The 56,005-nt window shown below is 33.7% G+C and carries 69 protein-coding genes and 3 pseudogenes (2 of these 72 only partly in view); 10 read left to right on the top strand and 62 right to left on the bottom strand.

The features are described from left to right. The 10 genes from JJJ02_RS10025 to JJJ02_RS09980 form a co-directional block, all read right to left on the bottom strand. Nucleotides 1-553, bottom strand: partial view of a prephenate dehydrogenase gene (locus tag JJJ02_RS10025; protein WP_240838806.1) — the 5' portion only. It extends 308 nt beyond the left edge of the window; 553 of the gene's 861 nt are visible here — the first part of the coding sequence; it begins with the start codon at nucleotides 551-553; its stop codon lies beyond the left edge, outside the window. A gap of 105 nt (nucleotides 554-658) precedes the next feature. After that, the gene (locus tag JJJ02_RS10020; RefSeq protein ID WP_240838804.1) at nucleotides 659-1,261 is read right to left on the bottom strand and encodes a class I SAM-dependent methyltransferase; all 603 of its coding nucleotides are present in this window, start codon (nucleotides 1,259-1,261) and stop codon (nucleotides 659-661) included. 10 nt (nucleotides 1,262-1,271) lie between these two features. Continuing rightward, a complete protein-coding gene (locus tag JJJ02_RS10015; protein ID WP_240838802.1) occupies nucleotides 1,272-2,303 on the bottom strand; it encodes a threonine aldolase family protein in 1,032 nt (343 codons plus the stop codon). A gap of 168 nt (nucleotides 2,304-2,471) precedes the next feature. Then, entirely contained in the window at nucleotides 2,472-2,960 is a 489-nt protein-coding gene (locus tag JJJ02_RS10010; RefSeq protein ID WP_240838800.1) for a kinase, read from the bottom strand. 11 nt (nucleotides 2,961-2,971) lie between these two features. Further along, nucleotides 2,972-3,661, bottom strand: a complete 690-nt coding sequence (locus tag JJJ02_RS10005) for an MOSC domain-containing protein (RefSeq protein ID WP_240838798.1) — start codon at nucleotides 3,659-3,661, stop codon at nucleotides 2,972-2,974. 13 nt (nucleotides 3,662-3,674) lie between these two features. Beyond that, nucleotides 3,675-4,853 (bottom strand): PAS domain-containing protein, encoded by a 1,179-nt coding sequence (locus JJJ02_RS10000; protein ID WP_240838796.1) that lies wholly within the window; start codon nucleotides 4,851-4,853, stop codon nucleotides 3,675-3,677. 89 nt (nucleotides 4,854-4,942) lie between these two features. Next, nucleotides 4,943-5,491: a GNAT family N-acetyltransferase gene (locus JJJ02_RS09995; protein WP_240838794.1), complete on the bottom strand. Its 549-nt coding sequence runs from the start codon at nucleotides 5,489-5,491 to the stop codon at nucleotides 4,943-4,945. 155 nt (nucleotides 5,492-5,646) lie between these two features. Continuing rightward, a complete protein-coding gene (locus JJJ02_RS09990) occupies nucleotides 5,647-6,168 on the bottom strand; it encodes a hypothetical protein (protein ID WP_240838792.1) in 522 nt (173 codons plus the stop codon). After that, a complete protein-coding gene (locus JJJ02_RS09985; RefSeq protein ID WP_240838790.1) occupies nucleotides 6,165-6,866 on the bottom strand; it encodes a class I SAM-dependent methyltransferase in 702 nt (233 codons plus the stop codon). Before JJJ02_RS09985 ends, JJJ02_RS09990 begins: the two co-directional genes overlap by 4 nt. Continuing rightward, nucleotides 6,859-7,443 carry an HD domain-containing protein gene (locus tag JJJ02_RS09980; RefSeq protein ID WP_240838788.1) on the bottom strand — a complete coding sequence of 195 codons (585 nt, stop codon included), beginning with the start codon at nucleotides 7,441-7,443 and terminating at the stop codon, nucleotides 6,859-6,861. The genes JJJ02_RS09985 and JJJ02_RS09980 overlap by 8 nt, the downstream gene beginning before the upstream one ends. A gap of 131 nt (nucleotides 7,444-7,574) precedes the next feature. Between JJJ02_RS09980 and JJJ02_RS09975 the strand changes: the two genes are divergently transcribed. The 3 genes from JJJ02_RS09975 (at nucleotide 7,575) to JJJ02_RS09965 (ending at nucleotide 9,904) form a co-directional block, all read left to right on the top strand. Next, on the top strand, nucleotides 7,575-8,969 hold the full coding sequence (locus JJJ02_RS09975; RefSeq protein ID WP_240838786.1) for an L-cystine transporter: 1,395 nt from the start codon (nucleotides 7,575-7,577) through the stop codon (nucleotides 8,967-8,969). 161 nt (nucleotides 8,970-9,130) lie between these two features. Then, nucleotides 9,131-9,490: a DUF3147 family protein gene (locus tag JJJ02_RS09970; RefSeq protein ID WP_099578867.1), complete on the top strand. Its 360-nt coding sequence runs from the start codon at nucleotides 9,131-9,133 to the stop codon at nucleotides 9,488-9,490. A 15-nt stretch (nucleotides 9,491-9,505) separates the two neighbouring features. Next, complete coding sequence (locus JJJ02_RS09965) at nucleotides 9,506-9,904, top strand: DUF3147 family protein (RefSeq protein WP_240838784.1); 399 nt, start codon at nucleotides 9,506-9,508, stop codon at nucleotides 9,902-9,904. A 50-nt stretch (nucleotides 9,905-9,954) separates the two neighbouring features. Here the strand turns inward: JJJ02_RS09965 and isaB (JJJ02_RS09960) are convergent, their stop codons facing one another. From isaB (JJJ02_RS09960) to JJJ02_RS09900, 13 genes and pseudogenes are all read right to left on the bottom strand, one after another. Then, nucleotides 9,955-10,602: an immunodominant staphylococcal antigen IsaB family protein gene (gene isaB / locus JJJ02_RS09960; RefSeq protein WP_111717241.1), complete on the bottom strand. Its 648-nt coding sequence runs from the start codon at nucleotides 10,600-10,602 to the stop codon at nucleotides 9,955-9,957. A 108-nt stretch (nucleotides 10,603-10,710) separates the two neighbouring features. Beyond that, a complete protein-coding gene (locus tag JJJ02_RS09955) occupies nucleotides 10,711-11,715 on the bottom strand; it encodes an ABC transporter ATP-binding protein (RefSeq protein WP_240838782.1) in 1,005 nt (334 codons plus the stop codon). A gap of 142 nt (nucleotides 11,716-11,857) precedes the next feature. Next, on the bottom strand, nucleotides 11,858-12,061 hold the full coding sequence (gene copZ / locus JJJ02_RS09950) for a copper chaperone CopZ (protein ID WP_099578875.1): 204 nt from the start codon (nucleotides 12,059-12,061) through the stop codon (nucleotides 11,858-11,860). 34 nt (nucleotides 12,062-12,095) lie between these two features. Further along, entirely contained in the window at nucleotides 12,096-14,474 is a 2,379-nt protein-coding gene (locus tag JJJ02_RS09945) for a heavy metal translocating P-type ATPase (protein WP_240838780.1), read from the bottom strand. Between the two features lie 8 nt (nucleotides 14,475-14,482). Further along, nucleotides 14,483-14,776: a metal-sensing transcriptional repressor gene (locus JJJ02_RS09940; RefSeq protein ID WP_096077431.1), complete on the bottom strand. Its 294-nt coding sequence runs from the start codon at nucleotides 14,774-14,776 to the stop codon at nucleotides 14,483-14,485. Nucleotides 14,777-14,912: 136 nt separating this feature from the next. Next, nucleotides 14,913-15,314: a universal stress protein gene (locus JJJ02_RS09935; protein WP_239241998.1), complete on the bottom strand. Its 402-nt coding sequence runs from the start codon at nucleotides 15,312-15,314 to the stop codon at nucleotides 14,913-14,915. A gap of 41 nt (nucleotides 15,315-15,355) precedes the next feature. Beyond that, nucleotides 15,356-16,489 (bottom strand): annotated as a pseudogene (locus tag JJJ02_RS09930) (SulP family inorganic anion transporter); the annotation flags it as partial. Between the two features lie 89 nt (nucleotides 16,490-16,578). Beyond that, nucleotides 16,579-17,244 (bottom strand): Crp/Fnr family transcriptional regulator, encoded by a 666-nt coding sequence (locus tag JJJ02_RS09925; RefSeq protein WP_239242000.1) that lies wholly within the window; start codon nucleotides 17,242-17,244, stop codon nucleotides 16,579-16,581. A gap of 41 nt (nucleotides 17,245-17,285) precedes the next feature. Continuing rightward, the gene (locus JJJ02_RS09920; protein ID WP_096077435.1) at nucleotides 17,286-17,510 is read right to left on the bottom strand and encodes a heavy-metal-associated domain-containing protein; all 225 of its coding nucleotides are present in this window, start codon (nucleotides 17,508-17,510) and stop codon (nucleotides 17,286-17,288) included. 32 nt (nucleotides 17,511-17,542) lie between these two features. Then, on the bottom strand, nucleotides 17,543-19,438 hold the full coding sequence (locus JJJ02_RS09915; RefSeq protein ID WP_239242001.1) for a heavy metal translocating P-type ATPase: 1,896 nt from the start codon (nucleotides 19,436-19,438) through the stop codon (nucleotides 17,543-17,545). Between the two features lie 111 nt (nucleotides 19,439-19,549). Beyond that, entirely contained in the window at nucleotides 19,550-21,268 is a 1,719-nt protein-coding gene (locus JJJ02_RS09910) for an ABC transporter ATP-binding protein (protein ID WP_240838778.1), read from the bottom strand. Nucleotides 21,269-21,452: 184 nt separating this feature from the next. Continuing rightward, the gene (gene isaB / locus JJJ02_RS09905; RefSeq protein WP_239242003.1) at nucleotides 21,453-22,007 is read right to left on the bottom strand and encodes an immunodominant staphylococcal antigen IsaB family protein; all 555 of its coding nucleotides are present in this window, start codon (nucleotides 22,005-22,007) and stop codon (nucleotides 21,453-21,455) included. A gap of 81 nt (nucleotides 22,008-22,088) precedes the next feature. After that, nucleotides 22,089-23,270 carry an NAD(P)/FAD-dependent oxidoreductase gene (locus JJJ02_RS09900; RefSeq protein WP_240838776.1) on the bottom strand — a complete coding sequence of 394 codons (1,182 nt, stop codon included), beginning with the start codon at nucleotides 23,268-23,270 and terminating at the stop codon, nucleotides 22,089-22,091. 227 nt (nucleotides 23,271-23,497) lie between these two features. Here JJJ02_RS09900 and JJJ02_RS09895 point away from each other — a divergent pair, with 227 nt between their 5' ends. From JJJ02_RS09895 to JJJ02_RS09885, 3 genes are read left to right on the top strand one after another with little or no spacing between them, the layout of a single operon-like run. Beyond that, on the top strand, nucleotides 23,498-24,547 hold the full coding sequence (locus JJJ02_RS09895) for an ABC transporter permease (protein ID WP_240838774.1): 1,050 nt from the start codon (nucleotides 23,498-23,500) through the stop codon (nucleotides 24,545-24,547). A 9-nt stretch (nucleotides 24,548-24,556) separates the two neighbouring features. Beyond that, nucleotides 24,557-25,222, top strand: coding sequence for an ABC transporter ATP-binding protein (locus tag JJJ02_RS09890; RefSeq protein ID WP_099578899.1), 666 nt, complete (start codon nucleotides 24,557-24,559; stop codon nucleotides 25,220-25,222). 12 nt (nucleotides 25,223-25,234) lie between these two features. Beyond that, complete coding sequence (locus JJJ02_RS09885) at nucleotides 25,235-25,555, top strand: CHY zinc finger protein (RefSeq protein ID WP_111717217.1); 321 nt, start codon at nucleotides 25,235-25,237, stop codon at nucleotides 25,553-25,555. A gap of 47 nt (nucleotides 25,556-25,602) precedes the next feature. Here JJJ02_RS09885 and JJJ02_RS09880 read toward each other — a convergent pair whose 3' ends face one another. Then, nucleotides 25,603-25,719 (bottom strand): winged helix-turn-helix transcriptional regulator, encoded by a 117-nt coding sequence (locus tag JJJ02_RS09880; RefSeq protein ID WP_240838772.1) that lies wholly within the window; start codon nucleotides 25,717-25,719, stop codon nucleotides 25,603-25,605. A 1-nt stretch (nucleotide 25,720) separates the two neighbouring features. Here JJJ02_RS09880 and JJJ02_RS09875 point away from each other — a divergent pair, with 1 nt between their 5' ends. After that, on the top strand, nucleotides 25,721-25,969 hold the full coding sequence (locus tag JJJ02_RS09875) for a hypothetical protein (RefSeq protein WP_396614738.1): 249 nt from the start codon (nucleotides 25,721-25,723) through the stop codon (nucleotides 25,967-25,969). A gap of 61 nt (nucleotides 25,970-26,030) precedes the next feature. On the opposite strand, the gene JJJ02_RS09870 is transcribed toward JJJ02_RS09875, so the two are convergent. From JJJ02_RS09870 to JJJ02_RS09825, 10 genes are all read right to left on the bottom strand, one after another. Beyond that, nucleotides 26,031-26,561, bottom strand: a complete 531-nt coding sequence (locus tag JJJ02_RS09870; RefSeq protein WP_240838770.1) for an NAD(P)H-dependent oxidoreductase — start codon at nucleotides 26,559-26,561, stop codon at nucleotides 26,031-26,033. A 16-nt stretch (nucleotides 26,562-26,577) separates the two neighbouring features. Next, nucleotides 26,578-27,030 carry a hypothetical protein gene (locus JJJ02_RS09865; RefSeq protein WP_240838768.1) on the bottom strand — a complete coding sequence of 151 codons (453 nt, stop codon included), beginning with the start codon at nucleotides 27,028-27,030 and terminating at the stop codon, nucleotides 26,578-26,580. Continuing rightward, nucleotides 27,030-27,593 carry a DapH/DapD/GlmU-related protein gene (locus JJJ02_RS09860; protein WP_239242008.1) on the bottom strand — a complete coding sequence of 188 codons (564 nt, stop codon included), beginning with the start codon at nucleotides 27,591-27,593 and terminating at the stop codon, nucleotides 27,030-27,032. The genes JJJ02_RS09865 and JJJ02_RS09860 overlap by 1 nt, the downstream gene beginning before the upstream one ends. 109 nt (nucleotides 27,594-27,702) lie before the next feature. After that, a complete protein-coding gene (locus JJJ02_RS09855; protein ID WP_240838766.1) occupies nucleotides 27,703-28,914 on the bottom strand; it encodes an NADH:flavin oxidoreductase/NADH oxidase family protein in 1,212 nt (403 codons plus the stop codon). 118 nt (nucleotides 28,915-29,032) lie between these two features. Next, a complete protein-coding gene (locus JJJ02_RS09850; protein WP_240838764.1) occupies nucleotides 29,033-29,473 on the bottom strand; it encodes an Rrf2 family transcriptional regulator in 441 nt (146 codons plus the stop codon). A 126-nt stretch (nucleotides 29,474-29,599) separates the two neighbouring features. After that, entirely contained in the window at nucleotides 29,600-29,911 is a 312-nt protein-coding gene (locus JJJ02_RS09845; protein WP_240838762.1) for a thioredoxin family protein, read from the bottom strand. A gap of 97 nt (nucleotides 29,912-30,008) precedes the next feature. Further along, a complete protein-coding gene (locus JJJ02_RS09840) occupies nucleotides 30,009-30,620 on the bottom strand; it encodes an FMN-binding negative transcriptional regulator (RefSeq protein WP_240838751.1) in 612 nt (203 codons plus the stop codon). Nucleotides 30,621-30,657: 37 nt separating this feature from the next. Further along, nucleotides 30,658-31,284 (bottom strand): lysophospholipid acyltransferase family protein, encoded by a 627-nt coding sequence (locus tag JJJ02_RS09835; RefSeq protein ID WP_240838748.1) that lies wholly within the window; start codon nucleotides 31,282-31,284, stop codon nucleotides 30,658-30,660. A gap of 15 nt (nucleotides 31,285-31,299) precedes the next feature. Beyond that, the gene (locus tag JJJ02_RS09830) at nucleotides 31,300-32,238 is read right to left on the bottom strand and encodes a phosphatidate cytidylyltransferase (RefSeq protein WP_240838745.1); all 939 of its coding nucleotides are present in this window, start codon (nucleotides 32,236-32,238) and stop codon (nucleotides 31,300-31,302) included. Further along, nucleotides 32,225-32,842, bottom strand: a complete 618-nt coding sequence (locus JJJ02_RS09825; protein WP_240838742.1) for a CDP-alcohol phosphatidyltransferase family protein — start codon at nucleotides 32,840-32,842, stop codon at nucleotides 32,225-32,227. Before JJJ02_RS09825 ends, JJJ02_RS09830 begins: the two co-directional genes overlap by 14 nt. A gap of 161 nt (nucleotides 32,843-33,003) precedes the next feature. Between JJJ02_RS09825 and JJJ02_RS09820 the strand changes: the two genes are divergently transcribed. The 3 genes from JJJ02_RS09820 to JJJ02_RS09810 all read left to right on the top strand — a co-directional run bounded on the left by JJJ02_RS09820 (nucleotide 33,004) and on the right by JJJ02_RS09810 (nucleotide 37,371). Then, complete coding sequence (locus tag JJJ02_RS09820) at nucleotides 33,004-33,543, top strand: hypothetical protein (protein WP_240838738.1); 540 nt, start codon at nucleotides 33,004-33,006, stop codon at nucleotides 33,541-33,543. Nucleotides 33,544-33,712: 169 nt separating this feature from the next. Next, the gene (gene fdhF / locus JJJ02_RS09815; RefSeq protein ID WP_255724849.1) at nucleotides 33,713-36,682 is read left to right on the top strand and encodes a formate dehydrogenase subunit alpha; all 2,970 of its coding nucleotides are present in this window, start codon (nucleotides 33,713-33,715) and stop codon (nucleotides 36,680-36,682) included. Continuing rightward, a complete protein-coding gene (locus JJJ02_RS09810; RefSeq protein ID WP_111717192.1) occupies nucleotides 36,682-37,371 on the top strand; it encodes a helical membrane plugin domain-containing protein in 690 nt (229 codons plus the stop codon). Before fdhF ends, JJJ02_RS09810 begins: the two co-directional genes overlap by 1 nt. Before the next feature lie 99 nt (nucleotides 37,372-37,470). Here JJJ02_RS09810 and JJJ02_RS09805 read toward each other — a convergent pair whose 3' ends face one another. The 28 genes and pseudogenes from JJJ02_RS09805 to JJJ02_RS09670 all read right to left on the bottom strand — a co-directional run. Next, nucleotides 37,471-37,821, bottom strand: a complete 351-nt coding sequence (locus JJJ02_RS09805; RefSeq protein WP_240838735.1) for a DoxX family protein — start codon at nucleotides 37,819-37,821, stop codon at nucleotides 37,471-37,473. A 106-nt stretch (nucleotides 37,822-37,927) separates the two neighbouring features. Beyond that, nucleotides 37,928-38,998 (bottom strand): LPXTG cell wall anchor domain-containing protein, encoded by a 1,071-nt coding sequence (locus JJJ02_RS09800; protein WP_240838732.1) that lies wholly within the window; start codon nucleotides 38,996-38,998, stop codon nucleotides 37,928-37,930. A 331-nt stretch (nucleotides 38,999-39,329) separates the two neighbouring features. After that, entirely contained in the window at nucleotides 39,330-40,493 is a 1,164-nt protein-coding gene (locus JJJ02_RS09795; RefSeq protein ID WP_240838729.1) for a TPM domain-containing protein, read from the bottom strand. A gap of 8 nt (nucleotides 40,494-40,501) precedes the next feature. Next, entirely contained in the window at nucleotides 40,502-40,846 is a 345-nt protein-coding gene (locus JJJ02_RS09790; protein WP_240838727.1) for a hypothetical protein, read from the bottom strand. Nucleotides 40,847-41,151: 305 nt separating this feature from the next. Beyond that, a complete protein-coding gene (locus tag JJJ02_RS09785; protein ID WP_304653864.1) occupies nucleotides 41,152-41,559 on the bottom strand; it encodes an STM3941 family protein in 408 nt (135 codons plus the stop codon). Beyond that, a complete protein-coding gene (locus JJJ02_RS09780) occupies nucleotides 41,547-41,729 on the bottom strand; it encodes a hypothetical protein (protein ID WP_164941530.1) in 183 nt (60 codons plus the stop codon). The genes JJJ02_RS09785 and JJJ02_RS09780 overlap by 13 nt, the downstream gene beginning before the upstream one ends. 40 nt (nucleotides 41,730-41,769) lie before the next feature. Further along, entirely contained in the window at nucleotides 41,770-42,099 is a 330-nt protein-coding gene (locus JJJ02_RS09775) for a DUF488 domain-containing protein (protein ID WP_111716751.1), read from the bottom strand. A 405-nt stretch (nucleotides 42,100-42,504) separates the two neighbouring features. Continuing rightward, nucleotides 42,505-43,059 carry a MerR family transcriptional regulator gene (locus JJJ02_RS09770; protein WP_240838721.1) on the bottom strand — a complete coding sequence of 185 codons (555 nt, stop codon included), beginning with the start codon at nucleotides 43,057-43,059 and terminating at the stop codon, nucleotides 42,505-42,507. Nucleotides 43,060-43,083: 24 nt separating this feature from the next. Continuing rightward, nucleotides 43,084-43,206, bottom strand: a pseudogene (locus tag JJJ02_RS09765) (MerR family DNA-binding transcriptional regulator); the annotation flags it as partial. A 5-nt stretch (nucleotides 43,207-43,211) separates the two neighbouring features. After that, nucleotides 43,212-44,123, bottom strand: a complete 912-nt coding sequence (locus JJJ02_RS09760) for a DUF2268 domain-containing putative Zn-dependent protease (RefSeq protein ID WP_240838719.1) — start codon at nucleotides 44,121-44,123, stop codon at nucleotides 43,212-43,214. A 337-nt stretch (nucleotides 44,124-44,460) separates the two neighbouring features. Next, nucleotides 44,461-44,553: pseudogene (rpsI, locus tag JJJ02_RS09755) on the bottom strand (30S ribosomal protein S9); the annotation flags it as partial. 376 nt (nucleotides 44,554-44,929) lie between these two features. Further along, on the bottom strand, nucleotides 44,930-46,627 hold the full coding sequence (locus JJJ02_RS09750) for an RNA-binding domain-containing protein (protein WP_240838716.1): 1,698 nt from the start codon (nucleotides 46,625-46,627) through the stop codon (nucleotides 44,930-44,932). Nucleotides 46,628-47,003: 376 nt separating this feature from the next. Then, entirely contained in the window at nucleotides 47,004-47,243 is a 240-nt protein-coding gene (locus tag JJJ02_RS09745; protein WP_240838714.1) for a putative immunity protein, read from the bottom strand. A 145-nt stretch (nucleotides 47,244-47,388) separates the two neighbouring features. Next, a complete protein-coding gene (locus tag JJJ02_RS09740) occupies nucleotides 47,389-47,844 on the bottom strand; it encodes a hypothetical protein (protein WP_219498057.1) in 456 nt (151 codons plus the stop codon). 388 nt (nucleotides 47,845-48,232) lie between these two features. Further along, the gene (rpsI, locus tag JJJ02_RS09735) at nucleotides 48,233-48,625 is read right to left on the bottom strand and encodes a 30S ribosomal protein S9 (protein ID WP_096077475.1); all 393 of its coding nucleotides are present in this window, start codon (nucleotides 48,623-48,625) and stop codon (nucleotides 48,233-48,235) included. 19 nt (nucleotides 48,626-48,644) lie between these two features. Then, the gene (gene rplM / locus JJJ02_RS09730) at nucleotides 48,645-49,082 is read right to left on the bottom strand and encodes a 50S ribosomal protein L13 (RefSeq protein ID WP_240838712.1); all 438 of its coding nucleotides are present in this window, start codon (nucleotides 49,080-49,082) and stop codon (nucleotides 48,645-48,647) included. A gap of 197 nt (nucleotides 49,083-49,279) precedes the next feature. Further along, nucleotides 49,280-50,098, bottom strand: a complete 819-nt coding sequence (truA, locus tag JJJ02_RS09725; protein ID WP_240838710.1) for a tRNA pseudouridine(38-40) synthase TruA — start codon at nucleotides 50,096-50,098, stop codon at nucleotides 49,280-49,282. Continuing rightward, nucleotides 50,099-50,902 (bottom strand): energy-coupling factor transporter transmembrane component T family protein, encoded by an 804-nt coding sequence (locus tag JJJ02_RS09720; RefSeq protein WP_240838707.1) that lies wholly within the window; start codon nucleotides 50,900-50,902, stop codon nucleotides 50,099-50,101. It abuts the gene before it with no gap. Next, nucleotides 50,895-51,749, bottom strand: a complete 855-nt coding sequence (locus JJJ02_RS09715; protein WP_240838704.1) for an energy-coupling factor transporter ATPase — start codon at nucleotides 51,747-51,749, stop codon at nucleotides 50,895-50,897. Before JJJ02_RS09715 ends, JJJ02_RS09720 begins: the two co-directional genes overlap by 8 nt. After that, on the bottom strand, nucleotides 51,746-52,546 hold the full coding sequence (locus JJJ02_RS09710; protein WP_240838703.1) for an energy-coupling factor transporter ATPase: 801 nt from the start codon (nucleotides 52,544-52,546) through the stop codon (nucleotides 51,746-51,748). The genes JJJ02_RS09715 and JJJ02_RS09710 overlap by 4 nt, the downstream gene beginning before the upstream one ends. A gap of 296 nt (nucleotides 52,547-52,842) precedes the next feature. Then, on the bottom strand, nucleotides 52,843-53,211 hold the full coding sequence (gene rplQ / locus JJJ02_RS09705; RefSeq protein ID WP_096077481.1) for a 50S ribosomal protein L17: 369 nt from the start codon (nucleotides 53,209-53,211) through the stop codon (nucleotides 52,843-52,845). Between the two features lie 19 nt (nucleotides 53,212-53,230). Then, the gene (locus JJJ02_RS09700) at nucleotides 53,231-54,175 is read right to left on the bottom strand and encodes a DNA-directed RNA polymerase subunit alpha (protein WP_099578971.1); all 945 of its coding nucleotides are present in this window, start codon (nucleotides 54,173-54,175) and stop codon (nucleotides 53,231-53,233) included. A gap of 83 nt (nucleotides 54,176-54,258) precedes the next feature. Continuing rightward, on the bottom strand, nucleotides 54,259-54,648 hold the full coding sequence (gene rpsK, locus JJJ02_RS09695; protein WP_096077483.1) for a 30S ribosomal protein S11: 390 nt from the start codon (nucleotides 54,646-54,648) through the stop codon (nucleotides 54,259-54,261). A 20-nt stretch (nucleotides 54,649-54,668) separates the two neighbouring features. Continuing rightward, nucleotides 54,669-55,034: a 30S ribosomal protein S13 gene (rpsM, locus tag JJJ02_RS09690; protein ID WP_096077484.1), complete on the bottom strand. Its 366-nt coding sequence runs from the start codon at nucleotides 55,032-55,034 to the stop codon at nucleotides 54,669-54,671. A gap of 22 nt (nucleotides 55,035-55,056) precedes the next feature. Next, nucleotides 55,057-55,170: a 50S ribosomal protein L36 gene (rpmJ, locus tag JJJ02_RS09685; RefSeq protein WP_003156543.1), complete on the bottom strand. Its 114-nt coding sequence runs from the start codon at nucleotides 55,168-55,170 to the stop codon at nucleotides 55,057-55,059. 35 nt (nucleotides 55,171-55,205) lie between these two features. Further along, nucleotides 55,206-55,424 (bottom strand): translation initiation factor IF-1, encoded by a 219-nt coding sequence (gene infA, locus JJJ02_RS09680; protein ID WP_001118443.1) that lies wholly within the window; start codon nucleotides 55,422-55,424, stop codon nucleotides 55,206-55,208. 20 nt (nucleotides 55,425-55,444) lie between these two features. Then, nucleotides 55,445-55,726, bottom strand: a complete 282-nt coding sequence (locus tag JJJ02_RS09675) for a KOW domain-containing RNA-binding protein (RefSeq protein WP_099578973.1) — start codon at nucleotides 55,724-55,726, stop codon at nucleotides 55,445-55,447. A gap of 51 nt (nucleotides 55,727-55,777) precedes the next feature. Further along, on the bottom strand, nucleotides 55,778-56,005 hold the end of the coding sequence (locus JJJ02_RS09670; protein ID WP_096077486.1) for an adenylate kinase. Its footprint extends 420 nt past the window's final position; 228 of the gene's 648 nt are visible here — the last part of the coding sequence; the start codon falls outside the window, past its right edge; it ends in the stop codon at nucleotides 55,778-55,780.

Raw genomic sequence — 56,005 nt, 5'->3', positions numbered from 1 at the left:
TATGTGCAATCATCTCATCATGCATCACAGCATCTGTAACTGTGATACGTTTAAAACCGAGCGGATATAAAAATTGTTTAAATGCTTCTAACTCTTGATTTGAATTCAAATCTGACTTCGTGATGACATAGTTTGCGTCTTGAAATACACTAGCATCTGCGTATGCATATCCTTTCTTTTCTCGGCCCGCCATTGGATGACCGAAAATAAAAGAAACATTATGAGGTAGTATTTCTTCCACATCTTTCATCACCACCGACTTTACGCCAGCAGTATCTGTTAACGTTGCGCCATCTTTGAAATTATCTCGATGATAAAGAATAAAATCCTTTATCATATTAGGGTATATCGCAAAAATAACCAGATCAGCTTCACTCAGGATGGACTGATTACTCGTTTCACCAACATCAATGACCCCATCAGCTATCGCCATATTCAAAGTCTCATGATTTACATCGATTGCCATTATACGATGCTTTTGTCCATAGCTTGCACGAATTGCTTTGGCGAAAGTCCCACCGATTACACCCAATCCAATAATAGCAATGTTCATAAATACACCTCGATTGTTTTAATGATTAAAATCGTAGCAGTAAATATCATATAAAGCAAAAGATAAATAAAAATTGCATTACCCATTTTGAGTAATGCAATTTCATTATTGTTTTTCCAATATACCTTGAATAACACGACATTTTCCATTATGTTTATCACCTTCGTGTCGTATAACTTCTTTTTCAGCGAGTTCGATAATATTAACATCGTTAGATTCACAATATTTTTTAACGTCTCTTAAATCATACAACATAGAAATATCTTTTGGTCCACCTGTGCCATAATCAATCTGAGCTTTTGCGTATAATTCACAGTATATTTTTCCTTCAGCTTTAACGGACTGAATCATATTATTAAATAATACTTGTTGTTTATCTTCTTCAACGTGACCAAAGATCATTACAGCATTGTCAAATTGCGCTTTATCTACGGCTTCTTCAACTGTAAGATCCTTTAAGTTAGTTTCCACATGTACATTAAACTTCTCTGCTAATTTTTCTGTCTTCTTTAAACCTTCCTTAGAATAATCAAATGTAGCAACATCATATCCTAATTGCGCTAAATATACTGCATTACGCCCTTCACCTTCAGCAAAACATGCAATTGATCCTTTACCTTTATCTTGAAATTGTTCTTTAACAAATTGATTCGCTTCCTCACCATATAGATATGTGTCATCTTTAAACTTATCATCCCAATGATTCATAAGTTCCTCCTTAAAGTGCTTTAATATCTTGAATTAATGTATCCACATCTTCACGCTTTGTTGACCAGCTCGTACAGAAGCGTACTGCAAACAAATTGTTATCAATTTTCTCCCAATCAGCAAATGTATATTTCTCACGAAGTGTTTCAATCTGCGCTTTCGTTAATATTGGAAATCTTTGATTCGTAGGTGATGGATATTTCATTTGTATACCCTTTTCTTCAAATGCTTTCGTCAATTTATCGGCAAGTTCAACGGCATGTTTTGAAATTGCTTCATACAAGTTGTCTTCAAAGAGTACCTCATATTGAATACCGAGCAATCTACCTTTTGCAAGCATTCCACCGTTTTGTTTAATGAAATATCTAAAATCAGATTTTAATGCATCATTAGTAAACACTACTGCTTCTCCAAATAGTGCGCCTACTTTAGTGCCACCGATATAGAATACATCACTGAGTTCAGATAGATCTTTAATCGTTACATCATTTTCTTTAGCCGCTAATGCATAGCCTAAACGTGCTCCATCAACCATCAAGTACATATTCTTTTGTATACAGAAGTTATAAAGATCTGTTAATTCCTGCTTAGAATATAATGTCCCAAATTCCGTCGGTTGCGAGATATAGACCATCTTCGGTTGCGGAATATGTTCGAATGTCACATCATTCCAATAATCTTCAACATAATTTTCTACATCTTCTAAACGTAACTTCCCATCGATACCCGGAATTGTAATAACTTTATGACCCGTTGCTTCGATTGCACCTGTTTCGTGAACTGCGATATGCCCTGAATCGGCTGCAATGACAGCCTGATGAGGACGTAGCATTGATGCAATCACTGTCTTGTTTGTTTGTGTGCCACCAACTAAGAAGTGAACATCAACATCTCCACTACATCGTTCTTTTATTAATTCAGCTGCGCGCGTGCAGTGGTCATCGACACCATAACCCGGGTGCTGCTCATCATTTGTTAAGACTAAACGTTCTAGAATTAACGGGTGTCCACCAGTTGAATAATCATTATCAAATCGAATCATGTTATCTCTCCTTAGTTTTAGCGGTATCTTAATCTTTTATAGCTCGATACCGCTATTACTCACACGTTTTAGCGGTATCTTTAGTATCTTCGAACAGATTCCGCTATTATTACTTAATTTTAGCGGAATCTTTAATTATTGTCTTTAAATACTGCTATAACCTACTGCTTACATCACTTGGTCTTTTATCAACTCAATTATTTCTTTTTGAGACAATTCTTCCGTAATAATAAATTCTCCTTCTACTCCTAAATAATCTTTGTCCAGGAACCATTGACGCATTTCATCTTCACCAAATTCAACATTTTGTTTATATTGATGACGACGCAAAGTCTCTTCAAATGGAATATCAAAGTAATAAACGTAAGACGCATCATTATATTTATTAACCATCTCTATCAACATATCTCCATGTTTACGACGTGTTAATATTCCTTCTACTACAACATATTTACAGTGTTCCATACCAAATTCAATCATTGTTCTCAACAATTCAATCGAAATATTACCAACCTTATCTTTAACACGTAACATTTCTCTTCTTAATAAATCTTGAGAAATAAGAATCGTTCCTTCGCCCAGAGCTTCTTGCAGTAATTTAGCAGTTGAGGTTTTACCGCTTCCTGAATTACCTCTAAGTATCATTAATTTTGCCATCATATCACCCACTAAATATTCGGTCCATATAATCTATGTGTTTTGTCTTCAATTTCTCCTGATAGTTTTTTCTTTAAACTGACTTTCCATGAGTCAGCCAAAACATCAACTTCAGATAATTCCTTCACTAGACTTAACTCATCAGAAAAATGCATCACTTCGTTACACTTTGCAATGGTCCACTCTGGATTTGATCTTTCCATCAACTCAATTTTATTATTTACACTCACTACTCCAGGACGAAGCACTTTTAAGTACCAACCAGTTCTACCATTTTCTTCAGTAATCTTAGATAATTCTATTTCTCGATATTTTCTTGCCGGCTTCCAGCATGGTTTACGTGGTTGCGTAACTTGAAGAAGTGCATTACCAATTTGATAGATATCACCTAGACATACTGTTTGTTCATTCATATGTGTAACACTGAGATTTTCACCAAAACCACCTGGTTGTATATCTTTACTCAATTCATTTCGCCATAACGGATAATGTTCGATTGCATAACAAAATACAGCTTTGTCTACACCACCATGATGCTTTTTATCCGCAACTTCATCATCTTCAAAGCCATGTTCGGTCAAATTTCCACGTGAAACGGCATCTCGATTGATAGCTGAAATCCATGACTGATTTAATTTATCTGAAGCTTCTTCACTACCTAGTTGTTTTGGTTTTCCGATAAACATCATTTCAACATGCATACTAACACTCCTTTTAAATATCACGTTTAACGACATTCGGCAAATCCAGGAACGGCTGAATATCCTGAACGTATTCAAGAATTCCTTGATACTCACCTTTTTCATCAAAGACGCCTTTGTATGTTACATAAATATATTCTTCACCTTTCTTAAACCACATTGTCACAGTTTCCTGCTCCCTATTTTTAAGTTTACGCATAACTTGCATCATCTTCTTCAAACTCTTCGGTGGATGACAATTCGCTACACTTCTACCAATAGAAATCGGTGTGCGAATAAACATCATATCCACAGATTCAGTAATTTCATTAAAGTATTTAAATAATCCATTCTTATCAACAAATGTCAGTTCTAACGGAATATTATTAAGTATTAATTCCGCTTCTTTCAAGGTTAAGTAACCGCCACCTATTTTAATGTTTTGATTTTTACCTTCACTTTTCTTTTCTTTTGTTTGATATACTTTATCTTTATCAGACCATACTGATTTAACATCTACTGCATAACCAAATGCTTTACTTTCATTGGCGATAGCTTCATATTCCTGTGCTGTAAATAATTCCTGAATTAAAGGAATAAGAATGTCTTGCTCATGCAATATCATTTGCTTCATACCTTTATTTAACGTATCAAACGATTTTCTAATATGCTTAAACTCAATTTCATCAATTCGTTTTAGACGGTTTTTGAATTGATGATAAGTAGCGCGATTATCATCATCAAGTGCCCAAATCTTTCTTGGTAATGTATAAACTTGTTTTCGTTCTAATATCGGAAATATCAATTTTTCTTTACGGTTATAATGTGCATATAATGCACCTATTATTTTTAAATCTTCTTCAAGCATTGAACTGTCTTTTTTAGATGCTACAATCGTCAATTTCTTTTCCATACGTTCTAAAACAGTAATGAAGGTATCATTTTCTCTTTTCAAAATATTTAACGGATGATCATCGTCAAGTGAAATATATACTTCCTGTATCATTTCGTTCATATGACAATTATACATATCAATCAATTTATGAATTTCTTCTATTGAAGAAATACCTTCCGTGTAGTGTATTTGTATAATAGCGATTAAGAAATCAACCAACGAATATTTTTCTAAGTTAGCAACTGAATGATCTTCCTTATTACTTTGAATATTTGTCAGTATTGATTTTATTTCATTTGTAAGCTCGAAATTTATCATAGTACACCTCACTATATAAGATACATTTAATATACACCTTACAAAGTAATGCTGGGACCTTTCTCACAAACATTCACAAAATCGTCAGTCTATCGCTTAAAATCTTCCTTCAATAAAGCATAACGATTCATATCTCTAAACTCACCGTATAATAGAACATCTTGTTTATCCATACCAACAAACTCAAATCCAGCTTTCTCTGCAACTTTATTACTACCAATATTGTCAACATCAGCACTGATCGATAGTTTGTTCAAACCCATTTGATTGAAAGCAAAATCACATAAAGCAATTACTGATTTCGTCATAATCCCTTGACCATTTATATCTTCTTTCAACCAGTAACCGATCTCCGCCTTCTTAAAACCTTGATTAATCGCATGTAAATCTAGCGTTCCAGATAATTCTCCATCAACAAATATCAAAAATAAGCGCCCCGTTCCTTGCGCAAATTCATTCATCATCTTTTTAATAAATGCAGTTTCATGTGCAGGTTCAGTGATGATATCTATAAAAGTCAAAAATGTTCTTAGGTGCTCTCTATTTTGATCAATCACATTATACAAATCTTCCCCATGAAATATTTCTGCTTGTACCAGTTCAATACGCTCATCAATTTTAATAGATAGTCTGTTCATGTCCGTCCTCTTTTCTTATTATCTAAATTTTTCGATTTTTATTAGCTTATGGGAAATCTGTAAAAACGTCAATAAAAAGTCATCCCTTATGGAATGACTTAAATTTGGTTATAAATGTTTATAAACGCGATTTATATGTGTTCATTGCCAGTATTTTATTCGTCGTTAGGTCTACCTACCCAATACATGTCATAAATATCTTTATATTTCTCTTTCAACCTCTCAATAAACGCCGTATCAAAACTGACAATATCGATTACATCCGCACTTACGTAAATTAATTTATTTGAAGAAAAGAATATAATATAAGATGATTTTTCATGTCCGCAAATAACTTTAGTAATATATTTTATCAATGACTTTTGATCAATACCCTTCACGATTGCATTAACATAGTCAACCTCTTCTTCACCTTTATGAAATACTTCTTTCCAGTTTTTAATTTTAAAATATCGAGCTAAGTTAGTTTTCTCTTTATAAATGCGTTGGTCTTCCTTTATTTGTAAAAGAAATTCCATACTTATCGGTTCATTACTAAACGTATCCTCAACAATTTGCTTAATTAAACTGCCTTTCATCATTTCATAACCAAAACGAATTCTGTATTCATCACTGACTTGAAAATAGGGTGTCGGTTTGTCTATGCCAAAATAAATGTCTATTTCACCTATTATCATTTTGTCCTCCTAATAATAAATGTCACTGCATTCGTACTTAAATTTACATCTTTACCTGCACGATTTATTGTATAGTTTAAATTTTTAATTTCTTCTTTTACAAATTCAAAAGTACTAAATATTTTATGCACTAACTGCTGCATCCCCTTTGTCAGCATATTCACTTCAAACTGCGGTACTAATAATTCTCCTGTTTCGATATCTTTTTCTTGAACTTCAGAATTAATAATTAAACAGGCAATACCATTGATTACGAGATGATTTCTTATATTTTTTAATATTTTTTTAAACGCCGCTTCATCATTGACATGTTCAAGTGTTGAAACACCAATGATGAAATCATATTCTTTATTGATTTGATAATCTTCAATAGTAGATACAATTCCATTAATTTTATCTTTAACATGATACGCTTTAGCATTGTCATTAAGTATTTCAATTGCTGATGGCAGTAAATCAACACAATCTATAACTGTGCCATCTATCGACATCTGTGCAATGGCGATCGCGTTCCTACCAACACCACTACCTAAATCCAAAATCTTTAGTGGTTTTGAGCTGTCTATCATTTCAAATGCTTCCATTACGTTTGCGACTGGCTTTCCTATCCAACTACCAGGTTCATATAATTTCGTAGATTTATAAAAAGCATCATGGTATTCAATTTCTGCAGAACGTATCGCATCGAACTCACGCATCCCTCAACAATCCTTTCCGAACACATTTCTCAATAATTTCTTCTGCGAGTTCCCAGATTGCTGGCGCATCATTCTTAATAAATATCTTTTTATTTGTCACCTGTGATTTAGTCAGATTATATGGATTGTAATTCTCTTCACTTACTTCATACAGATTAATCAAAGCGATTAATGCATCAATCACTCTCGCAAACTTTGCTTCATGATTATCACCACGCTCAAAATTAGTCCATAGATCTATTGCACGCTTCTGATCATCTTCATCTAACATTGAAACTACTTTCTTCAGAGATTCAAGTTCTCTATCAAACGAGTCACTTTTCGCCTGGTCATCAAATACCCATGTATCTCCTGCATAGATTTCACCTAAATCATGAACCAATAGCATCTTGATCACCTGATTAATGTCTACTTGTTCAGGATAGAACTGTTCAAACTGCATCGCAACAAGTGCTGCCTGCCATGAATGTTCAGCACTATTTTCATATCTTCCATCTAACGTATCACTTTTTCTTTGAATCGTTTTTAACTGCTCGATTTCACGAGCAAAAGCATATACCTTATGGATTTCATTCATGCCTTTACACCTACTTTAAGAAATTTAATTTTGTCTAATTACGTAATTTTTACGAATGCTATTGTTTTATCATTACAGTCAATGTTATCCTAAAGTACAATCAAATTCACTATTTATGGAGGTATAAACCAATGGATAACGGGTTTATTTTTTTAAATATCTTAATTCTTAGTATTCTCATAGGAATACTTATATTCATGAACAAGAAACATATTTCTTTCTCTAAACGCGTCTTCACAGGTATGATTTTAGGGATTTTATTAGGCGTCGGACTTCAATTCGCTTATGGCACTGATTCTAAAGTAACTTTAGGTACGCTAGATTGGTACAGTATTGTCGGTAGTGGTTACGTTCAGCTATTAATGTTAATTGTTGTGCCACTTGTAATGGTATCTATCATCCGTTCTATCATTAATTTAAATACTACGGATCAACTTGGTAAGATGGCCAGCTGGGTAATCGGAATATTGATTACTACAACTTTAATTGCAGCAACAATCGGTATCGCCTCAGCGTTATTATTTGATTTAAACGCAGAAGATATTAGCATTGGTCAAGACGAAAAGACACGTGGTACTGAAATTCAAGAACGTTACGATACGATGGAACAAAAGACAATGCCACAACGTATCGTCAATTTTATTCCAAGCAATATATTTATGGATATGACAGGTGCAAGGCCTACTTCAACAATCGCTGTCGTTATCTTCTCATTCTTAGTTGGCATTGCAGTACTTGGGGTTCGAAGAAAACAACCGGAACATGCTGCTATGTTTACAAACATGGTGGATGCTGTATTTGCTGTTGTAATGCGACTTGTGACAATCATCTTACGCTTAACACCTTACGGGGTACTTGCATTAATGGCAAATATGATCGCAAGTACAAACTTCGCGGGTATAGTCGAACTGGGTAAATTCGTATTAGCATCTTATGTTGCTTTAGGAACAATGTTCATCATTCATTTACTTATCATTACATTAACTGGTTTAAATCCAATTCAATATTTAAAAAAGGTTTTCCCAACGTTAGCATTTGCTTTCACATCTCGTTCTAGTGCTGGAACAATTCCTTTAAATATCGCAGCACAAAAAAACGCTTTAGGTGTAGATGATGCAACAGCAAATATGTCAGCATCATTTGGTGCGACGATGGGTCAAAACGGTTGTGCCGGTATCTATCCTGCAATGCTTGCAGTAATGATTGCACCAACTGCTGGTATTAATCCACTTTCACCTGAATTTATCGTTCAATTAGCGATTATCACAGCGATTAGTTCATTCGGTGTAGCCGGTGTTGGTGGTGGTGCAACATTTGCTGCTATCATCGTTCTATCATCGATGGGATTACCAATTGCACTTGCAGGGGTATTAATCACAGTTGAACCATTAATTGATATGGGACGTACTGCGCTTAATGTAAATGGTAGTATGCTTTCAGGAACATTAACTTCTAAATTCTTAGGAAACTTCAATAAAAATATATTTAATGATAAACACGCTGTAGTTGAGAATACAGAAGTTTAAACAGACAACCCTCACTTATTCATAGGTGAGGGTTGTTCATATTTTATTCAATTGTGACAATCCTATGATATATAAATGCTATCTATTTACAACAACACAGAATGGGCGTATCTTAATATGTGAAATAAATCACGTTAAATTTAGAAAAGAAGATGATCTATATGTTCGGTATTTCATTTACCGGTTTGTTGTTGCGCTTTATCATTGGTGGTATTGCAGTAACTGCCGCTTCAATCATCGCAGGTAAAGTCGGTGGTAAGCTCGGTGGTATTATCGCTACAATGCCTGCTGTATTCCTGGCAGCGATTCTTTCTTTATCAGTTGACCATAGCGGCGATGAATTAGTTAATGCTTCAATGAATTTAAGCAGCGGTGCAATCATGGGCATAACAAGTTGTATCTTTACTGTCGCACTCACTTCAATCTATGTAACGAAACATGGTTTTAAAAAAGGTGCTGCCTTCTCTGTCGGGTGTTGGTTCGTTATTTCATGCGCATTATTTGTATTAAAAAATATTTAAAAGGAAGTCCTCTCTATGAAACCAAAAGTATTAATGCTTAAATTCTTAATCGGTGGTTCTACAGTAGCATTCAGTTATTTCGTGTCGTGTATTATACCATGGAAAGACTTTGGCGGTATATTCGCTACTTTTCCTGCTGTCTTCTTATTATCAATGGTCATTGCAGGTTTTGAATATGGTGATGAACTTGCTAGTCACGTTTGTCGTGGTGCAATATTTGGTATGTCCGGTTGTCTATGTTCAATTCTTGCTACATGGGGAATGTTAAGTACAACTTCTAACTGGCCACTCAGTATAATTGTTGGTTTTGCAACATGGTTCATTAGTGCTGTGATGATTTCAACGATTGTCGCTAAAGTTACTGTTCTCGCAACGCATAAATCTACTGCAAAGCATATTGCAGTTCATAAATAAAAATATAAAGAAATAGGGAGACGAATATTCGTCTCCCTAGTTCTTTATTATTATTTTGTATAAGTTACAACTGATGGATTAATTTTAACTGAAGTTAAGTATCCCGCTTTATCAAAGTTTGCTGAGTAAGATCCAACTTTTGTTTTGAAAGTTGCTACTGAATTCTTGCTTTTTGAAGTTTTATCACTAATTAAAGTATTTGCAGCATGTGCTTTTAAGAAATCAGCTTTTTTAATAACTCCTTTTTTAACTGGGAAACTCATAGATGTAATTACACCTTTAGTTTTGTAAACTACAGTATCATTTACCATAGATTTAACCGGTTTAGATTGAATAGTCGGTGTTTTAGTAACTGATAAATTATTTAATTTAAAGTTACCGTAGTTTAATGCTTGTACGAAGTATTTATCTAATTCGAAATCAGCGTTACGAGAAGTATAACCATTATAGTTATAATAAGGTTCTGTTACTTTCGTAGCACTTTTTGTTGGTGTCGCTTTAGTTGTAGTCGTAGTTGTACCTGCTTTGATTGCTCCGCTCTTTACTTCATCAGTTTTTGTAACTGTTGTCACTACAGTAGTTGTAGTTGTTGTTTTAGTTGTTGTTACTGTATCTGCTTTAGCAACATTTACCCCTGTTAATAAAACTGTAGAAACAGCTGCAGTTGCGATTAATTTATTGATCATTTTTGTTGTCATCGTAATCTCTCCTATTTAGATAAATTCATTGCTCATTAATACTACTTCCACAACCTCTATTTGTCAATTCATTCCAATCAATATAGGTCTAAAGTATGAGAGGCGTTATTAGCGATTGCCATATGAATCAAAGAGGTGAATATTTTCTAAAGCAGCTGTTAAATATACTTTATTTCCTATTAACGGATTAGTATTTGTATAATATTTTATCTGCCTATGTTGTGCATCCTCAGCTGTAACAGCGATATCTTTCCCTAATAGTTCAACACGTTTAATAATCACGGGATAACCTTGCTCTGAGATGATAATGTGTTCCGGGCGAATACCGATCATTGTATCGGTATCGATATTTAGATTTGGATTTAACTGCTTTGATTGCTGTTTATCTAATTTCAATATATTCATAGGTGGACGTCCGATGAAAGTTGCAACAAACACATGTTTTGGATGATGATACATGTTATATGGTGTATCGTATTGCATCATTTTTCCTTCGTTCAGCATGACAATCTTATCACTTATACTCAAGGCTTCCTCCTGATCATGCGTAACAAATAACGTCGTAATATTTAAACGCTGTTGTATCGCTCTGATTTCCTCACGCATTGATACTCTTAATCTTGCATCTAAATTTGATAAAGGTTCATCTAATAATAATATTTCTGGTTCTCTGACAATAGCTCGTGCTATTGCAACACGTTGCTGTTGTCCACCAGATAGTTCTTTTGGTAAACGGTTTAAATATGTATCAATTTCTACTAGCTTTGCAGCATATTCTACTTTCTCTTTTATCACACGTTTCGATAATCGCTTCATCTTCAGTGGAAAGGCGATATTATTGAAGACAGTCATATGTGGATAAAGTGCATAATCCTGAAATACCATACCAATATTGCGTGCATCAGCCTTTAAATGAGTTACATCATTACCGTCAATAATAATTTGTCCTCTTGTAGGTTGTAGTAATCCTGCAAGCATAAATAAAGTAGTACTCTTGCCACATCCTGACGGCCCAAGTATACTAACAAACTCACCTGAACTAATGATAAGATTTAAATTATTGACAGCTATTGTATCTTTAAACTGCATTGATATATTTTTAAATTCAATCATAGTAGATATCCTCATTCTTTATACTTACATTTAGCATATCAAATTTTGATGTGTTATTGATAACTCATCCATATAAATGTTAATAAATAAGTAATAAAAAAAGTATCACATTCCATAACGGAACATGATACTTATAAATATATTATTTAACTACATCGTATCCTTGATCTTCGATGGCTTCTTTCATTGCATCAACAGTTACTGATTCTTCGTGATCAACTGTTACATTTGCTGCTTCTAAATCAACCGCAGCTGATTTAACACCATCTAATTTATTTACTGCACCTTCTACCGCTTCTTTACAATGTCCACATGTCATACCTTCTACTTTAAGAATTGTTTCCATAATAATTCCCTCACTTTTTAGTATTTTATATGTTCTATTTTATTTTAACAGTTTTTAGTCTTAAGGCGTTACTCACAACACTTACTGATGATAAAGCCATAGCAGCACCAGCAATCCATGGTGCAAGTAATCCTAAGGCTGCAACTGGTATACCAAGAATATTATATCCAAATGCGAATCCTAAATTTTGTTTTATATTTTTAATTGTTGCGTGACTAATTTTAATCGCTTCAGGTATAAGTGTAAGCTCTCCGCCTAGAATCGTAACATCAGCTGCTTCAATCGCGACTTCTGTACCTGTGCCAATTGCGATACCGATATCCGCTAATGCAAGCGCTGGCGCATCATTCACACCATCTCCTACCATAGCAACTTTTCTTCCTTCATCCTGCAGCGCTTTAATCTTATTAGACTTTTGTTCTGGCAGCACTTCAGCAATGACTTCTGTAATACCAACAGATTTCGCGATGGCGTTAGCTGTAATCGCATTATCTCCAGTCAGCATCACAACTTGTAAGCCCATTGCTTTCATTTCTTCAATAGCTTGTTTTGCAGTATCTTTCACTGTATCTAATACTGCTACAATACCACGTAACTCATTATCGATAGCAATTAGCATGGCCGTTTTACCCTCTGCTTCAAATTGCTCCATTCGATTGATACTTGAATCAATATCAATGTGATGATCTGTCATTAGCTTTCTGTTACCGATGAGTATGGTATGGTTACCGATAACTGTTTCAATACCATGGCCAGGTATTGCATTAAATTGACTAGTTTCTAATAATTCTATATTTTTTTCTTTTGCATATTTTACGATGGCGGTTGCTAATGGATGTTCAGAAGCTTGTTCACTACTTGCAAGATATTGTAGTGTTAATTCATCGCCTGTAAAATCAGTTACTTCAGGTTCACCTTTTGTAATCGTACCTGTTTTATCCAATACAATCGTATCAATTTCATGTGTTCTTTCTAAGTGTTCTCCGCCTTTAAAGAGAATTCCTGCTTCAGCTGCACGTCCGGTACCAACCATAATAGATGTTGGTGTAGCTAGTCCTAAAGCACAAGGACAAGCAATAACAAGCACTGCAATAGCAGCTACTAATGCTGGTTCAAACTGACCAGGTGTCACAAATATCATCCAGATGATAAATGTTATAGCCGCTATACCTATCACTACTGGTACAAAGTATCCTGCAATGATATCAGCAAGACGCTGGATAGGCGCTTTTGAACCTTGCGCCTGCTCAACGATCTTCACGATAGATTGTAATGCTGTATCACGACCCACTTTCGTTGCACGTATCGTAATACTACCATTATTATTCATCGTTGCTCCAAAGACATTTGCTCCGATAGTTTTCTCGACAGGAATCGATTCGCCCGTAAGCATCGATTCATCTATAGATGTATGACCTTTAATAATTTCTCCATCAACCGGTACTTTCTCACCCGGCTTGATGATCAATGTATCTCCAACGATAACGTCTTCAACCGGTATCATTATTTCTTTATTGTCTCTTATCACTCTTGCTTCTTTTGCCTGTAAATTAAGTAATGAAGATAGTGCATGCGTTGTCTGTGACTTCGCTCTTGCTTCAAGATATTTACCGAACAATATTAATGTAATTAATACTGCGCTTGTTTCAAAATATAGATGTGGCATGTAATCGGGATTATTAATTGTCTTCAATCCTTCATAAACACTATAGAAAAATGCAGCACTTGTACCTAATGCAACAAGCACATCCATATTCGCTCCGCCACTTCGTAAATTTTTATAGGCTCCATCATAGAACTGCCAGCCAATAATGAATTGTACAGGGAAAGCAAACGCTAACTGGAACCACGGGTTCATAAATATATGCGGCAAATGGATACCAAACAGATGCGTTAACATTGTTAGTAATAACGGTAATGATAATAAAGCTGAAATAATGAGTTTAATCTTTTTCTTCCTCAATTCATCCGCTTTCGCTGAAGCCTTATTTTCATCCGAACTTTTAAGTTTTGCATCGTAACCTAGTTTACGAATACGTTCGATAATCATTTGTGCATCCATATTTCCTGGATAATAATCAATCGTTGCTTCTTCTGTCGTAAGATTAACAGTAGCATTCTTAATTTCCGGCTGTTTATTCAGTACCTTTTCAATTCTTGATGAACACGCTGCACAAGTCATGCCCATAACATCCAGTTCAATATGTTCAGGCTTAACTTTATAGCCTAACTTATCAATTCTTTCTGAGATATCTTCTACACTCACTTTTTCTGAATCATATTGAACGCTTGCTTTTTCAGTCGTTAAATTAACTTTTGCATCTACACCGTCCATTTTATTGAGTACTTTCTCTATTCTAGTAGAACACGCTGCACAAGTCATACCCTCTATAGGTAATGTAATATCTTTCATACTGACACCTACTTTCCAAATTGGCGCAGTACTTTCATCAATTCATCAATTGATTCAGCACCTTCACCTTTTTTAATTGCATCACTCACACAGTGATTCATATGACGTTCTGTTACGGAGAAACCAACTTGCTTCAACGCGCTTTCTATCGCGCTAATTTGAATCAATATATCAACACAATAACGATCTTCTTCAATCATTTTCTGAATACCACGAACTTGTCCTTCAATACGCTTTAACCGTTTTACCATCTTTTCTTTTTCTTCTTCAGTTCTTGGTGTTACTGTATGTTGATGCTCCATACTATCACCCTCTCGTATACCCCTATCAGGTATTAATTTAATTCTATTTTATACCCATAGGAGGTATGTGTCAATATATAAGATTTGAAAAATTATAAAAAAATAAGCTAACGCTTTAAAAGTTAGCTTACTCAATTTATTTCACAACCATCACCGGTATATGTACTTCTTTCACTACTTTATGACTGACGCTTCCCATCACCATTTCCTGAAATGCGTTAAGACCACGCGTTCCTATCACAAGTAAATCATATTCATGCGTATTTCCTATTTGAATAATCGTATCTTTCGGTACCCCGTGTTCTATGCGAACTTCATATGTTATATCATTATTCTCATATTCTTCTATAATAGGTTGAATTAAAGATTTTCTTTGATCAACACTGCTTGTTTCACTATGCAGTACTGCATCTTTTGAATCTTCATGTGAAACGATACTTAATAATGTATATTTCATAGCATTTATCTTCAATGCTTCTTTAGCTGCTCTGAAGCTATTATCAGAACCATCCACCGCTATAACTACTGACTGATACATCTCTACACCTCTTTCGTTTGCTTAAGATAATCATTTCTATTAAAGATAAAGTTAATTATACTCCCTACAATAACTCCAATCGCCAAATTATGCGTTGCTAATACAAGTATAATTGTAACAAGTACTACGATAATATCTGTAACTTTAGCATTGCGTAAGAATTTGAAACTTCCCCAGTCAAACGTACTAAATGATACTACAACCATAATACCTGCAAGAATAGACATAGGAATCTGAATCACATAATGCCCTAACACAATAATTAAAAACATTAAAAAACTACCTGCAACTAACGATGACAATCTTGTTGTGCCGCCAGACTTCAAATTCATTACAGATTGACCGATCATTGCGCATCCTCCAATACCACCGAAAAAGCCTGCAACGATATTGGCAATGCCTTGTCCACGAGATTCAACATTTTTATCACTTTCATTTTCCAGTGCATCATCGACAATCTTTGCAGTAAGTAAACTTTCTACAAGTCCCACAACAGCCATCGACAAACTATATGGCAATATAATCAATAAAGTTTCCAGATTAAATGGTACATTTGGAATAAAGAAATGTGGTAAAGTACGTTTAATTTCTCCAAGATCACCAACAGTTCTAACATCGGCATTTGTCATTATCGAGATGATCGTTAATAATAACACTGCAATGAGTGGCGCTGGTATCTTCGTAAAGTACCTCGGAACGATATAAACAATCGCAATTGTAACAATTGCAAATACATAAGTAACACCTGTCAGTCCGAATATATGTTGTAACTGAGAGCTAAATATTAAGATTGCTAGTGAATCAACAAATCCCATCATCACTGTATTTGGAATGTATTTTAGTAATTTACCGACTTTGAACATGCCAAATACTACCTGAATGATACCCATTAATATTGTTGCTGCAAGTAAATAATCCACCCCGTGGGTTTTAACAAGCGGGAATACCAATAATGCAATCGCACCAGCTGCTGCTGATATCATCGCAGATCGGCCACCTGTAAAAGCAATCGTCACCGCAATAATAAATGATGCATATAATCCGACCATAGGGTCTACCCCAGCAATGACACTAAATGCGATAACTTCAGGAATTAAAGCGAGAGATACAACAATTCCCGCTAATATATTTTGAAATGGTTTATCTAGCCATTCTCGTTGTAAATATTGATTCATAAAGACCTCCGAATTTATTCTAACCAAAATATAACCATACAATATCCATTGTAAAAGAACAATAAAAAATGACTATATGTTTAATATAGTCATCGAAAATTATATAGTTTTTTTTCATCAATTACTTTAATCAGTTTATTATCTCTTTCAATAATATTTTTATCTTCTAATAATTTAAATTTTCTAGATACTGTTTCGGGACTTGTCCCTAAAAAAGCGGCAAGTTCCTTCATTTTCATGGGTATTTCGATGTAGGATGAAGCTGATGTTTTATGAAGATATGACAAATATAATGCTAGTCGTTCTTCTATCTTTTCCATCGTTAAGAATTGTGTTTGTTTTTCAACTTCTTCCATCTTCATAGCATTAATTGTAAGTAATTTCAGTGATATGTTAGGGTACTGTAGAAGTAAATTTTGAAAATCACTCTGTTTTAATACACAGATTTCTGTATCAGTGATTGCTTCACCATATAGGCTTTCATTGTTAACACCTAACACAAAATTTTCTCCTTCAAAATCTCCGACTTCTGCAATGCGCAGCAATTGTTCTTTACCATTCGATGATAATCGATAGACTTTCATTACACCTTGTGCAACTAATGATAGTTGTGGTTCAGTTTCTGGTGAAAAGATGATATTTCCTTTTTTAAAGTGGTGATGTGTGACTAAATTATTGATCATTTCCTGTTCTTCATACGACAAATGGTTAAATAGCGGCACTCTTTCTACACAAAAATGATGATGACACCTCATCTTTTCACCTCCATTACTGTTATGTTTAAAATAACATATTATTATTTCACTTTCGAACTAATTACTTCATAACCCATGTTTTGAATTGCTGAATTGATTGACTCGATTTCTGTTATGTGTTCATCGAAATCTACTTTTACTTTACTCGCATTAAACATTACCTTTACAGAGTCTTTGTTTACTCCTGACACACTTTTAACTGCACCTTCTATCTTTTGAATACATGATGGACAAGACAATGTTTCTAGTTGAATTGTTGCTTTCATATCCGTTCACTCCTTTATATGATTTAGTTCAATTATATCGCCTTTTGCTTATTATTAACTTGATAGCTATCAAGTTTGGTATTATTTCGATAGCGCATTAATCGCATACCATTTAATATAACAACGATAATGCTCACCTCGTGAACCAACATTCCAATTGTCATATTCATCCATTCAGCGAATATTAAACTTAACAATAATACTAATACAACTCCGAGTGCAATAATGATATTCTGCTTCATATTATTGGATATCTTTTTAGTTAACCCATGAGCATAGGATAATTGCTCCATTGCAGAATGCATAAGTACGATATCTGAAGTTTCAATTGCTACATCTGTTCCGCCGCCCATCGCAATACCAATATTTGCAGTTGCTAGTGACGGACTGTCATTAATACCATCTCCTACAAATGCAACTCTTTCTCCTTTATCTTGTAACATCTTTATATATTCAGCTTTATCTTCGGGTAACATCCCACCCAATGCAATATCAATCGGTAGTTGCTCAGCTACACGATTCACTGTTCCTTGATTATCTCCCGATAAAATGATTAATTTTTTTACTCCTTGATGTTTAAGTTGTAATAAATTTCGTTTTACATCGTGTCTTAATTGATCTTGAATACCAATCATTACTTTCAGCTCCTTATTAATTGCCATAAGCACTATTGATTGACCGGATTCAATTAATTTATTTATTTTTTCACGATTATTATTATTGATTTCAACATCATAATTATGCATTAAACTTAAATTTCCTAGAATAATTTTCTTATCGCCGCTATAAGCCACAATACCTTTTCCTTTAATTACATCAACTTTATCAAAACGAACTATTTTCTGACTTCCGATATCATTTAAAATTGCTTTTGCGAGTGGATGATTCGACTCATGTTCAATACTATAAAGGTAAGATAATATAGATTGTTTATTTTCACCAATAATTTTTTTATAGGCAACGGTAGGATTGCCTTCAGTTAAAGTTCCTGTTTTATCAAAAACAATTGTATCTACTTTACTAAAGTCGTTTATCATTTCACTGCCTTTCAGAAGTACACCATGTTTGGCTCCATTTCCAATACCGGTTACATTTGATACTGGTACACCAATTACTAATGCTCCTGGACAGCCTAATACCAGGATAGTAATTGCTAATGCCACATCTCTCGTCAAAATACCAACGATTACAGCTAGTAATAGTACAAATGGTGTATAATATTTTGAAAAACGGTCAATGAATTTTTCTGCTGCTGATTTTGAATCTTGTGCTTCTTCAACAAGTTCAATTATTTTACCGAATAATGTATCTTCTCCAACTGTCTCAGTTTGAATACGAATGGTTCCATTCTCAACTATTGTTCCAGCGTATACTTTATCATTTAAGCTCTTCTGAACCCATTTTGATTCACCTGTAATACTTGCTTCATTCAATGCACCGCTTCCATAAACCACATGACCATCTACCGGCACTTTGTCTCCTGTTTTTACTAATAAAATATCATTAGTTGCGACATCATCAATATCGATAGTTTCAGTCCTGCCATGCTCTCGTAAGATTACTACTTTTTCAGGCACAAGTGTAACGAGTGACTGTATAGCTGATCTTGTCTTTTTTAACGTGCGTTTTTCCAAAAATGCACCAAGTAAAAATAGAAATGATACAATTGCTGCCTCCTCAAAGTTCCTAATTAACAATGCACCTAATACAGCTACAGAGACCAAAACATCAATGCTAATCACCTTCACACGTAAAGAATGATATCCTTGTATCAAAATTGGTGATACAGCAAGAATCGATGCTAAACCTAGTAATATTTCAGAAATTAATTGAACTTTAAGCACAAATTCTGCTATCAATCCAACAACAATTAATGTACCGCACAATACCATAATGTAATCTTTACTTTTCATAATGAAACGTTGCATTTTAATTACCTCCTGTTCTTACTTATAATGTAACAAGTTTCATAATATTAAACATTGATAGGTATCAAGAAAAGAGGGTGTGTCTATTGACACACCCTCTTTAAAAAATATTTATCCCAGTACTTGTGCATATTGAGCTTGTTGTAGCTTGTAGTATCTTCCTTTCAGGTTAATGAGTTCCTCATGACTACCCATCTCTGCAATATGCCCATCTTCTATATAAAAAATACGATCTACATCTCTAATCGTTGAAAGTCGATGTGCAATGGTTAATGTCGTTCTACCTTCAGATAACTGTTTAAATGCTGATTGTATTCGATTCTCAGTTTCAACATCTAACGCACTTGTTGCTTCGTCAAGTATGATAATTTCAGGATTCTTTAAGAACATACGTGCAATTGACACACGTTGTTTCTGTCCTCCTGAAAGTTTCGTTCCACGTTCACCAACAATTGTATGTATCCCTTCTGGAAGTGTATCAATGAATGGTTTCAATTGCGCTTTAGTTATTGCATCCATAATCTCTTCATCTGTTGCTTCTAAATTTCCATAAGCAATATTGTCTCTTAACGTACCACTGAACAAGAACACATCTTGTTGTACAAGCCCAATTTTGCTGCGTAAAGATTCAAGTGTCATCTGTTTAATATCTACATTGTTAATTGTGATACGTCCATCAACCGGATCGTAAAATCTTGGTAACATCGAACAAATTGTCGTTTTACCTCCACCACTTGGACCAACTAAAGCAATCTTTTCACCACGATTTATTGTAAACGATAAATCGTCAAGTATTGTCTTATCACCATATTTAAATGTTACATTTTCGTATGAAATCACTTGAGGTGTGCCTTCAAACATAATTGCATTCGGTGCATCTTTAATATCTGTTGTTGTCTTCATCAGTTCCTGAAAGTTATTAAACCCTGCAATCCCTTTTGGAAACAATTCAATAATCAAGTTAATCGATTGAAGCGGCTTAAATAATATATCCGTAATCATAATAAATGCTACAAACTCTCCGTAATTCATTGCATTATTCAATACGAAATAACATCCAAGAATCAATACAATAATCAACGTAAATTTCTGTGCCAGATAACCAATCGAACTATTCCATGACATAAAGTTATATGCTTTTAATTTCGTTGCACGGAAGTCTTCGTTTGTCTGTAGGAAGCGCTTCTCTTCAAAGCGTTCGTTAGTAAATGCTTGTACAAGACGAATACCACCGATACTTTCGCTAATAACATCATTAAACTGAGAAACATTGCCAAATAATCTGCGGAATTGTGTTGTCATCTTTTTGTTGAAATAAATTGTTAAGATAAATATCACCGGTACGATACAGAATGTAATAAGCGCAAGCTTCACATCAATCGTGAGCATAATGAGAAGTGCCCCAATAACTGTCATTACAGCGACAAACACTTCCTCTGGACCGTGATGCGCAAGTTCCCCAATATCCATCAAATCATTTGTGAGTCGACCGATAAGTTTCCCTGTCTTATTGTTATCGAAGAATCCGAAATTTAATCGCTGAAGATGACGATAAAGTTCATTACGAATATCACGTTCTATATTTGTTCCAAGCTTATGTCCCCAATACGTGACGATAAACTTAAGAACTGTAACAAAGGAAAACACAAGAAATAATCCTATTGCACCGAGCACAATCATATTCCAGTCTTTTGTCGGTAACAGCTTATCGATGAAAAGACTCGTAATCAGTGGAAAGACAAGTTCCAAAACTCCAACAAACACTGCAGAACCGAAATCCAGCATAAACAGACCTTTATATGGTTTATAATATTGGAAAAATGATTTCATATACGATACTCCTTAATTAAATTACTTAAATTCATTAACAAAAATACATATATTATATAGTATATAAATTAATATTAACATATCCTGTAATTAAGACGTCTATAGAAATCTCCCTTACAATGTTATCACCCTTAATACTATTATTTTTCATGAAAAAAGAGCGGAGATTCATCTCCACCCTTAATTAAGCCATTCCGACATGACCAAGTATTATTTTCTGTACATATCCTTTTTCAACAACAAACTGTATAGCGTTACCATTCAGATTATAGATGTATACACCATCAACTTTTGATGGAATAGCTTTATTGCCATCTGATATGAGTTTTCCTTTAAATAGATAATCATTACCATATACTTTTTTTACACTACTCATTTTCAGCTCTTTGTTCTTCACTCCTAAAGTAGCTGTATATGGATTTTTGTCCCCTTGTTTAAAGAACGTATAGTTCTGATCATATACATCTTTTGTGTAACCTGTACCTGATACACCAGAAACAATGCGTTGTAAATCAACTTTATGTTTATTAATCTTCACATTATTGACTTTTACAGCACGCACAAAGTCTTTATCTAATACAAATTTAGCATTTCCACTTGTGTATCCTGAATAGTTATAATAAGGCTTTTGAACCTTGACCATCTTCTGTTTAGCAAGTGCATCTTCACCCTGCACTCCACCTAGAGACATTGTTGCGGCTAATGTTGTTGCACCTATTACTTTTGCAAGCTTCTTCATTTTTACCACTCCTAATATACTATTTCCTATTGGCTCGCATACACGATTACTTTACCCTACTGCGAATACGTAAAACATCACTTAACCTTTGCCCTTTAACATCGCATGCCAGTACATAAATGGAATCGCACGTTTCTTCACTTGATATAGCAATGGATTTGTCTTACCTTGATCGATCGGCATCGACTCTTTCGGTTTCATATCATATCCGAATTCTGCGATAAACGCCTGTCCATATTCAGTTGCTACAGGACATGCCGTTGCGCCATCATAATGACTAGATAACGGTCTATTATTCATTTGTGATAATAAGTTTTTCACAAGAATAGGCACTTGTTTCCTCACTGCAGCCCCCATCTTTACTGTTGGCAAGTTCGTACAATCTCCTATTCCAAATACATTTAGATGACGCACATGCTGTAATGTATTTGGATTTACATCCAGCCATCCTTCAGCATCACTTAAAGTAGATTGCTTCACGACGTCAGGTGCACTCATCGGCGGTGTAACAAGTAGCATCGAGAATGGCACTTCATATGTTTCCAAAGCAACTAAATCTTTAAAAGTAGCACGCTGGTTCTTGCCATCAACTTTCACAAGTTCCTGATTCAATCCATACTCAATATCCTTATTATGCAAATGTTTTTCAATATATGCTCTATACTTTTCTACAGGAAATAGCGTATCTTTTCCCGTCTTAAAGATTAAATGTGGTTGATCCTTTTTCTTGTCATGAACAAACTCATCAAAAGTAAATATTGAATTTTCTGGTGAGACCCCACCTTTAATTACTGATTTCGGTTTCGTTACAATGATATTGCCATCATTTGTCTGTTTCAACGTCTTGTACGTATAGTCTAAATAATCATAAAGATAGTTCGTACATACACCATTCTTTCCTAAAGTTTCTTCTAAACCTTCTATCTTATTGAAATCAAGCTGGATGCCAAGTGCTACCACTAAATATTCATACATCACATATTCACCGTTATCCAAATGAACTTTACGTTCTACCGGCTGAATAAATTTCACCTTTTGCTGTTCGTAATCAATTCCATTCGGTATAACTTTTTTCATAGGCTTAACCGTATCTTTCTTATTTTCATCCCCAGAACCTACCAGTGGCCAGGCGGGCTGATATGCATGTTTATTCGCATGATCAACAATAAGTATATCTTTTACCCCTGCATTTTTTAATCTACTTGCAGTTGATATACCACCAGCACCTGCTCCAAGTATTACAACTTTGTATTTTTTTATCATTATCTCACCCCTTATAAAATATGTTTATTCTTTTTAATACCCTTAATATACTTTTCCATTCATTTTGCATATACCTCACATGATAAATTGACTATTGGTATAATAAAATGAGTAGGCTTTTAAAAGGAAGATTATTTTTAATACATAGTACTTCATTATTAGGTCGCAATTAATCTATAATTGAGTCTATATCTAGACATTAAATTTTATAGAAATGAGGAAAACAGATGTTCTTAGCCTGGAAAGAAATCATGCATAACAAACTCAAGTTCTCACTGATTATCGGTGTACTTGTTTTAATTTCATATTTATTATTTTTAATATCTGGATTATCTAATGGCTTAATGGGAATGAACCGAGAAGCAATTGATAAATGGAATCCAGATGCAATTGTCGTCACGAAAGAATCTAACAGAAACTTAGCACAATCTTTAATGGAGAAAGATGCATTAGATAATAAGTTCGATAAGGTCGCTCCAATTAAGAATCTTGCAGTGATCATCGCAAAAGGTGATAAAAAACAAAATACATTGTTATTCGGGATAGATAAAGACACATTCATCAATCCTAATATTACAGAAGGTAAGTCATTTAACGATGATTACGAAGTGGTTGCGAACGATGGATTAAAACAAAAAGGCTTTAAACTCGGAGATACTGTTGATATTGCTGGTAGTGATGAAGATTTAAAGATCGTTGGATTTACAAATAACGCAAAATATAATGCAGCGAATGTGTTGTACAGTAATAATGCAACTGCAGACAAACTTTCTATGAACCGTTTGAAAGATAAAGCGAATGCATTTTTAATTAAAGATTCGAATTATAAAGCCCAAAAAATCGATAGTGACTTTGAAGCAATTGATAAAGAAACGTTTATTACTAAGTTGCCAGGTTACACAGAGCAAAAACTGACACTAGATGTCATGAGTTATTTCTTATTTACGATTGCAACATTTATTATCGGGATATTCCTTTATATATTAACGATTCAAAAAGCACCCGTATTTGGTCTACTTAAAGCACAAGGGATTAGCAATGGCTTCTTAGCGCGATCATTAATCATCCAGACGTTAATCTTATCAGTTATCGCTGTCGTCATTGCACTGATACTTACTATAATCACTGCTAACATCATACCTGATGTTGTACCAATAAAGTTTGTATGGTCAATGATTGGAATTTATGCCGGCGTTATTATATTAACAGCGATTATCGGTGGATTATTCTCTATCCGTTCAATCCAAAAAGTAGATCCATTAAAAACGATAGGATAAGGTGAGCATATGGTATTAACATTAAAAGAAGTTAACAAATCATTTGGTAAAGACCAAACTTATGTCGAAGCACTAAAACCTGTTGATTTCCATATCAATGCAGGAGAAATGGTAGCTGTCATCGGCCCATCTGGTTCTGGTAAAAGTACATTCTTAACCATCGCCGGATTACTTCAGCAACCAACAAACGGTACAATAATAATCGATAATGATGATGTAAGTAAACTTTCAGAGAAACAACGCGCGAAACTACGTCTAAAGAAGATAGGATTTATATTACAGTCGTCAAATTTAGTCCCATTCCTGAAGGTCAAAGATCAGTTTAAGTTACTAGACAAAGTGAATAAAAATCATATTGAAACAGCTGAATTTCAAAGTCAGGTAAAACAACTAGGCCTTGAAAATGTGCTCAATCAATTCCCTGCTGAACTCTCAGGCGGACAACGTCAACGTGTTGCAATTCTTAAAGCGATGTACACTAACCCTTCGCTTATTCTGGCTGATGAACCGACAGCAAGTTTAGATGGGAAACGTGCAGTTGAAGTGATTCAAATGATTCGTACAATCGTTAAAGACAGTAATAAGGCAGCGATTGTTGTAACGCATGATACGAGGTTACTTGAGTATTTCGATAAAGTGTACCATATGGAAGATGGGATACTAGAACAACAGTAAGAGGTGGAATATATGACGGAACACCTTATAGAAGGTATAGCAGTAGATGAACAAGGAAGATGTGCGCATTATAACGCGCCTGTAGATGTAGTATGCTATAGGTTCCCTGATAGCAATACATATTATCCTTGTCATTTGTGTTATGAAGAGATTAATCATAAATCTCCAGCTGAAAAATATCCGATACATTCTGAAGTGACAGCTGTTTTATGTGGTGTTTGCCAAACAGAAATCCCGATTAATGTGTATGTCAATGTTACACAATGTCCTAACTGTACGCATCCATTCAATCCTGGATGTAAAAATCATTTTCACTATTATTTTGAAATTTAAAAAGCACACGGAAGGAATTAAACTCCTTTCTTGTGCTTTTAATTATGTTACATATAATCTTCTGCCTGTTCCCCATGCTTCTTGCCATAAGACTCCATCATTTTAAGAATCGATAATATCTCTTGTCCCATCTCTGTTAATGAATATTCAACGCGAGGCGGCAAGATGAAACTTGCGTTACAAATGGTTTCTGGTTATGGTGGTGAATTTAAGACGTGGCGTATGCCAGGAGCTGTTGCAGATGCGACAGACAGATTCTCAATCGTTCCAGACTCATCACATGATGGTGTTAAAGATTTCGTAGAACAAGTTGTTCCTATCTTACAAGAACGCGGATTATTCCATACAGAATATGAGGGTGAAACATTACGTGAGAATCTAGGTGTTTCTTATGAGTATAGATTGAATCACTAGAAAAAAAGAGTAAGCACTGATAAATTTCAATTACCAGTACTTACTCTTTATTTAATTAAGTTCATCTCTCATATTGTCTATTCACAAATTCAATATATCGTTTTGTACCTTCTCTCAATTCACTTTCAGTCGCATGATTGACGGTGCCGAATTGCACGAAGTATCCAATATATTGCGCACCAACATAATGGAACGTTGCTTCAAATGGAGTCAATAATTCATCCATAGTAAACTTATTGAACCCTGCTGCAGTATAATCCGATTCTTGACTTCCTACAGTGACAGCTAACCCAAATGATTTACCATTTAGTTTTGTGCCCTCAGGTCCATATGCATAGTTAAACAAGAATACTTCATCAAGGTATTGTTTTAACCATGGTGGGCTGCTATACCAATAGAACGGGAATTGAAAAATTACTTTATCGTACTTTAGTAATCTTTGTTGTTCTTCATAAATATCCAGCTTTGAATCCGGATATAATTCGTATAGATCAACGACATCAATATCCGCTTCAATTAAAGCTTCTTTCCACATACGGTTAACAATTGATTTATGCATTTCTGGATGAGTGATAATAACAAGTGTACTCATCAAATCAGCTCCTATCTTAATCCCAGTGATTAAAGATTACTTCTCCTGCAGTTTTACTTTCGTAATATTTTGCTTGTTCTAACTCATATTTATTTAATTGATGTTCCATATCAATTAGTTTCTCATTTAATTCTGATATATTTAATAAGCGATAAGAATTCTGAAAGAATTGTTTGTATTTTTCATTATCAATAAATTCAATGTCAAAATAACCAACTTTTCTTGCAAAAGCAATCATTGGATAAATCGAATTTAATAGTACATAGAAATCTCCTTCATTTACTATAATATGACAAGAATAAAAATTTTTACCTGTTAAGTTTGTATCAAATGATACTATTATCCCTTCAACTTCCATTGCAAACGCATAACAAAAAGCCTGAAATTGTTTTTCCTCCGGAATCATCATTTCATTACTATTACTGTTAAATCCGCTGATTCCATTTTTTAAAATACTTGATACCAACATTATTCAATTTCCTTAATTACTTTAGCAGGTGTGCCGGCCACAATGGTATTCGGTGGTACCTCTTTTGTTACTGTTGAATCTGCTGCAACAATTGAATTCTCTCCAACTGTAACACCAGGTAATACAGTGACATTTGCACCAATCCATGCATTTTTCTTAATAACAACTTTATTAACAACAAGACCACGTCGTTTCGCAGGATCTACAATATGGTTCACTGAAATAATTCTAGCTGATGGTCCGATCAATACGTTATCTTCTATCTCAATACCGCCTAAATCAACAAATGTTACATTCTTATTGATAAAGATTTCTTTTCCGAATTTAATATGTCTTCCGTAGTCAGTATAGAATGGCAGAGATACGACAACACTTTCATCAATCGTCTGACTCGTCATTTCACCAAGAATTTTCAACACTTCTGAATTTGTTTTATAGCCACCATTGATTTCAAATGATAATCTTTCATTGTTTCCTTTATGCTCATGAATCTCATCATAAATTGGATCATCTTTTAATATTTCGATGTTCTGAATTCGTTCTAGTAAAGTCATGAATATCACTCCTTTTCTTAAGTTTACTATAAATTGATTTGCTTAATAAATGAAATCATCTATTTAAGATAGGAATGGACGTAAAAAATCCGAGATGTAAAAACATCCCGGATAATAATTATCTTCTTCTTTTCGTGAATGCTCTAGCACCATGTGTTTTAGCAAGGTCAAATAATGGACTCCATGCATTTGTGTGTACTACCGGTATTTGATCATTACCTAACTTTCTAATTTGCTGCTCGTAATAAGCAATGCCGATAAATCCACCTAACATTTTATCCAATGCTTTTACTTTAGTCGTTAGTCTCGGAATGGTCATATCTTCATAAGTTCCATTCTGAAGTTGATTTGGTAATTCAGGGTTTAATACGAGTGGTCGTGCAATGCCGATCATCGCTACTTCGGTATTTGTAATCGCATCAATCATACTTTCTTGTTTGCGGAATCCACCGATAACTGAGATTGGCACATCTACTATCTCACTGATTTGTTTTGCATAATCTAAAAAGTATACTTCACCATCACCCATCATTTCAGGTTTCTCATAATCTCCACCTGAAATTTCAATATGATCAATACCTAATTCAGCCATTTTCTTGATTACTGCAATTGAATATTCTAAAGAGAATCCTTTATCATTGAAGTCTGTTGAATTAATCTTCAAGCTGATTGGGAAATCTTCGCCTAACGCTGTTCTCATTCCTGTATAAATATCAATTAAGAATTGCATACGTTTCTCTAATGTTCCGCCATATTCATCAAAGCGACGATTGTCTCTTGATGATAAGAACTGACTTACTAAATAACCATGTGCGCCATGAATCTGAACACCAGTAAATCCTGCCTTCTTAGCTACTACTGCAGCTGTAACAAAGCGTTCAATCGTTTCCTTAATTTCATTGATTGTCATTTCACGTGGTGGATTAAATGCACTACCAGCATCTCCTCCAATCGGGATAGCACTTGGTGCGATCGGTTGCTTTGATACTGATTTAGGGCTTTGTTTACCTGGATGATTAATTTGCATCCAAATATGACTACCGTTACGTTTACCTGCATCTGCCCAACGTGTTAATATATCTAAATCTCTATCATCTTCAATGACGACATTGCCAGGCTCACCCAGATAACGTCTATCAACCATTACATTCCCTGTAAGCGACATCCCGATACCACCATCAGCCCAATGTTTATAAGCATTAACAAGTTCTTCTGTAGGACGATGTGTTTTGTCACCCATCCCTTCGCTCATCGCACCTTTGTATAATCTATTTTTAATCGTTACACCATTGCTTAATACAAGTGGTTCAAATAATTTTTCTACTGACATGTATTTCACTCCTAATATTATTTTATATAATTTCTTTTTATATAATTACTTTTTATATAATTACTTTTTATAATCAATTATCGATATTATTTTATTAGTGTCTACTTTAATATCTTTACTATATTGCTTGATTTGAATGGCTTTCATTATGATTCTCCTTCATTTGTTTAATAACATCTTCTAATGTTCGTGCTTTTAATGATTGAAATAATTGCTGTTCAGCATCTGTAAATATCGGATTGAGCACCGCTTCAATATTCTGAGCGACAGGACACTCTGGATTTACGTCTGTATGAACATTTAATAGTTTCACTTCTTTTGGATGTACTGCCTGATAAATTTCTAATAAATTAATATCTCGACTTGATTTAAGAAGTGACATCCCACTCTTACCTTGTGTACTTTCGATTAAATCTGATTTCTTTAATAATGCTGTAATCTTTCTGATATAACTTGGATTCGTATTTACGCTATTCGCTAAAGTGTCTGAATTCTGAACCTCTGTTGATTCTGATATCATTACCATAATGTGCAGTGCAACTGAAAATTTAATATCCATGAACTTCATCTCACTTCCGTTTTGTTGTTGTATCTAATACAGATACAAATATACCATGCATTGATAAAAAGTCAAAATAAAAAGACAACCGAAGTTGTCATTTCATATTGTATTTATTCACTTTCCCTATAAATCATTTAACTGACTTAGACGGTAGTCTAATGCTTCAAAGTCTATAATACGTGCTTGTCTATGAAATTCTCTACCTTGCGCGTTCAATATAATCACCGGAGCAGTAAATAGAGACAACTGACCCGCAGCTTCTGGGATTTCATTGACTAAAATCTTTGCACTCGGTATATCATAATTTTCAACTAAGCGTTCTACTTTTGGAAGGTCTGCGTGACAAACACTACATTCCTCACTCATTACATATAATACAAACTTCTCTTGATTCATTTTATCTACCAATGTGTCATAATCCTTAATATGTTCCATTACCACACCTCCAAAGTGGTATCATCATACTACGTTTTATTTTTTTATTCATTTTATTTGCTTATTTTATAATCAATAACCTGTATTTATTTATCTCTTATATCGTTCTTATCTTTTCCATCTCATCAGCTAAGCGGTTATCAACCTGATTATCACTATCACGTAAATTCAAGACGATATTTTTATAATCTTTGTCACTTCTATTCTGACTTAGTTTATATTTAAGACCCGCTTCACGAACCTTTACTTTATATCCGATAACCCCTTTAGCCTGTTTTAATACATCTTCACTTAACGTATCAAAAGTTCTCGCATTGTCACCTGTTTCATAATGATCAGTCAAACGTTTTAAGTCTTCCATCAGTTCATCTTGATCGAGTACAGCACATTCTCCTTTTAGCTGCGCTGCCTGATAATTCCACGTAGAAACTTCTTCTTGTTCATACCAAGAAGACGATACATAACCATGTGCACCGGTAAATTGAATCAGTACATTATCATTGTTTGTAAGCGTTTTATTTTGCGGATTTGGTCTTGCTAAATGAAACGACAACACAATTTCATCATCAATTACATCAACCATGACTGGTACCTGGGATGCGTAAGGTACATCGTTTTGCGATGATATAACCGTTGCAAATGAATTTCTTTTCAAGAAAGTAATTAGCGCATTAAAATCTTCTACTTTAAACAATTGTGGTAAAAACATACAAACATCCCCTAATAATTATTATTTATTTAATAGACTACCACTCTTTAAAGTTTCCTTCATCTCTTAAAACGTTTAATCGATTTGTTACGTCTTCCATAAATAACTTCCTATCGGCAGTGAACTTGAATGGTTCACCTATAAAGATATCAACAAAAAATGGCACGAGTATAAAGCTATCTTTCGGCAATGCTTTTCCTAAACCATGCATAAATATTGGCTGAATCGGTATTTCCGGTCTTTCTCTCATTAAATAATAAATACCTGATTTGTATTTTGATAATTTCTCAGGTTCACCACGTGATCCTTCTGGATACAATATGATAATACCATCATTATCTAATTCATCTAATATCGGTTGAAACATCCCTTTAAAATCTTTTGTCATCTTCCGTTCAATCGGTATAATATTCATTACTTTTGTTGAGAACCAGCTTAATAGTTTATTCTTCAGAAAATAATCTCCAGCAGCCACTGGTCGTACATGACTAAAACTCTTACCTCTAAATAGGCTCATTAACACAATTGTATCGAGATGACTGTTATGATTCGCAATCAGCACAAGTGGTCCTTCTTTCTTTAAACGTTCATAGTTACGAATATTGAGACCAAGTACAATAAATACAATCGGTCTTACAATTAAAGCAAACAGTAGATTTCTCATGTCTACATCCCCATTCTAAAAGTAGAAGAATCGTGTAAAGTGGAAGAATAACGGTGCTGTATAGGTTAATGAATCCACACGGTCTAATATACCACCATGTCCTGGTATTGCCTGAGATGTATCTTTTATATTTAAATCACGTTTCAGTGCTGAAATATTCACATCTCCGATAAAGCCACTAACACTAATATACATTCCTGCAATAATCATTCCTGCTAAAGTAAAAGGCGTAAGTAAAGGACCTAAAATTGTTGCGAGAATTGTTGTAAGAATGATTCCTCCAATAAATCCTGCCCATGTTTTGTTAGGACTAACTTTTGGTATAATCTTTCGTTTACCAAAGAGTTTTCCGGTAATATATTGAAATACATCATTCGCTTGTGTAAGTATCACTAAAAATAATACTAGACTTGCACCAGATACCATATTATCATCACCCGGCAACACTATTAAATATGCTAAGTGACTTAAACTAAAGACAAACAGCATAATTCCCCATTGAATCGTTGCCATAGAATGTAAAAATCCTTTCGTTTCTCCAACAATCAATGCCTGGATTGGAATAAACAAGAACATATAAACAGGGATGAATACAATAAAGAATCCATAAAAACCTTTATAAATGAGTATAAATTGTATCGGTATTGATAAATACGCCCATAAATATACTAAACGATGACTTCGATTTGTTGGAATTAATGAAAAGTATTCCTTTAATGCGATAAAACAAAGAAATGCCATAAAGATAAGGGACACTGTTTTATGTATTATGAGTGCGAGCGCGAAAATAATACACATCATCCACCACGATTTCACACGCAACCAAATATTTTCAGTATCTTTATTCGGATATTTCCTGAGTAATATTTGACTAATAATCGTTGAAATGATGAGTACTATGAAAATACCAATCAATACAGTTATCATTTCATCCGACAACCTATTCAGATTCATATGATGCTCCTTTCAATCCATTAGCGATTCTTATATACGTATTTAATATAATGAGTAATGTTGCGATGTACAGGATGATATGTATAAAAGGAATAATTTTTATATTCAATGCAATCAATAATGATACTAAACCAATCAAGAATGCTCTGTCACTTTTACCCATCGGACCATTATACATGCGTTTAGCGCCGATAATCTGGACAAGACTTCCTGCCATTTCACTAACAATTGAAAAACCAATAAACAAAAGAACAGAGATTCCTTTATCATGCACTATCAATATAAAAGGTAAGAATAATACAAGATCACTAACTACATCACCAATTTCATTAAGTAACATACCTAGATTAGATTTCATATTATATTTCTTTGCCATAACGCCATCTATTGCATTGAGTGCCATACGTACAAACATCACTATCGGCATCAGTAAAAAAATCCATCTATTGTTGTAATTCAATGCAATGATCGCTCCCGTAATAATAGATAAAACCAATGCACTCACTGTTATTTGGTTTGGTGTCATCCCTACCGCGCGCAACTTATCAACGATAGGTATTAATAAATGTTGAAATTTTGGTTTCAGTTCATAAATACTAATCATACAATTCTCCTTGCTTTTTATCACAATAATTTATTGTTTTATTTTTATCCATGTACTTCATCTCATTAATTTTAATATGATATATTTAATGTAATTATACACATTACTATTTTAATTATAAAATACATTTTGCATAAAATATTTGTTTTGAGGGGATAATTATGGTCAGTTTAATCGCATTGTTATGGGGATTTGCTGAAGCAACAATATTTTTTATCATTCCAGACGTTTTTTTATCTTATATTGCCATTACTGAAAAAAATATAAAAAAAGTTACTAAAGTTCTTATACTAACACTCATCGGTGCACTTGCAGGAGGGATAATTATATATTTAACTGCAAAACATAATCCTGACATAGTAGAAAACATATTATTAGCTGTTCCTTCTGTTCAACCTTATATGATAGAGCATGTTGAAGCGGCTATGAATAATCACCCTTTCACCGGTCTTATTTCTGGCCCGATATTCGGAGTACCATATAAACTGTTTGGATTTGAAGCGCCAAACCACATGAGTTTACCAATATTTATTATAGGTTCTATCCCTGCACGTTTATTACGATTTATGATTGTTTCATTATTGGCATATTTTCTTTCTCACTATTTATGTAAAAACTTAAAATACAAAACAAAACTTACGATTTGGGTAGTCGTTTGGATTTTTGTATACACTATATATTTTAGTGTTCATGGCATTTAATTTGAAAGCGTTTACTATAAAATCAGTCAGCATAAAATATTCTTCAGAAGTAATGTTAAATTTTATGTAATTTCTTTAAACATTATTTTGAATATTTATCGATTAGTCGTATAATTAAATTGGGCACAAATATTGTTTTAGAAACTTAAATATGAAAAGGGGTTTTTATATGAAAGAAGCAACATCTCAAATGGTCAGCATTATTTTAAATGGCAAACCAATGGATGTCCCTACTCAAGTAAGTATTTTAGATTACTTGCGTTATAAAGGTATTGATGTACCAGCACTTTGTTATCATCCAGATTTAGGGGCCATTGAAACTTGTGATGCTTGTATCGTTGAAGTTAATGGGGAACTCGTTCGTGCATGTAGTACAGAATTAAAAGACGGAGACGTTGTTAGAACAGGCTCAAGCGATGCATTTGAGGCACAAATGATCGCTATGGATAGAATATTAGCAAATCATGAACTTTACTGTACTGTTTGTGATTTTAATAATGGTAATTGTACAGTACATAATACAGTTAAAAACTTAAAAATCGATCACCAGGCAACTGCGCAGTCACCAAAAGGTGCTCCAAAGAATGTCGGTAAATTCTATCGCTATGATCCAGATCAATGTATACTTTGTGGTCGCTGTGTTCAAGCTTGTCAGAATGTACAGGTAAACGAAACATTAATGATTGACTGGGAATTAGAACGACCTCGTGTTATCTGGGACGGTAATACTGATTTAAATATCGATGATTCTTCATGTGTAAATTGTGGTCACTGTTCAACAGTATGTCCATGTAATGCAATGATGGAAGTTGGTATGGTCGGTGAAGCTGGCTACTTAACAGGTATGCTGAAAGATGCATTCCGTCCAGCAGTAGAAGTTACAAAAGCTGTTGAAACTGGTTATACGCCGTTAATGGCAATTTCAGATGTTGAAGCAGAAATGCGTAAAGATAGAATTAAAAAGACTAAAACAGTATGTACATACTGTGGTGTTGGATGTTCATTTGAAGTATGGACAAAAGACCGTGAAATCTTAAAAGTTGAACCGAGTCCTGAAAGTCCAGCAAACCAAATTTCAACTTGTGTTAAAGGTAAATTCGGTTGGGATTTTGTAAATTCAGGTGAGCGTTTAACGAAACCATTGATTCGTGAAGCTGATGGCTTTAGAGAAGCAACATGGGAAGAAGCACTGAGCTTAATCTCAAGCAAATTCAAAGAAACAATCGATACACGCGGTCCAGAAAAATTAGCGTTTATCACATCATCAAAATGTACGAATGAAGAATCATTCTTAATGCAAAAATTAGCACGTCAGGTTGTAGGAACAAATAACGTTGATAACTGTTCACGTTACTGTCAATCACCTGCAACAATGGGACTATGGAGAACTGTAGGTTATGGTGGCGATTCAGGTTCAATTACTGATATCGGAAGCGCTGGATTAATCATCGGCTTAGGAACAAATACTGCTGAGGCACATCCAGTTATCGCAACACGTGTAAAGAGTGCCCAAAAATTACGTGGTGCTAAATTATTAGTTGTAGATATCCGTAAACATGAACTTGCTGAGCGTGCTGATATGTTTGTCCGTCCTAACCCAGGTAGTGACTTAGTATGGTTAAATGCTGTTACAAAATACATCATCGATAATAACTGGCAAGATCAAGCGTTCATCGATAAACACGTAAATAATTACGAAGCTTTAGTAGAAGGATTACAAAAATATACAATTGAATATGCTGCTAAACATACTGGCATGAGTGAAGCTGAAATCATCAAGATTGCAGAAATGATTCACGAAGCGAAATCTACTGTAGTTATGTGGGCGATGGGTGTTACACAACAACGTGGAGGTAGTGATACTTCTACTGCGATTTCTAATATGTTACTTGTTACTGGTAACTATATGAAACCAGGTGCAGGATCATATCCATTACGTGGTCACAATAACGTTCAAGGTGCTTCTGATATGGGTAGTATGCCAACGCATTTACCAGGTTATCAAAAGATTGCTGACAAAGCAGTACTTGATAAGTTCAGCAAAGCATGGGGCGTTGAAATGAATCCAAACGTTGGTCAGAATAACCACCAAATGGTAGATGCCATGCATGCAGGCGAATTAGATGTGTTATACCTTAAAGGTGAAGATATGGGTATCGTTGATTCTAATATCAACTACGTACGTGAAGGATTCGAGAAATTAAAATTCTTCGTTGTTCAGGATATCTTCTTCTCAAAAACTGCTGAATATGCAGATGTTGTCCTACCTGCATCTCCAAGTTTTGAAAAAGAAGGCACATTCTCAAATACAGAACGTCGTATCCAACGTTTATATCAAGTAATGGAGCCTTTAGAAGGTACTAAACCAGACTGGAGAATCATTCAGGAAATCGCACAACGTTTAGGTGCAGATTGGAACTACAGCCACCCAAGTGAAATCATGGATGAAATCGCATCACTTACACCGATTTATTCTGGTGTATCATACGATAGACTTGAAGGCTTTAACAGTTTACAATGGCCAGTTCATGAAGATGGTACAGATTCACCATTATTATTTAAAGATGGGTTCCCATTTGAAGATAAGAAAGCTAACTTCTTCCCTGTTGACTGGACTGAACCAACAGAATATGCTGAAGAATACGATATCCATGTTAACAACGGACGTCTACTTGAGCACTTCCATGAAGGTAATATGACTTATCAAGTTAAAGGTCTTGCAATGGAAACACCAGAAGCATTCTTAGAAGTATCTCAAGAGCTAGCGGATGAAAAAGGACTTCATACTGGTAACTTAGTAAGACTTCAATCACCTTATGGTAAAGTTGATGTTCGCGTATTAATTACTGACCGCGTATTCGGTAAAGAAGTATACTTACCAATGAACGATAATGGCGATGCAGCAATTAACCTACTATCTAGTTCTATCGCTGATAAAGATACTTCAACACCAGCATATAAAGAAACTAAAGCTAAATTAATCATCTTAGATAATAGTAGAAAATCACCATTACCAGAAAACAACTTCCGTTTCGGTAACCGTGTACCTCAAATGGGCGTAAATGTTCAAGGTAAATGGAATAGAGCTGATTACGTATTCCCTGGAGATATCGTTAAATCAAAAAGAGGTGATAAATAATGGCGCAACCTACAAGAGTAGTTAAACCGATGGAAGTGGATGTTGAAGCGGTACGTGCAAAAGAATTACGTGAGTTAGAAGACCAGTTAATTCAACATAAAGATACACTGAACAAATTATTCAGATTACTTGAGCAACTTGATGATCATGAAGCATTAAATGCAGCAAATGCTGCATTAGCGCAAAGTGATCCTATCTTAACACGTATTTTAAAAGCTGTTAATGAAACCGAGACAGATCAGGCTATTAGAAATGCTTTATTACTTGTTCAAGGATTAGGTAAATTTAACTTCAGCGATATCGAGCCAATGATTTTAAAGTTTAACAAAGGTTTGAAACTTTCAACTGAGTATAACCAAAGTAAGCCTTTAGGTTGGTTAGGATTACTTAACGTATTAACAAATAAAGACTTTATTGAAGGATCTATTGTATTAACGAAATTCGTTAAAGGATTCGGCACGTCATTCGATCAACTGAAGAAAGAACAAGGTATCGTTGATCCTGTGCATACAAATAAAGGTGAAGTTAAAGATATGCATCATGTTGAGTTACCAAGTAAAGTAGCGAAAGATGAAGTGAAACAACAATTTATCACACATAAAGAAGCATCTCAATCAAACGCAAAGTTTTACGGTGTTGTAGCAGGTGCTGCAGCATTAGGTGTTAGTGCATTATTGATGAGAAAGTAATATCAACAATAAAATTGAGAACTAAAATAAACCACAAGTCTTCAAAAGAAGACTTGTGGTTTTATTGTTTAATGATTGATTTTAAATACAAATCTTAAATTACTTCTCATCTTTAAAACTTGCAAGTAACGATGCAGTATTCAATGCTAAAATATTTCTCGCATTCTTCGTAGCATCATAACCTTGTCCAGCTTTTAAATGCGAATAGATTGCACCTAACATCACACCACCAACAAGTAATGAACCTGCCTGATTAAATTTCTTATTAAAAATAGATAAAGCTAGTAATGCTGCACCAGTCGTTTCAACGCCACCGATTAATTTCATAAATTCTTTAGAGTAACCAAACTCTTCAAACATTTTAACTAAGCTTTCATCTTCCTGAAGCTTTCCCTTACCTGCGTTAAACATTTCTTTAGCGATGAATAAGTTATTGATATAATTTAACATCGTATCTGCTCCCTTATTATTAATAGTTATTAGTACTATAACCTTAAAAATAACTTTAAAAACATTAGATTTAAATGTGACATCATTAAATTAATGAAATGCTAAATTATTTTTTGCGTTTTCTTGAGAAAAGAAAACTTAACACAGCTACAATTAATAGCAAAATAGCGACTGAAACTAAAGTAGTATTACGTTGTTCCCCTGAATCAGGTAAATTAGAATGATGCTCTGTAGGACTTGTACTCATTTGTTTTACTGGAACAGTTGTTTGAGCTGCAGGTTCTGCTTCAATATTATCTACAAAATTATCAGCAAAGCCACTTGTTAAATCTGACGATTCTTCTGATTTCAATTTTGCGTTGAGCTGTTCTAATTTATCAGCTTTTTCTTTAAGGTCATTTTTCAGGATATCCAGGGTTTCCATGTTAAATGAATCATCACTTATCTTATTATGGCTCTTTAAATTTTGAAGTCTTTCAATCAAAGCTTTATTTCTTTCTGATAATGTAGAAATATCAAACCCACTATTTAATAGATGATCAAAATTAAAATCATACTGATGTAATTTTAAATAAGATTTTAACGTATGATTTAAAATATCAATCACTTTTCTTTCATATTGTAAATCAGTAATCACTTTTTGCTCAAGCTTATCTAACAAACCTTGAAGCGTTTGTTTATCAGCATCATTAAACCATTTCTCTTTAATCGTGACATCAGGTAAATTTGGTGTATTGATTACAATATTATCTTTTGTATTTTCAACATTTTGTACTTTGTTATCAATATCCTCTACTTTAGCATCAATACGCGCATTTACATCTTGCTTCACTCTGTCATAATCAGCTTTGTCCTGATTTACCGTCTCAATCATGCGCTCAGCTTTGTCCTTAAATTCTTGATGCTGTTGCTCTATGTCATCATGCTTCTCCTTCACAACATTTATATCTTCTTTCACATTATTAATCACTTCATGATTTTGTTTTATATCCGCTTTAGTACGCGCAATCTCTTGTCTTACTGACTGTCTCTTAGTATCAAGCTCAGCACGCAGTTCACTAGCATCATTTCGTAATTGCTCCGGGATAGTACTCGCATTTGCTATTGAATACGATATAGTAAGCGAGAAGGTTAAACATGTAACAGCAATTATTTTTGTCAGTTTGTACTTTTCCATATAAATATCCCCTAATATATTTTAATATAGTAATTTCTGTTTAATTATTGTAACATATTTTTTGACATTTTTCTCTCACAAAAATAATTCAGATTTAAAAGGCAATGATTTATCAACAATTTAAATGGTTGATATTTATATTATTCATAAATAATAATTGCTAAATTAATCATCTTCCCCCTATCTTAAGTACCATCAATTACTATTTTAAAATAATAAAATATTGATAAAAATAAATAAACCACTCTCATAAAAAGTGTGGTTTATGTTATTCTTTATACATTAATGTGTATTCTCAATCGGCTTTATTTTTGTTAATATAAAATACTTATTAAAAGCTTCGGCCAGCACCACCACCACCTGATGACCCGCCGCCGAATCCACCACCGCCTGATGAGCCGCCAGATCCTCCTCTCGATCCACCACCCCCTCCAAGTGGAGTACCATCGCCAAACTGAGGTGCTGATGTATCTAATATTCTTGTCTTCACTGGCAGTAATTTCTCCATACGTATTAACGTATCAGTTTCAAGGTCAGGATACATCGGGTCTTTTCGTGTCTCATTATATATTCCGGTTGAAGTTAATTTTCCCTTTAATGCACCTATAATTTCTAAATATATAATGCACACAAATTCCATAAATAACAGAGGAATGCTATGAAGAAAAAATAATATATTCACGAAAGGATTATTATATTTCATCTTAATGTATCGCGCTGCTCGACCATTTACAGCTAGACCATGCATGATCATAAATCTGCGTTCATTTGTGTTCTCACCGAATATATCATGAAAGTCCTTTGTGTAATACTTTAATAAAAATGAAAGTACCGTTGTAATTAATAAATAATAAGCCATTATAATAACAGGTTTCATTATAAAGTCGTTTTCTTCATATAAATCTAAATAGAACTGGCTAATAACAAATTGGTAATTGCTTAATCCATATATTTCTTCTCGTGATGCATCTTTAGGAAGCTCTGCGTACATTTCCTCAATCGCATCATAAAATGCTTCATATACTTCAATTGTTCCTTTGCTGTAATCACCTTTCTTTAAAGTTTCATAACCGCTTCTATCGATAATTCGACCTACTTTTGCATCATTAAAGTAACCTTCTAGTCCGTAGCCTACACGAACTTCGATGCCACGATTTTTATATTTTTTACCTTTATCCAAATTCAGAAGGATAACAATCCCATTATCTAAATCTTCTTTCCCAATACCATAATGATTAATGACTTCTGTAGCGTACAATTCTCGATATTTACCTGTAGTATTAACGGTAAATACCGCCATTTCTACACCAGTCTCTTCTTCCAGTTGCTCACTGTATCGATTTAAATAATCAATTTCTGAATCAGAGAAGATTTTGGCATTATCCTGTACATATAAATGATCTTTATTCAATTCAGGAAATGTATACGCATTAACTTGGAATGGTGAAACAAGCATCAATATTAGCATTATTATCAATAATTTTATGTATCTCATAATGACCTCTATTGTTTTGTTTTTTGTTTATGTTTTTTCTTTTTTTCAGCTTTCTTTTTCTTTTCGTCCTCAATATATAATTCATAATATGCTTTGTAATTATGCATTACCCTCAGTAATTCCTTAGGCTGAACACCTATATGCTTCGGTAGCTTTATATGTATACATCCATCTTTTATATATGTAGATTTCGTCTTAAATAGACGCCTCGGATCAATCAACTGTACTATAATAATACTTTCTTCACCCTGCTTTTGTAATGTAATATCTTTTACATTCTTCCATACAACCATCTTATCGGGTTCAGCATCATTTGATATTCTATCAAAAAAGCCTTTCTCATTGATGATCATAACAACTTCACCATTTTTGGAGCATTTCAGAACAACGAACATCAAGATGAATAATACGAAAAGCCCAATATTTAAAATCAATTGATACCATCCATGTATAAACTGAAACAAGGGATACAAAAATAAAAAAAGACCTATCGTAAAAATAGTTAAAAACGTCGATAACACGATTAACAGTCTATTCGTGATTGTTACTTCATATCCGTACATAGCATACCTCTCTATTTTTTACTATTATATTTTATTATATATAATTTCGTGTAATATAAAAATCACACTTTACTGATGTAAAGTATGACATTAAATTAATCAAGTGTATTCTCTAGAAATGCAAATTCTTTATCTTCTTTTCCAGACAATTTTTGTTTCCTTTTATATTCTTCAAAAGCATTCTGCATAAACATTAAACATTCTTCATCACTGTACTTTGTAACAAATTTAAGCATTATATTAATTTCACCTTCAGTATATTGAGTATTATAATCTGCTATCATGCGTGTCGCTAGATCTTCATGCTCTAATGTTTTATATGGATCTTTCAGTGCAACAGTAATATATGACTGTCCACCAAAATATCTTAAGGAAATATCTTTAACTTCTTTCCAATGCACTAATCTATCACCCGTAGCTATCATTGAAGAATTATCATAAAATCCCTCTTCATTTATAGTTACTAAGGGCTTATTAAAAACTAAATGTTTTAGATAGAACATGGAAAAAAATACATTGTTAATGCTAAAAAGACTCCCAATAACCTCATATCCCATCCATTCTCTTCCCAAGCTATAATTTCAATAAAGGTTAATAGTAATCCACTAATAAACAATATTAAAAAAGCAAATAACATTTTTAATATACTTTTTTTAATTTTCACTTCTTTCATTTCATACTCCCTATATGTTAATTTTTTATTGTTATCAATATTACTTTTTCATAAATTCTTTCAGCACAACCGCATGATTATATTTTTCATCTTTAGCACCATATAGTAGTACAATTGTCCCTTTCATATCTTTGAGCTTTTTAACCGCATCATTATCTTTAAGTTCTTCTTTATACTTTTTCTTAAAATCATCGAACTTGTCTGGATCATGATCAAACCACTTTCTAAGATCCGTACTCGGTGCAATATCTTTCAACCATTCATCTAATTTAGCATCTTCTTTACTTATCCCTCTCGGCCAAACACGATCAACTAACACACGTTTTCCTTTAGGGATATCTTCATCATAAATACGTGCAAGTTTGTACATATTAATCACCTCAAGTATAGATTTTATTATTGCTTATTCAAGCGTAACACTAAATCTATATTGAAATAAAAGAAAACACCCTCCAGTGAATGCTGGAGAGTGTTGAAAATTCTTATGGAACACAAATTGCTGACGCAATTTGCGGACTCCATCTGTAAGCAAGTAAACTTGCAACAGCTGCAGCCTAACGTTTTGAGAACTGTGGTGAGTGACTGACGCTTTAAGACCTGGCTTCTTACGTCCAAAAAACTTTAGGGTTTCGTACAGTTATATAGACTGTCGTAAGCCCTGATATTAAAGGATTTCTGATTTTTTCGATTGCATAGAATTACATCAAATATCACTCAGGGGTAACTAAAGGGTAACTAAATAAACTGCTGGCCGGTGTTTTCTTCTAATTTATTACTATTTATTTTTTAAATGATAATTCACTGCTTCAGAAATAAAATCTGTAATTCCAGGTTTATTAAACTTATTAAAATAATTATGATATCTTTTATCCTTACTATACACATTTGCAATAATGCATAACATATCGTCATCAAAATCTGAAAATCTATTCATATAATCTTTCCACTCAACAACAACTTCGTATACATTATTGTGTTCTACAGGTAGCATAGTCACATTACAAAACTTTAGTATTATCGATTCTAAATCATCTTTATTTTTATTTTCTTCAAAAACATTCCTACTATTGTTATTAATAAATTTTTGATATATTTCAGTTTTTCCATATCTTATTTCAGCTTCTTTTTTATATTGTTCACTAATGCATTGATTTAATTCACTAATCTCGATAATAGGTATTCCATTGATAAATTTATCAACAGCTATCTTGGTTTTTTCTAATTCTTTTATTTTTTCTTCCAAAAATTTTGATTGTTCTGCAATGCTTTCAATTAATTTTTCATCATCTAAATGTATTAAATTATAAATATCTTTAAGACTGAAATCCATAGACTTTAATAATTGTATTTTTTGTAATTTGATTAAATCGCTTTGATTGTATATTCTATAATTAGTTTTATTTTTTCTTGCAGGTAATAAACCAATTTCATCATAATAATGTAATGTTCTTTTAGATAAACCTGTTATCTCTCTTATTTCTTTTAATTTATATTGGTATTCCAGAATTCATTCACCTCATTAATAATTTCATCAGATGATTTAATAGTTGCATCTTCTATTGTACATTTCGTTTTTTCTAAATAGTACTTTATAAGGTAATAGCCACACGTATATCCAGCTGCATGTGGTAACCCGACAGTCGTTCCACCTTGCATTCTTGTAATTTCATCACCATAAAGATATGGCATAGCCTCAAACATATTATTAATATCTATATTTTTCTTTATTGTATTTTTGATATTATTATTTTGTTTATCCCAATCAATTTCAGTTACCCAAGGTCCTAAATATTTTTTTCCATACATTTTTTCTACAAAATTTTCTGCAAGTCCCTCTGAAATAATTAATTCACTTAGTGAACCACCATCCCACTTAATGTACTGATATCTAATATTATGATTTATTTCATGAGCAATCGCACTTTTTACACGATCTAATGTATATTGATTGGGTACCATTGAAATGAATATATACCCAGGTATCCCACCATCTCCACCATAATTTTTATTTAGATACATAGTGGGTTTTGTACTATCCCCTAATAGCACAGTAAAATTATATTCATCTATTCGTGATTCAATACCATTTTTCTCAAATTGTTTTATAGAATCTTCTATATATAATTTACAATCATTCCAAAAGTCATCATTTAGCAGAGCAATTTCACTCGTATTTTTTGAATTAAACTCTTCTGGCGAAATATGAGTCATATTTAATAATTTTAATGCATCAAATCCTAATTTGTCACCTTCAAAAGGTATCCCCTGAATATCAAATTTTTCTTTAAAATATTTTAGAAGTTTATCCTTAAAATATTTCGACTTATTTTCATGATCCTCATCAAGTAAACCTAAATATACCTTATCCGATCTAACTATATTTAATTTATACATATTTATTCCTCCTTAATACTAATAATAAAGGATGACGTTACGTAGCACTCAAGTGATTTAGAATAATTAATAATTTATAATCTTACTTACTATAATTTGAAGAGATAAAGTTTGATTATTATTATTTCAATGTGTTTTTCCCATTTCGTATAATTAAATTTATGTATATATAATGTGCTATATTTCAATATTGGTTTATCGATGCAAAAAAACATATAAAAAAGCACTTCTCGAATAATTTCGAGAAGTGCTGTAAACGTATTTTCAGTTGAACACAAATTGCTGACGCAATTTGCGAACTCCATCTGTAAGCGAATAAATTCGCAACAGCTGCAGCTTAACGTTTTGAGAACTGTGGTGAACGACGAGCGCCTTTAAGACCTGGCTTCTTACGTTCAAAAAATTTTGGTGTTTCAGTGATAGTCATATAGTGTCGTAAGTCTTGATATTAAAGGGTTTTTACAATTTTAGATATCATTAAAAATCACTCAATTTCATAAAAGGGTACTTAAAGGGTAACATTTTTAAAACTAAAATCTGCTGGTCGGCAGTACTTTAGTTTTTTTATTCTATAACGATTATTGAGTTTATCATCCGATAGATCGAAACCTCTTGTGTCAGTTTAATAATAGTACCAAAAAAGCATGCTTTAATTAGTTCTTGCAATCGATCACTATTACTTTTATAAAACATATTGATTCGTTCGTCCTATTTCTAATTCATTTTGTCCTATTTTCTATCTAAATACAAAGGTTTTAATGACTACAACTCGATTTTGTCCTCTTTTTGTCCTCTTTTTGTCCTCTTTATTCATCCTTATAGCTATACTTCGATCCTCTGCCGTAACCAGTTAGCATAACTCCATCTTCTAACATTTCTTTCATTAGACGTTGAACCTGTTTCTGATCATAACCAGTTATTTGTCTTATTTCTTTATTTGTTAATGACCTTTCTTTCAACACCGTTAATATTCTTATTTTAATTGCTTGTTTATCTAAATTTAATTGTCTTTCATAACTCATATCATTTTTCAATGAATCATAAGATTCTTTTGATAAAGTATAGTATCTCCCTTTTCCTCTTCCGACTGCTTCAATGATTTGATACTCTGTTTTCATTTGGCTTAGAATCTCTTTGGCTTGAGTAGTACTTCTCTGAATAAGCTCTGAAGCTATTGATGTATCTATCTCTTCATGTCTAATTAAGTATTGAATTATCAACAAATGATCCACATCAATTGTTTTGCCATCGGAGCTCAATTCTTCAACGAAATCAATAAACTTTTCATTCAAACTAGATGATAAAAATGTCAATTCAATATTTAATCCTACTTTTCTGTATATAGGTGGTTCCTTACCTTCTAATAATAATGATTTATAAATTCTTGAAACACCTAAATTAGACCTATTGACTAACTTTAATCTGTCTAAAAGTTCCATTAAATGATTATTTCTTGCCACAGGAGGATGATGTAAAATATTCTGAGGTGTAATTCCTCCAACAAAATCTCCTGGATTTGAAAGTATAATTTTATCTTGATACTGCTTAAGCATTATAGTACCAGAAAGTCTATAATCTCTATGCCCAAAAGAATTTAATAATGCTTCTCTCAATGCAATAATTGGATATGTATTATACTCAGGATGAATTAATCCTGATTCAATTGTTACTATTGGATTATCAGTATTGATATATCTTTCCAATTCATAAAGAGCAATTGGTATCGCGCTTGTAGAATCTTCACGTGTTGTATAGTCTGTATCACTTATCATTTTTCTAAAAGACCATTTATACGTAGGAATTATACGCTCTATTTCACTTGTTTTACCTATAATAAGTAAAGCTCCTTTAGTTAAATACCCATTTTTTAATCCTCCAATTGAAATTAATAAATCTTCATCGCTATACGTTTGCAAGGAAATATCCACTTTATCTCTTGCCATATACTCTCTCACTTTTTCTAAAGCAGTTGGAGAAATAAGCTTTCTCCAGTCTTCATATATGATTTCAGAGGTAAAGTCCACACTACTTGAACTATCAACCATATTTCTTCTCAAACTGCCTGTAAATGGTTTGCATTCTTTACCTAAACGAATCGTTGCTTTCCCACTAGTTAGTGTATATGGCGGACTGTCACTTTGAACATGCATTATCAATAATTGTTTTTTTGATTCATCTACATCAACTTTTACGATTTCAAAAAATGGTGTTATATGTGGATCGGTATTATCATATACTTTTCTCTGTAATTCAACTGTATCAATTTCATCATCTATACCTACAATAGCATGGATTTTTCCTATAGTTTTATCAGCAATACCAAATACTACTGTTCCTCCACCTCCATTCGCCATGCATACCGCATAATCCAATATTGTATTAACATTCTCACTATAACTTCTTGTATTCCATTTTTTAAAGTCTAAATCTTGAGATTCAAGTTCATCAGCAACTACATATTCTAACCTATTCAATAGTTCTAAAATTTCTAGGGTTGTTTTCATCCTATTACCTCGTTATAAAGATATATTTACTATGCTACTGATAGATAAGTTCTTTTAAAGATAAAATTTATAATTTGATTTTAATTTTATTGTATCATCTATTTAAAAACTACTCTAAAAATATCTATTGAAAAACTGTAGTGATTGACATGTTTTACTACAGTTTTTATTACGTTCAAAAATTTTAAGATGTTATAAATATTCACATAGTGGTTTAACTTTTAAAATATAAATACTTTATAACTAAGCTTTTACCAAAAGTCGCGTAATTACATAAATAGTCACAATTAAAAGTAGAAATAGCTAGTCTACATCGCCAATATCTTGTTTATTTAATAATATTTCACTAACTCAATTTGAGCTTTTCTTTCAATAATTACTCGTTATATTTATTATTGTATAGTAAATTTAAAAACTTAATATTATAGTCAGAAGAGATCATAGCATGATCTCGCATATGTCCTGTAGATATTGCTTGTGCATATATTTTTAAAGCAAATTTGCTGATTTCATTTAATGAATTTTGAATTAATGTATTTGCTAAGAATTCAGCTTTTCTTAATTCATATGCTGTTATTTCACCATATAATCCTAAAGGTAAGTTTTCATTTTGCACAGATGTTTATATGTTATTAAAAGATAGTGATTTAACGGTATAGTAATAACTTTTCTATATAGTTATCATTCAAAGGCTTATATTAATAATGCTATACCTAATAAACCAGTAGATACAATTCTAATATCTACTGGTTTATATATTTCTAAATTAATTTTAATATTTGTCTAAGTGCTCCAAGATGATAAGCTGAATGAACAAGTGCTGCAATGATATCATCGGTGTTATCTTGATCCCATTCTACAACATCAAGATTTTTCATGAGGTTATTATATTCATTCTCCAGTATATCAATAATAGTTATCCACTCCCTATCACTAACTTTTTTAATACTCCAGCTTTTCTCCCAATCCATTTTAGATGGTTTGCCATTCTCCAAGATATAATTAATTCCTGATAAATAATATCCGATGTGATCAGTAATTGATGCAATAGTAACACCATTGACTTTTTTTGAAACTTCTTCAACTGATAGACCTTTAAGTGTTCCTAAAACTCCGCTATCTGGTTTAGGTTCAATATATATGCTACCTTTACCGTCTATTCCTTCAAATGTCTCTTTCAATAATACACGTACTGAATTTTTAACTAATTCACTCATATTTTCTCCTCCATTTTTATATAGGAGAAACCTTATTGAAAATTGCCCTCTCCTATATGTTGATTTGATACATAACTATTTACTAATTTCATCAAAATCCCCCTTTACTATATTTCACACATTATAGCATGACAAAGTAGAACAAGTAAATTTACAACTTAATTTATTGTAAATATATTTTAATTATATATGTATATCAGAAAGTAAAAAAACTACAGCATTTCATTTAATATCATAAACTGTCATGCATCATTAATCTAAAACTTAAAATTACTCTTTCTTTCTATAGTTAAGATATTCAAAGGGTAACATCTATGTCAATACCATATAAAAAAGCACTTCCTGGAATTTTCCAAGAAGTGCTTTGAACGTTGATATAACAACGATATTAACGTTTTGAGAACTGTGGAGAACGACGAGCGCCTTTAAGACCTGGCTTCTTACGTTCTTTCATACGTGGGTCACGTGTTAACATGCCTGCGCGTTTTAATGATCCACGGTACTCAGGATCTGCTTCTAATAATGCACGAGAAATACCATGACGGATTGCTTGTGCTTGTCCAGTTAAACCGCCACCTTTAACGTTTACTAAAACGTCATAGTTACCTTTAGTTTCAGTAATATCGAATGGTTGGTTTAAGTCTAAGATTAATGATTCGAATGGTAAGTAGTCACGTACGTCACGGTTGTTGATTGTGATGTTTCCTTCTCCAGGAATTAAACGAACACGTGCTACTGAATGTTTACGACGGCCTGTGCCTTTATATTCAACTTGTGCCAATGTATTGTCCTCCTCTTAATTAACCACGTAACTCGTAGTTTTCAGGTTGTTGTGCTGCATGTGGATGCTCTGCTCCAGCATAAACATGTAATTTTTTGAACATTTTTTCGCCTAAAGAACCTTTTGGTAACATACCTTTAATTGATGTTTCCATTAAACGAACTGGGTTTTTCTCACGTAATTCACCAGCTGAGATAGATTTAATTCCACCTGGGTGTAATGAGTGACGGTAGTAAATTTTGTCTTCTGCTTTGTTACCTGATAAATAGATTTTTTCAGCGTTAATTAAGATAACGTGATCTCCACAATCTACGTGTGGTGTGAATGTTGGTTTATGTTTACCGCGTAAGATTGATGCAACTTCTGATGAAAGGCGACCCATAGTCTTACCTTCAGCATCAATTACGTACCATTTGCGGTCAATGTTTGCTTCGTTTGCCATGAATGTTTGACGCATTATATTTTCCTCCTAAAATAAAAAAAATTCCCTCTGAATCCTGCTTATATATCTGTAACACAATAAGTTTCCGGGGCTTATTGTCGTGGTTGATATTAAACAATACCGTTGTCTATCTTATAACATTTTAAGGGTGTTTGTCAATCTTAATCCCAAATTCTTTTTATTTACTTTTATTCATATTCGTTATAACGGATTTAAGATTGTGGTGTTAATCGTCTGCGAGTTGGTTTAAGTGTGATGGTTGTCCCTTTCGGTATATCTTGTGTGAGTTCTTCAGGTGACAGATAGATCTTTTCTAAATATAATCCTTCAGCTGGCGCTGTCTTTCCTGCTTTCGTTCTATCACTGGCTGCAATGATTGCGGGTATTTCTGACCCTTGTCTTTTCCCTCGTCCTACGTCCATTAAGAAATGCACCATAATACGGACCATGTTATAAAGAAAGCCGCTTCCAATGACGAAGAATTCATAACCTGTATCAGTTTCTATCACTTCAAATTTATACATTGTACGTTCTTTATTCTCAATTTCTGTCTTCGCCGAACAAAACGATGTAAAGTCGTGTGTGCCAATGAAGAATTGTGCCGCTTCATTCATCTTTCGAGTATCTAATGTTTCAGTAATATGCGTTTCAATGCCTCTTTTCAGCACATCTCTATGAGGCGCAAGATACACTTTATAGCGATATGCTTTACCTACACAGTCATAACGGGAATGAAAATCTGCATTAATCTTTGTCACTTGATTGATATATATATCGTCTGGTAATGCAGAATTAAAGGCATGTTGCCATTTATTTGTCGGTAGTGACAATGGTGTATCGAAATGGACGTACTGCATCAATGCATGTACACCTTTATCTGTTCGAGATGACGGATGAATTCTGATAAAATCTTTATGCATGCGTTTTAATATACGTTCTAATTCATATTGCACGGTGCGACCTTCATTCTGAATTTGAAATCCCTGAAAGTCCGCACCGTTATATGAGAGTTGTAACAATATGCGTTCCATTTATGTGATGCTCCTTAATATAAATATGATGACACCGATTGGAATAAGTGTAAGTATCGTAAGTGTATCTTTCGTTTGCCATTTAAGTTGTCGATATTTTGTGCGTCCAGTGTCTCCTTTATATCCTCTTACTTCCATGGCAATCGCTAAATCATCTGCGCGTTTAAATGCTGATACAAATAACGGAATGAGCAAAGGTCCAATTGCTTTGAACCGTTGCAATGCGTTCCCACTCGCTAAATCACTACCTCGAGATATTTGTGCTTTCATTACTTTCTGCGTTTCATCCATCAATGTTGGAATAAAACGAAGAGCGATAGACATCATTAGCGCAAGTTCATGTACTGGTAACTTTATTTTCTTGAATGGATTTAATATTGATTCAATTGCATCAGTCAAAGCGATTGGACTTGTCGTGAGTGTCATTACTGTCGATAAGAAGATAATAATAATAAAGCGAAATGAAATCATTATCCCCATCAATACACCATCCATTTGAATATTAAATATTCCCCAGTCGAATAATGTTCTGCCGCCCTTCGTCAAAAAGACATGCATTAAAAATGTAAAAATGATTAAAAACAGGATAGGCTTAATACCATTAAAAACAAACATAAATTTAAGATTAGATAATTTAATAATGAGTAATACTAATACAAAACCAAACAGATAACCATACCAGTTATCCATAAAGAAAACGAGTATCGTCATAATAAATACAAAGATCAACTTCGCTCTCGGATCTAACGAATGTACGAAAGAGTCAATTGGGACAAATCTACCAAGAATCATTTTATCAAGCATGGCTTTTCCTCCATTCTTGATACATTGCATTAAAATCTTCTATCGAAAGCGCAGTATATGGCAACTTAGTATTATATTTTGTTTCAAATTTTCTTTGTAACTGTGTAATCTCAGGTGGATGGATGTCAAAGTGTGTTAAATCTTTACTGAATATTTCTTGTGGTGTACCTTGATCTACTAACTCTCCTTGATGCATCACATATAAATAATCAGCACGGGCTGCCTGGTCCATTTGATGTGTAACTAATATAACAGTGATCCCTAAATCTTGCTGCAGCTGATGAAACAAAGACATAATTTCCTGTTGTCCTCTCGGATCAAGTCCTGCTGTTGGTTCATCAACGATTAGTACATCAGGTTTCATCGCAAGTACACCCATTATTGCAACACGTCGCATTTGCCCTCCAGAGAGCTCAAACGGGCTTTTATGAAGGACAGACTGATCCATACCAAATAATTTAAATAGTTCACGTGCGCGTGCCTCAGCAACTTTTTCCGCTATACCATAGTTCATAGGACCAAACATGATATCTTTAAGCACAGTTTCTTCAAATAATTGCTGCTCTGCAAACTGAAAGACCATCCCGACTTTTTTTCGTATAGATTTGAGATATTTATTCTTCGTTTTGTGAATTATCACTTGTCCATCAATATCGATGTTACCTTCTGTCGGTTTAATCAGTGCATTTAAATGCTGAATCACAGTAGATTTACCTGATCCAGTATGTCCGATAATCGCATAAAATTTATTCTCAACAAACGTCATATTAATATCTGTTAAAGCACGAACTTCAAAAGGAGTGTCTTTAGAATAATGAAAACCAACGTCGTTTAATTGTATCTTCATAGTTTCTTGAGCAACTCCTCTGTTGTTATAAATTCATCCTGACTAAATAATAGTCGATTTACTTTCATTTCAAATGGCAAATCAAGTCCTATAGAGATTAATTCATCTGCACTTTTATATATCGTTTCCGGTGTGCCGGACAGCACAACACTGCCTTTGTTCATTACAAAGATGCGATCACTGTCCAGCGTTTCTTCCAGATGATGCGTAATATGTATAATTGTAAGCCGATGTGTTTGTTGTACACGCTTTATTATTCTTAATATTTCAGTACGTCCTTCAGGATCCAGCATTGATGTCGCTTCGTCTAAAATGATGATTTCAGGTTGTAGCGCCAATACGCTTGCTATCGCTACACGCTGCTTCTGACCACCAGATAAATGATGTGGTTCATGTCTTCTCATATGTGACATTTCAACGGCCTCTAAAGCCTGATTTACACGTACATGCATTTCATCATGAGGGACACCATAATTTTCTAATCCGAAGGCAATGTCATCTTCAACTGTTGCACCAACAAATTGGTTATCCGGATTTTGAAATACTATGCCTAACTGTTCATGTACAGATTGGATTGTATCTTCTCTGAGTTTGATTTTATTAATTGTAATGTCACCTTTTTGGATAGGTTCAATACCACCGATCAGTTTAAGTAAAGTCGACTTACCTGAACCGTTATGACCAACAATGGAAATCCATTCGCCTTTATTAATCGTTAAAGAAAGATCGTCAATTGCGGGAATACTCTGACCATCATAAGTATATGATAAATTGTTTATTGTAATGATCGGTTCCATACATTCACCTTTCTTTTTTTAATTTAAATCAATACATTTCATGTTCTGTTAATTATTTATACCATAAATCATTAACACAAAACAAAATGTCTGTATATAAATAAAAAACCCGGAATTCCGGATTTAATAATGAAAAAAGCGCGCACTCCGCCTAGAGGTCACGCAAAACGTTATTCTATTATGGCGAAGTACTCTGAGCTAGACAATATCTGTGTGTGGCAAACATTATCGTTGCACTCATTTGCTTATGTGTGTATGTGTAAGATAAGTGATCCCTAAATCCATGATGATTATTATTATACTAATTCGATGATAACCATTTCTGAACCGTCTCCACGACGTGGTCCAACTTTCATAATTCTAGTATATCCACCTTGACGCTCTGTGTAACGAGGAGCAATGTCAGAGAATAATTTTTGAATTGCGAATTGTGTAGTTTCATCTTCGTTTAAAATTTCAACACGACGTAAAACTTCAGCTGCTTGACGGCGAGCATGTAAGTCTCCACGTTTACCTAAAGTAATTAATTTTTCTACGATTTTACGTAATTCTTTCGCGCGTGCTTCAGTCGTTTCGATTCGCTCGTTAACGATTAAAGAAGTTGCTAAATCGCGTAACATAGCTTTACGTTGATCTGATGTACGACCTAATTTTCTGTAACCCATGAATCGTAACCTCCTTTAACTAGTCTTCTTTTCTTAATCCAAGACCTAAGTCTTCTAATTTAAATTTAACTTCTTCTAAAGACTTGCGTCCTAAGTTACGAACTTTCATCATATCAGCTTCTGATTTGTCGGCTAATTCCTGAACAGAATTAATACCTGCACGTTTCAGACAGTTATAAGAACGAACTGATAAATCAAGTTCTTCAATCGACATTTCAAGTACTTTTTCTTTGTGATCTTCTTCTTTTTCAATCATGATTTCAGCATTTTGTGCTTCATCAGTTAAGTCAACGAAGATGTTTAAATGTTCTGTCATAATCTTAGCACCTAAAGAAATAGCTTCTTGTGGTGTTAATGATCCATCAGTCCATACATCTAAAGTTAATTTGTCAAAGTTAGTACTTTGACCAACACGTGTATTCTCTACTGTGTAGTTTACACGCTCAACTGGTGTGTAGATTGAATCAACTGGAATTACTCCAATTGGTAAATCACTTGTGTTATTATCTTCAGCTAAAGTGTAACCACGTCCTGCATTTGCTACCAAACGCATTTTTAAGTGTCCACCTTTAGATACTGTTGCGATTTTTAAATCAGGATTTAAAATTTCAACATCACTGTCATGCATAATATCTTTCGCAGTAACAACGCCTTCATCTTTTACATCAATTTCAAGCGTTTTATCTTCATCAGAGTAGATTTTAAGCGCAAGCTTTTTGATGTTCATGATCATTGTTGTAACATCTTCCACTACATTCTCAACAGCTGAGAATTCATGTAAGACACCTTCGATTTCAATATTCTTAACAGCCGCACCTGGTAATGAAGATAATAGGATACGACGTAAGGAGTTTCCTAATGTTGTACCATAACCACGTTCTAACGGTTCAACTACGAATTTACCGAATTTAGAATCTTCACTAATTTCAACTGTCTCAATTCTAGGTTTTTCGATTTCAATCATGTAATAATCCTCCTTCAACAACGTCGAATAATTTTATTTTAGTTCCATATACTATTATAAGTGTCTTTGATACTAATTGAAAATTATACGCGACGACGTTTCGGTGGACGACAACCGTTATGTGGTACTGGTGTAACGTCTTTAATCGCTGTAATTTCTAAACCAGCTGATTGTAACGCACGAATTGCTGCTTCACGACCTTGACCAGGTCCTTTAACAGTAACTTCTACAGTTTTTAAACCATGTTCCATAGCTGCTTTAGATGCAGTTTCTGATGCCATTTGAGCTGCGAATGGTGTAGATTTACGAGAACCTCTGAAACCTAACGCACCAGCAGATGACCATGATAAAGCATTACCGAATTCATCAGTAATTGTTACGATTGTATTGTTGAATGTTGAACGGATGTGTGCAACACCAGACTCAATATTCTTTTTAACTCTACGCTTACGTGATACTTGTTTACGTGCCATTTAGCTCACTCCTTTACTTATTATTTCTTCTTGTTAGCAACGGTCTTAACTGGACCTTTACGAGTACGTGCATTGTTTTTAGTATTTTGTCCACGTGTTGGTAAACCACGACGGTGACGAATACCTCTGTATGAAGCAATTTCCATTAAACGTTTGATGTTTAAGTTGATCTCACGACGTAAGTCACCTTCAACTTTGTATCCATCTACTTGTTCACGGATTCTGTTTAATTCATCTTCTGTTAAGTCGCGCACACGAGTACTCTCGTTAACATTAGCAGCTGCTAAGATTTTTTGAGCTGTTGTTTTACCAATACCATAAACGTAAGTTAATGCGATTACTACGCGTTTCTCACGTGGTACGTCTACACCTGCGATACGTGCCATTTATATTGCACCTCCTGTTTTCTTATCCTTGTTTTTGTTTGTGTTTTGGATTTTCACAAATTACCATTACTTTACCTTTTCTGCGAATAACTTTACATTTTTCACAAATGGGTTTTACTGATGGTCTAACTTTCATGTTTCTTACCTCCTAATTTAATATTGGAGTTCTTATTATTTATAACGATACGTAATGCGTCCACGAGTTAAATCGTAAGGACTCATTTCAACAGTTACTTTGTCGCCAGGTAGAATACGGATGTAGTTCATACGAATTTTACCGCTAACATGCGCTAAGATCTCATGACCATTTTCTAATTCTACTTTAAACATTGCATTTGGTAAAGTATCTAATACAGTACCTTCTAATTCAATTACATCTTGTTTAGCCATTTTCAAATTCCCCCTTTTTATCAAGATTCCGAAATTCGAGCGGTATATTTTTGCAAAACGTAACGTAATTTAGCGTCTGTTACAAAACCTGCTTCAGAAATACTCGATTTAATTTCAGGTGAGTGTTCATCACTTAGTATTAAATGCGACAGGTTCTTTTTCTTTGGATATTCATAAGTCCGTTTATCTCCGTCTGCAACAAGTACAAATCGATGATCGATAATAGCAATAATGACTCCAGGTAACCCTTTATCTTTGCCACGATTACTCGTGACAATTTGACCAATACTTACTTGATTCAACTGATCACATCCACTTAAGCAACTCACCAGGAGGTGAATCTCGGTAAACGATTAAAGCTGATTTAATACCTTCTCAACTTCAGTAGTAACATCCTTAATGTCTTTCGAACCATCAACATTGAAAAGCACACCTTGATTTGTATAGAAATCAAGTAATGGTTTCGTTTGTTTAATGTTTACGTCTAAACGTGTACGAACTGTTTCAGGATTATCATCTGCACGTTGATATAACTTTCCACCATCAATATCACAAATACCTTCTACTTTAGGTGGATTGAA

This window comes from Macrococcus sp. PK (assembly GCF_022501545.1).
In the GTDB taxonomy this organism is placed as follows: Bacteria; Bacillota; Bacilli; order Staphylococcales; family Staphylococcaceae; genus Macrococcoides; species Macrococcoides epidermidis.
The sequence above is the reverse complement of the archived record's forward strand: the minus strand, read 5'-3'. Positions and strand labels throughout refer to the sequence as shown.

What these genes read in the sequence shown, in the direction of transcription:
- JJJ02_RS10020 (WP_240838804.1), bottom strand. Translation starts at nt 1,261, where the DNA reads ATGAATCATTGGGATGATAAGTTTAAAGATGACACATATCTATATGGT.
- JJJ02_RS10015 (WP_240838802.1), bottom strand. Translation starts at nt 2,303, where the DNA reads ATGATTCGATTTGATAATGATTATTCAACTGGTGGACACCCGTTAATT.
- JJJ02_RS10010 (WP_240838800.1), bottom strand. Translation starts at nt 2,960, where the DNA reads ATGGCAAAATTAATGATACTTAGAGGTAATTCAGGAAGCGGTAAAACC.
- JJJ02_RS10005 (WP_240838798.1), bottom strand. Translation starts at nt 3,661, where the DNA reads ATGCATGTTGAAATGATGTTTATCGGAAAACCAAAACAACTAGGTAGT.
- JJJ02_RS10000 (WP_240838796.1), bottom strand. Translation starts at nt 4,853, where the DNA reads ATGATAAATTTCGAGCTTACAAATGAAATAAAATCAATACTGACAAAT.
- JJJ02_RS09995 (WP_240838794.1), bottom strand. Translation starts at nt 5,491, where the DNA reads ATGAACAGACTATCTATTAAAATTGATGAGCGTATTGAACTGGTACAA.
- JJJ02_RS09990 (WP_240838792.1), bottom strand. Translation starts at nt 6,168, where the DNA reads ATGATAATAGGTGAAATAGACATTTATTTTGGCATAGACAAACCGACA.
- JJJ02_RS09985 (WP_240838790.1), bottom strand. Translation starts at nt 6,866, where the DNA reads ATGCGTGAGTTCGATGCGATACGTTCTGCAGAAATTGAATACCATGAT.
- JJJ02_RS09980 (WP_240838788.1), bottom strand. Translation starts at nt 7,443, where the DNA reads ATGAATGAAATCCATAAGGTATATGCTTTTGCTCGTGAAATCGAGCAG.
- JJJ02_RS09975 (WP_240838786.1), top strand. Translation starts at nt 7,575, where the DNA reads ATGGATAACGGGTTTATTTTTTTAAATATCTTAATTCTTAGTATTCTC.
- JJJ02_RS09970 (WP_099578867.1), top strand. Translation starts at nt 9,131, where the DNA reads ATGTTCGGTATTTCATTTACCGGTTTGTTGTTGCGCTTTATCATTGGT.
- JJJ02_RS09965 (WP_240838784.1), top strand. Translation starts at nt 9,506, where the DNA reads ATGAAACCAAAAGTATTAATGCTTAAATTCTTAATCGGTGGTTCTACA.
- isaB (WP_111717241.1), bottom strand. Translation starts at nt 10,602, where the DNA reads ATGACAACAAAAATGATCAATAAATTAATCGCAACTGCAGCTGTTTCT.
- JJJ02_RS09955 (WP_240838782.1), bottom strand. Translation starts at nt 11,715, where the DNA reads ATGATTGAATTTAAAAATATATCAATGCAGTTTAAAGATACAATAGCT.
- copZ (WP_099578875.1), bottom strand. Translation starts at nt 12,061, where the DNA reads ATGGAAACAATTCTTAAAGTAGAAGGTATGACATGTGGACATTGTAAA.
- JJJ02_RS09945 (WP_240838780.1), bottom strand. Translation starts at nt 14,474, where the DNA reads ATGAAAGATATTACATTACCTATAGAGGGTATGACTTGTGCAGCGTGT.
- JJJ02_RS09940 (WP_096077431.1), bottom strand. Translation starts at nt 14,776, where the DNA reads ATGGAGCATCAACATACAGTAACACCAAGAACTGAAGAAGAAAAAGAA.
- JJJ02_RS09935 (WP_239241998.1), bottom strand. Translation starts at nt 15,314, where the DNA reads ATGTATCAGTCAGTAGTTATAGCGGTGGATGGTTCTGATAATAGCTTC.
- JJJ02_RS09925 (WP_239242000.1), bottom strand. Translation starts at nt 17,244, where the DNA reads ATGAGGTGTCATCATCATTTTTGTGTAGAAAGAGTGCCGCTATTTAAC.
- JJJ02_RS09920 (WP_096077435.1), bottom strand. Translation starts at nt 17,510, where the DNA reads ATGAAAGCAACAATTCAACTAGAAACATTGTCTTGTCCATCATGTATT.
- JJJ02_RS09915 (WP_239242001.1), bottom strand. Translation starts at nt 19,438, where the DNA reads ATGCAACGTTTCATTATGAAAAGTAAAGATTACATTATGGTATTGTGC.
- JJJ02_RS09910 (WP_240838778.1), bottom strand. Translation starts at nt 21,268, where the DNA reads ATGAAATCATTTTTCCAATATTATAAACCATATAAAGGTCTGTTTATG.
- isaB (WP_239242003.1), bottom strand. Translation starts at nt 22,007, where the DNA reads ATGAAGAAGCTTGCAAAAGTAATAGGTGCAACAACATTAGCCGCAACA.
- JJJ02_RS09900 (WP_240838776.1), bottom strand. Translation starts at nt 23,270, where the DNA reads ATGATAAAAAAATACAAAGTTGTAATACTTGGAGCAGGTGCTGGTGGT.
- JJJ02_RS09895 (WP_240838774.1), top strand. Translation starts at nt 23,498, where the DNA reads ATGTTCTTAGCCTGGAAAGAAATCATGCATAACAAACTCAAGTTCTCA.
- JJJ02_RS09890 (WP_099578899.1), top strand. Translation starts at nt 24,557, where the DNA reads ATGGTATTAACATTAAAAGAAGTTAACAAATCATTTGGTAAAGACCAA.
- JJJ02_RS09885 (WP_111717217.1), top strand. Translation starts at nt 25,235, where the DNA reads ATGACGGAACACCTTATAGAAGGTATAGCAGTAGATGAACAAGGAAGA.
- JJJ02_RS09875 (WP_396614738.1), top strand. Translation starts at nt 25,721, where the DNA reads ATGAAACTTGCGTTACAAATGGTTTCTGGTTATGGTGGTGAATTTAAG.
- JJJ02_RS09870 (WP_240838770.1), bottom strand. Translation starts at nt 26,561, where the DNA reads ATGAGTACACTTGTTATTATCACTCATCCAGAAATGCATAAATCAATT.
- JJJ02_RS09865 (WP_240838768.1), bottom strand. Translation starts at nt 27,030, where the DNA reads ATGTTGGTATCAAGTATTTTAAAAAATGGAATCAGCGGATTTAACAGT.
- JJJ02_RS09855 (WP_240838766.1), bottom strand. Translation starts at nt 28,914, where the DNA reads ATGTCAGTAGAAAAATTATTTGAACCACTTGTATTAAGCAATGGTGTA.
- JJJ02_RS09850 (WP_240838764.1), bottom strand. Translation starts at nt 29,473, where the DNA reads ATGGATATTAAATTTTCAGTTGCACTGCACATTATGGTAATGATATCA.
- JJJ02_RS09845 (WP_240838762.1), bottom strand. Translation starts at nt 29,911, where the DNA reads ATGGAACATATTAAGGATTATGACACATTGGTAGATAAAATGAATCAA.
- JJJ02_RS09840 (WP_240838751.1), bottom strand. Translation starts at nt 30,620, where the DNA reads ATGTTTTTACCACAATTGTTTAAAGTAGAAGATTTTAATGCGCTAATT.
- JJJ02_RS09835 (WP_240838748.1), bottom strand. Translation starts at nt 31,284, where the DNA reads ATGAGAAATCTACTGTTTGCTTTAATTGTAAGACCGATTGTATTTATT.
- JJJ02_RS09830 (WP_240838745.1), bottom strand. Translation starts at nt 32,238, where the DNA reads ATGAATCTGAATAGGTTGTCGGATGAAATGATAACTGTATTGATTGGT.
- JJJ02_RS09825 (WP_240838742.1), bottom strand. Translation starts at nt 32,842, where the DNA reads ATGATTAGTATTTATGAACTGAAACCAAAATTTCAACATTTATTAATA.
- JJJ02_RS09820 (WP_240838738.1), top strand. Translation starts at nt 33,004, where the DNA reads ATGGTCAGTTTAATCGCATTGTTATGGGGATTTGCTGAAGCAACAATA.
- fdhF (WP_255724849.1), top strand. Translation starts at nt 33,713, where the DNA reads ATGAAAGAAGCAACATCTCAAATGGTCAGCATTATTTTAAATGGCAAA.
- JJJ02_RS09810 (WP_111717192.1), top strand. Translation starts at nt 36,682, where the DNA reads ATGGCGCAACCTACAAGAGTAGTTAAACCGATGGAAGTGGATGTTGAA.
- JJJ02_RS09805 (WP_240838735.1), bottom strand. Translation starts at nt 37,821, where the DNA reads ATGTTAAATTATATCAATAACTTATTCATCGCTAAAGAAATGTTTAAC.
- JJJ02_RS09800 (WP_240838732.1), bottom strand. Translation starts at nt 38,998, where the DNA reads ATGGAAAAGTACAAACTGACAAAAATAATTGCTGTTACATGTTTAACC.
- JJJ02_RS09795 (WP_240838729.1), bottom strand. Translation starts at nt 40,493, where the DNA reads ATGAGATACATAAAATTATTGATAATAATGCTAATATTGATGCTTGTT.
- JJJ02_RS09790 (WP_240838727.1), bottom strand. Translation starts at nt 40,846, where the DNA reads ATGATCATCAATGAGAAAGGCTTTTTTGATAGAATATCAAATGATGCT.
- JJJ02_RS09785 (WP_304653864.1), bottom strand. Translation starts at nt 41,559, where the DNA reads ATGTTCTATCTAAAACATTTAGTTTTTAATAAGCCCTTAGTAACTATA.
- JJJ02_RS09780 (WP_164941530.1), bottom strand. Translation starts at nt 41,729, where the DNA reads ATGAAAGAAGTGAAAATTAAAAAAAGTATATTAAAAATGTTATTTGCT.
- JJJ02_RS09775 (WP_111716751.1), bottom strand. Translation starts at nt 42,099, where the DNA reads ATGTACAAACTTGCACGTATTTATGATGAAGATATCCCTAAAGGAAAA.
- JJJ02_RS09770 (WP_240838721.1), bottom strand. Translation starts at nt 43,059, where the DNA reads ATGGATTTCAGTCTTAAAGATATTTATAATTTAATACATTTAGATGAT.
- JJJ02_RS09760 (WP_240838719.1), bottom strand. Translation starts at nt 44,123, where the DNA reads ATGTATAAATTAAATATAGTTAGATCGGATAAGGTATATTTAGGTTTA.
- JJJ02_RS09750 (WP_240838716.1), bottom strand. Translation starts at nt 46,627, where the DNA reads ATGAAAACAACCCTAGAAATTTTAGAACTATTGAATAGGTTAGAATAT.
- JJJ02_RS09740 (WP_219498057.1), bottom strand. Translation starts at nt 47,844, where the DNA reads ATGAGTGAATTAGTTAAAAATTCAGTACGTGTATTATTGAAAGAGACA.
- rplM (WP_240838712.1), bottom strand. Translation starts at nt 49,082, where the DNA reads ATGCGTCAAACATTCATGGCAAACGAAGCAAACATTGACCGCAAATGG.
- truA (WP_240838710.1), bottom strand. Translation starts at nt 50,098, where the DNA reads ATGGAACGCATATTGTTACAACTCTCATATAACGGTGCGGACTTTCAG.
- JJJ02_RS09720 (WP_240838707.1), bottom strand. Translation starts at nt 50,902, where the DNA reads ATGCTTGATAAAATGATTCTTGGTAGATTTGTCCCAATTGACTCTTTC.
- JJJ02_RS09715 (WP_240838704.1), bottom strand. Translation starts at nt 51,749, where the DNA reads ATGAAGATACAATTAAACGACGTTGGTTTTCATTATTCTAAAGACACT.
- JJJ02_RS09710 (WP_240838703.1), bottom strand. Translation starts at nt 52,546, where the DNA reads ATGGAACCGATCATTACAATAAACAATTTATCATATACTTATGATGGT.
- rplQ (WP_096077481.1), bottom strand. Translation starts at nt 53,211, where the DNA reads ATGGGTTACAGAAAATTAGGTCGTACATCAGATCAACGTAAAGCTATG.
- JJJ02_RS09700 (WP_099578971.1), bottom strand. Translation starts at nt 54,175, where the DNA reads ATGATTGAAATCGAAAAACCTAGAATTGAGACAGTTGAAATTAGTGAA.
- rpsK (WP_096077483.1), bottom strand. Translation starts at nt 54,648, where the DNA reads ATGGCACGTAAACAAGTATCACGTAAGCGTAGAGTTAAAAAGAATATT.
- rpsM (WP_096077484.1), bottom strand. Translation starts at nt 55,034, where the DNA reads ATGGCACGTATCGCAGGTGTAGACGTACCACGTGAGAAACGCGTAGTA.
- rpmJ (WP_003156543.1), bottom strand. Translation starts at nt 55,170, where the DNA reads ATGAAAGTTAGACCATCAGTAAAACCCATTTGTGAAAAATGTAAAGTT.
- infA (WP_001118443.1), bottom strand. Translation starts at nt 55,424, where the DNA reads ATGGCTAAACAAGATGTAATTGAATTAGAAGGTACTGTATTAGATACT.